Origin of the sequence: Sphingomonas insulae, from assembly GCF_010450875.1 — a bacterium.
Taxonomy (GTDB): Bacteria; Pseudomonadota; Alphaproteobacteria; order Sphingomonadales; family Sphingomonadaceae; genus Sphingomonas; species Sphingomonas insulae.
The window spans coordinates 287,199-344,869 of sequence record NZ_CP048422.1 but is presented as its reverse complement, the minus strand read 5'-3'; the positions used below and the strand labels follow the sequence as shown (position 1 = coordinate 344,869).

General features: G+C 65.2%; 41 protein-coding genes and 1 pseudogene (1 of these 42 only partly in view). 26 read left to right on the top strand and 16 right to left on the bottom strand.

What is annotated here, in order from left to right; translation table 11 throughout:
- Positions 1-109: 109 nt before the first annotated feature.
- The 12 genes from pcaF to GTH33_RS03095 all read left to right on the top strand — a co-directional run bounded on the left by pcaF (position 110) and on the right by GTH33_RS03095 (position 16,324).
- The gene (gene pcaF / locus GTH33_RS03150; RefSeq protein ID WP_163957057.1) at positions 110-1,315 is read left to right on the top strand and encodes a 3-oxoadipyl-CoA thiolase; all 1,206 of its coding nucleotides are present in this window, start codon (positions 110-112) and stop codon (positions 1,313-1,315) included.
- Between the two features lie 507 nt (positions 1,316-1,822).
- On the top strand, positions 1,823-2,998 hold the full coding sequence (locus tag GTH33_RS03145; RefSeq protein ID WP_243848543.1) for an SGNH/GDSL hydrolase family protein: 1,176 nt from the start codon (positions 1,823-1,825) through the stop codon (positions 2,996-2,998).
- Between the two features lie 544 nt (positions 2,999-3,542).
- Positions 3,543-4,562, top strand: coding sequence for a LacI family DNA-binding transcriptional regulator (locus tag GTH33_RS03140; RefSeq protein ID WP_163957056.1), 1,020 nt, complete (start codon positions 3,543-3,545; stop codon positions 4,560-4,562).
- A 170-nt stretch (positions 4,563-4,732) separates the two neighbouring features.
- The gene (locus GTH33_RS03135) at positions 4,733-7,216 is read left to right on the top strand and encodes a TonB-dependent siderophore receptor (RefSeq protein ID WP_163957055.1); all 2,484 of its coding nucleotides are present in this window, start codon (positions 4,733-4,735) and stop codon (positions 7,214-7,216) included.
- Positions 7,217-7,401: 185 nt separating this feature from the next.
- Positions 7,402-9,180 (top strand): alpha-amylase family glycosyl hydrolase, encoded by a 1,779-nt coding sequence (locus GTH33_RS03130; RefSeq protein ID WP_163957054.1) that lies wholly within the window; start codon positions 7,402-7,404, stop codon positions 9,178-9,180.
- Positions 9,177-10,487 carry an MFS transporter gene (locus tag GTH33_RS03125; RefSeq protein WP_163957053.1) on the top strand — a complete coding sequence of 437 codons (1,311 nt, stop codon included), beginning with the start codon at positions 9,177-9,179 and terminating at the stop codon, positions 10,485-10,487. The genes GTH33_RS03130 and GTH33_RS03125 overlap by 4 nt, the downstream gene beginning before the upstream one ends.
- Positions 10,484-11,398: an alpha/beta hydrolase gene (locus tag GTH33_RS03120; RefSeq protein ID WP_163957052.1), complete on the top strand. Its 915-nt coding sequence runs from the start codon at positions 10,484-10,486 to the stop codon at positions 11,396-11,398. Before GTH33_RS03125 ends, GTH33_RS03120 begins: the two co-directional genes overlap by 4 nt.
- A gap of 363 nt (positions 11,399-11,761) precedes the next feature.
- On the top strand, positions 11,762-12,319 hold the full coding sequence (locus tag GTH33_RS03115) for a TadE/TadG family type IV pilus assembly protein (protein WP_163957051.1): 558 nt from the start codon (positions 11,762-11,764) through the stop codon (positions 12,317-12,319).
- Positions 12,316-12,849 carry a TadE/TadG family type IV pilus assembly protein gene (locus tag GTH33_RS03110; RefSeq protein ID WP_163957050.1) on the top strand — a complete coding sequence of 178 codons (534 nt, stop codon included), beginning with the start codon at positions 12,316-12,318 and terminating at the stop codon, positions 12,847-12,849. The genes GTH33_RS03115 and GTH33_RS03110 overlap by 4 nt, the downstream gene beginning before the upstream one ends.
- Positions 12,850-12,931: 82 nt before the next feature.
- A complete protein-coding gene (locus GTH33_RS03105) occupies positions 12,932-14,278 on the top strand; it encodes a Tad domain-containing protein (protein WP_166753261.1) in 1,347 nt (448 codons plus the stop codon).
- 611 nt (positions 14,279-14,889) lie between these two features.
- Positions 14,890-15,090, top strand: a complete 201-nt coding sequence (locus tag GTH33_RS03100) for a hypothetical protein (RefSeq protein ID WP_163957048.1) — start codon at positions 14,890-14,892, stop codon at positions 15,088-15,090.
- A gap of 109 nt (positions 15,091-15,199) precedes the next feature.
- The gene (locus tag GTH33_RS03095) at positions 15,200-16,324 is read left to right on the top strand and encodes a glycoside hydrolase family 43 protein (protein WP_208404284.1); all 1,125 of its coding nucleotides are present in this window, start codon (positions 15,200-15,202) and stop codon (positions 16,322-16,324) included.
- A gap of 446 nt (positions 16,325-16,770) precedes the next feature.
- Here the strand turns inward: GTH33_RS03095 and GTH33_RS03090 are convergent, their stop codons facing one another.
- The 4 genes from GTH33_RS03090 to GTH33_RS03075 form a co-directional block, all read right to left on the bottom strand.
- Positions 16,771-17,526, bottom strand: coding sequence for a FadR/GntR family transcriptional regulator (locus tag GTH33_RS03090; protein ID WP_163957047.1), 756 nt, complete (start codon positions 17,524-17,526; stop codon positions 16,771-16,773).
- Positions 17,527-17,729: 203 nt separating this feature from the next.
- The gene (locus GTH33_RS03085) at positions 17,730-18,638 is read right to left on the bottom strand and encodes a Gfo/Idh/MocA family protein (protein WP_163959559.1); all 909 of its coding nucleotides are present in this window, start codon (positions 18,636-18,638) and stop codon (positions 17,730-17,732) included.
- 44 nt (positions 18,639-18,682) lie between these two features.
- Positions 18,683-19,684 carry an AraD1 family protein gene (gene araD1 / locus GTH33_RS03080; RefSeq protein WP_163957046.1) on the bottom strand — a complete coding sequence of 334 codons (1,002 nt, stop codon included), beginning with the start codon at positions 19,682-19,684 and terminating at the stop codon, positions 18,683-18,685.
- A 181-nt stretch (positions 19,685-19,865) separates the two neighbouring features.
- Positions 19,866-22,700, bottom strand: a complete 2,835-nt coding sequence (locus tag GTH33_RS03075) for a TonB-dependent receptor (protein ID WP_163957045.1) — start codon at positions 22,698-22,700, stop codon at positions 19,866-19,868.
- A 221-nt stretch (positions 22,701-22,921) separates the two neighbouring features.
- On the opposite strand from GTH33_RS03075, the gene GTH33_RS03070 reads away from it, so the two are divergent.
- The 11 genes and pseudogenes from GTH33_RS03070 (at position 22,922) to GTH33_RS03020 (ending at position 40,141) form a co-directional block, all read left to right on the top strand.
- Positions 22,922-23,848, top strand: a complete 927-nt coding sequence (locus GTH33_RS03070) for a ferritin-like domain-containing protein (protein ID WP_163957044.1) — start codon at positions 22,922-22,924, stop codon at positions 23,846-23,848.
- Between the two features lie 24 nt (positions 23,849-23,872).
- Positions 23,873-24,868: a ferritin-like domain-containing protein gene (locus tag GTH33_RS03065; protein WP_163957043.1), complete on the top strand. Its 996-nt coding sequence runs from the start codon at positions 23,873-23,875 to the stop codon at positions 24,866-24,868.
- Between the two features lie 142 nt (positions 24,869-25,010).
- The gene (locus tag GTH33_RS03060; protein ID WP_163957042.1) at positions 25,011-26,588 is read left to right on the top strand and encodes an alpha-N-arabinofuranosidase; all 1,578 of its coding nucleotides are present in this window, start codon (positions 25,011-25,013) and stop codon (positions 26,586-26,588) included.
- A 367-nt stretch (positions 26,589-26,955) separates the two neighbouring features.
- A pseudogene (locus GTH33_RS03055) lies at positions 26,956-27,989 on the top strand (glycoside hydrolase family 43 protein); the annotation flags it as partial.
- Positions 27,990-27,991: 2 nt separating this feature from the next.
- On the top strand, positions 27,992-30,025 hold the full coding sequence (locus GTH33_RS03050; RefSeq protein ID WP_208404288.1) for an MGH1-like glycoside hydrolase domain-containing protein: 2,034 nt from the start codon (positions 27,992-27,994) through the stop codon (positions 30,023-30,025).
- Positions 30,026-30,069: 44 nt separating this feature from the next.
- Positions 30,070-31,281, top strand: coding sequence for a cellulase family glycosylhydrolase (locus GTH33_RS03045; RefSeq protein ID WP_163957041.1), 1,212 nt, complete (start codon positions 30,070-30,072; stop codon positions 31,279-31,281).
- A 549-nt stretch (positions 31,282-31,830) separates the two neighbouring features.
- Positions 31,831-33,183 carry a glycoside hydrolase family 27 protein gene (locus GTH33_RS03040; protein ID WP_163957040.1) on the top strand — a complete coding sequence of 451 codons (1,353 nt, stop codon included), beginning with the start codon at positions 31,831-31,833 and terminating at the stop codon, positions 33,181-33,183.
- A 263-nt stretch (positions 33,184-33,446) separates the two neighbouring features.
- Positions 33,447-34,529, top strand: coding sequence for a hypothetical protein (locus GTH33_RS03035; RefSeq protein WP_163957039.1), 1,083 nt, complete (start codon positions 33,447-33,449; stop codon positions 34,527-34,529).
- A 349-nt stretch (positions 34,530-34,878) separates the two neighbouring features.
- Positions 34,879-36,044 (top strand): IS3 family transposase gene (locus GTH33_RS03030; protein WP_163957038.1). Its coding sequence is split into 2 segments (ribosomal slippage): positions 34,879-35,140 and positions 35,140-36,044, totalling 1,167 coding nucleotides; the frame shifts between segments, so codons are not numbered across the junction.
- A gap of 254 nt (positions 36,045-36,298) precedes the next feature.
- Positions 36,299-38,530, top strand: coding sequence for a TonB-dependent receptor (locus GTH33_RS03025; RefSeq protein WP_243848178.1), 2,232 nt, complete (start codon positions 36,299-36,301; stop codon positions 38,528-38,530).
- Between the two features lie 36 nt (positions 38,531-38,566).
- Entirely contained in the window at positions 38,567-40,141 is a 1,575-nt protein-coding gene (locus tag GTH33_RS03020) for an AMP-binding protein (protein WP_163957037.1), read from the top strand.
- Positions 40,142-40,225: 84 nt separating this feature from the next.
- On the opposite strand, the gene GTH33_RS03015 is transcribed toward GTH33_RS03020, so the two are convergent.
- Together GTH33_RS03015 and GTH33_RS03010 are read right to left on the bottom strand one after the other, a co-directional pair.
- The gene (locus GTH33_RS03015; protein ID WP_163957036.1) at positions 40,226-41,854 is read right to left on the bottom strand and encodes a carboxylesterase/lipase family protein; all 1,629 of its coding nucleotides are present in this window, start codon (positions 41,852-41,854) and stop codon (positions 40,226-40,228) included.
- On the bottom strand, positions 41,851-43,170 hold the full coding sequence (locus tag GTH33_RS03010) for a spinster family MFS transporter (protein ID WP_163957035.1): 1,320 nt from the start codon (positions 43,168-43,170) through the stop codon (positions 41,851-41,853). The genes GTH33_RS03015 and GTH33_RS03010 overlap by 4 nt, the downstream gene beginning before the upstream one ends.
- A gap of 144 nt (positions 43,171-43,314) precedes the next feature.
- On the opposite strand from GTH33_RS03010, the gene GTH33_RS03005 reads away from it, so the two are divergent.
- Positions 43,315-43,986 carry a TetR/AcrR family transcriptional regulator gene (locus tag GTH33_RS03005; protein ID WP_249054986.1) on the top strand — a complete coding sequence of 224 codons (672 nt, stop codon included), beginning with the start codon at positions 43,315-43,317 and terminating at the stop codon, positions 43,984-43,986.
- Between the two features lie 72 nt (positions 43,987-44,058).
- On the top strand, positions 44,059-44,934 hold the full coding sequence (locus GTH33_RS03000; RefSeq protein ID WP_212592676.1) for an SDR family NAD(P)-dependent oxidoreductase: 876 nt from the start codon (positions 44,059-44,061) through the stop codon (positions 44,932-44,934).
- 41 nt (positions 44,935-44,975) lie between these two features.
- On the opposite strand, the gene GTH33_RS02995 is transcribed toward GTH33_RS03000, so the two are convergent.
- Complete coding sequence (locus tag GTH33_RS02995) at positions 44,976-46,037, bottom strand: SDR family oxidoreductase (protein ID WP_163957034.1); 1,062 nt, start codon at positions 46,035-46,037, stop codon at positions 44,976-44,978.
- A gap of 93 nt (positions 46,038-46,130) precedes the next feature.
- On the opposite strand from GTH33_RS02995, the gene GTH33_RS02990 reads away from it, so the two are divergent.
- On the top strand, positions 46,131-46,511 hold the full coding sequence (locus tag GTH33_RS02990) for a winged helix-turn-helix transcriptional regulator (protein ID WP_163957033.1): 381 nt from the start codon (positions 46,131-46,133) through the stop codon (positions 46,509-46,511).
- Positions 46,512-46,524: 13 nt separating this feature from the next.
- Here the strand turns inward: GTH33_RS02990 and GTH33_RS02985 are convergent, their stop codons facing one another.
- The 9 genes from GTH33_RS02985 to GTH33_RS02945 all read right to left on the bottom strand — a co-directional run.
- The gene (locus tag GTH33_RS02985) at positions 46,525-48,927 is read right to left on the bottom strand and encodes a S9 family peptidase (RefSeq protein ID WP_243848177.1); all 2,403 of its coding nucleotides are present in this window, start codon (positions 48,925-48,927) and stop codon (positions 46,525-46,527) included.
- Between the two features lie 384 nt (positions 48,928-49,311).
- Positions 49,312-50,706, bottom strand: coding sequence for an efflux transporter outer membrane subunit (locus GTH33_RS02980; protein WP_163957031.1), 1,395 nt, complete (start codon positions 50,704-50,706; stop codon positions 49,312-49,314).
- Between the two features lie 11 nt (positions 50,707-50,717).
- On the bottom strand, positions 50,718-53,897 hold the full coding sequence (locus GTH33_RS02975; RefSeq protein ID WP_163957030.1) for an efflux RND transporter permease subunit: 3,180 nt from the start codon (positions 53,895-53,897) through the stop codon (positions 50,718-50,720).
- 142 nt (positions 53,898-54,039) lie between these two features.
- Positions 54,040-55,293 (bottom strand): efflux RND transporter periplasmic adaptor subunit, encoded by a 1,254-nt coding sequence (locus GTH33_RS02970; protein WP_163957029.1) that lies wholly within the window; start codon positions 55,291-55,293, stop codon positions 54,040-54,042.
- Positions 55,290-55,691 carry a hypothetical protein gene (locus GTH33_RS02965; RefSeq protein ID WP_163957028.1) on the bottom strand — a complete coding sequence of 134 codons (402 nt, stop codon included), beginning with the start codon at positions 55,689-55,691 and terminating at the stop codon, positions 55,290-55,292. The genes GTH33_RS02970 and GTH33_RS02965 overlap by 4 nt, the downstream gene beginning before the upstream one ends.
- Before the next feature lie 288 nt (positions 55,692-55,979).
- Positions 55,980-56,687: a helix-turn-helix transcriptional regulator gene (locus tag GTH33_RS02960; protein ID WP_163957027.1), complete on the bottom strand. Its 708-nt coding sequence runs from the start codon at positions 56,685-56,687 to the stop codon at positions 55,980-55,982.
- A gap of 9 nt (positions 56,688-56,696) precedes the next feature.
- Positions 56,697-57,296: a glutathione S-transferase family protein gene (locus GTH33_RS02955; RefSeq protein ID WP_208403916.1), complete on the bottom strand. Its 600-nt coding sequence runs from the start codon at positions 57,294-57,296 to the stop codon at positions 56,697-56,699.
- A gap of 134 nt (positions 57,297-57,430) precedes the next feature.
- Entirely contained in the window at positions 57,431-57,580 is a 150-nt protein-coding gene (locus GTH33_RS02950) for an entericidin A/B family lipoprotein (protein WP_163957026.1), read from the bottom strand.
- Positions 57,581-57,604: 24 nt separating this feature from the next.
- A protein-coding gene (locus tag GTH33_RS02945) for a hypothetical protein (protein ID WP_163957025.1) crosses the window boundary here: on the bottom strand, positions 57,605-57,671 show its 3' end. Its footprint extends 812 nt past the window's final position; 67 of the gene's 879 nt are visible here — the last part of the coding sequence; the start codon falls outside the window, past its right edge; its stop codon occupies positions 57,605-57,607.

Here is a 57,671-nt window from a genome sequence, read left to right as displayed (position 1 = left end):
CCACACGCGAAAAATAGCACCGTTCGGCCGGTGAACGGCAGCAGCGCCAGGTTGGCTCGCGAGCTCTTATGACCTTTGCGTGGCCCGAGACGGGAGAGACGAGACGATCATGACCGACGCCTTCATCTGCGACGCGGTGCGAACACCGATCGGTAAACTGAACGGGGCGCTGGCGACGGTGCGTGCGGACGATCTCGCCGCGATCCCGCTACGCGCGCTGCGCGATCGTAATCCCGGCGTCGACTGGGCTGCGATCGACGACGTGCTGATGGGATGCGCCAATCAGTCGGGCGAGGACAATCGCAACGTCGCGCGCATGGCGGTGCTGCTCGCCGGACTGCCCGAAACGGTGCCAGGCGTCACGCTGAACCGTCTGTGCGCCTCCGGCCTCAACGCCGTTGGCGGCGCGGCGCAGGCGATCCGCAGCGGCGATGCGGAATTGATGATTGCGGGCGGCGTGGAGAGCATGACGCGGGCGCCCTTCGTCATGGGAAAGGCGGGCGCGGCATTCGATCGCACGCAGAAGATCGAGGATACGACGCTCGGCTGGCGGTTCGTCAATCCGGCGATGCGGGCCGCTTATGGTGTGGACACGATGCCGGAGACGGCGGAGAACGTCGCATCGGACTGGCAGGTCACCCGCGAGGATCAGGACGCTTTCGCGCTGGCCAGCCAGCGCAAGGCCGCCGCCGCACAGCAGAACGGACGCTTCGCGCGTGAGATCGTCGAAGTGGCGGTGCCGCAACGCAAGGGCGATGCGCTCGTCTTCGCACGGGACGAGCATCCGCGCGCGACCACGATGGAGAAACTGGCTGCACTGCAGCCTGTCGTCCGGGCCGGCGGTACGGTGACCGCCGGCAACGCTTCGGGCTTGAACGACGGCGCGGCCGCGATGATCGTCGCAGGCGAACGTGCCGTCGTCGCCCACGGCCTGACGCCGCGTGCACGCATCGTCGCGATGGCGTCGACCGGCGTGGCACCCCGGGTCATGGGGATCGGACCGATCGAAGCGGCGCGCAAGGTGCTGCGGCTCGGCGGCATCGGCATCGATCGGCTCGACGTCATCGAACTGAACGAAGCGTTCGCCAGCCAAGCGATCGCGACACTGCGCGCTCTCGATATCGATCCGTTCACCGACGATCGCGTCAACCCGAATGGCGGCGCGATCGCGCTGGGCCATCCCCTCGGCATGTCGGGCGCGCGGATTGCGATGTCGGCGGTGGAGGAGCTTGGCCTGCGGAACGGCCGCTATGCGCTCGCCTTCATGTGCGTGGGCGTGGGGCAGGGCGCCGCACTGCTGCTGGAGCACGTCTGATCGGTCGTTCGAAACCCGGAAAATTGGCATGATCGTCAATCGCGGCGCGTCTTCCCCCTCGACGCCCGACCCCGGTATATTTGACCTTCACCACCCGCCGCGACGCACTGACCAATGCGGAGGAGCCGGGCCGGGTGGCCACCGGCCGGGTGACGTTCGTACCCGGCGCGCGGACGGCATGGCATACCTATCCGGCGCGGCAAATCCGCATCGTCACGGCGACGCGCGGCTGGGTCCGATCCGAGTGTCATGCAAGGGTCGACGTGACTGCCGGGGATCCAGTCCGGATCCCCGCGGACGAGCGACATTGGCACGGGGCGACCGACACCATGGTGACGACCCACATCGCCGTCACCGAATTCGTCAATGGCAGCGCCGCGACCTGGCTGGAGCACGTCAGCGACGCAGGCTATCTGTCGGCAGAAGGGGCAAAGGCGCCCGGTCACTCATTGGTACGAAGGAACGACGATGATGCCCCTTATGGCCCGCGCGGCGTATCTCATTGGAATGGCTGCTGCCCTGACGACGTCGCCAGCGGGGGCGACAGACAGGACGTGGGCAGGGGCCTGGGGCTATGCCGCCGCCGATCCCGCTGCGGATGCACGACCGCTGCCGCCGGGGACCTATCGCTATCGCGCCACCATCACGCAAAAGGGCGACGCGATCGCCCTGACGTTCAGCAATCCAGAGCCGGATAAGAGTATCGCCATCCAATCGGTACAGGTTGCCCTTGCCCGCCAGGGAACAGGCCTGGACTTCGAAGCGCGATTCGCGCGCCCGGTCTCGATTTCGGGGCTGGCCGGCGCGGTGCTGTTGCCGGGACGCTCGCTCCGGAGCGACGCGATCGACCTGCCGGTCGAGGTCGGCAGCGACGTCATCGTCGCGGTCACGTTTGCGACGCCGACCCGTCCCGCCAGAACCAATCTGGGCTGGCCGATGGATTTCTCGCCCGCGGGTGGCGAGCCGCAGCCCCTGCGGGCACGGCCTTATCTGACGCTGGTGACGGTCGCGCATCCACGGGCGAATTGCACGATCGTGGCGTTCGGCGATTCGATCACCGACGGCTATCTCTCCCGATCGACGACCGTTCGCGGCTGGCCCGGACGCTTGGCCGATCGCCTGTCGCGCCTTCCCGCCACCCGGCGTTGCGGGGTGGTGAACATGGGGATCAGCGGCAATCGCATACTCCGACCCGGTCGCGGTGCGGCAGCGCTCGATCGCTTTGCAAACGATGTGCTCGCCGTACCAGGGGTCACGCACGTCGTCGTCCTCGAAGGCATCAACGATATCGGCAACGGCGTGGGCAGCCGCAACGACGGCAAGCCTGCCAGTGAACAGGACGCGGTGACGGCCGGCGACGTCGTGGCCGGTTATCGGCAGATCGTCGCACGCGCGCATGCAAGCGGGATCACGGTCATCGGAGCGACGATGACGCCGGCGAAAAGCGCCGCATACATGTCGCCAGCCAAGGAGGCCGTGCGACTGGAGGTCAACCGGATGATCCGGTCCGGCACGGTGTTCGATGCCGTCGTCGACTTCGATGCCGCGGTTCGCGATCCCCAGCGTCCTGGCGAACTGCTGGCCCGTTTTGACCCCGGCGATCACCTTCACCCGAACGACGCCGGTCTGGCGGCAATGGGCGACGCCATCGACCTTCGGCTGTTTACCGGGGGCGCCCGCTGATGCCTGATCGGCGCTAGCCTAGGCGAAGACGCACGTTCGGCAGCGCCGCCATTGCGCAGTTATCGGCGCCGGGTCGCCACGGACAATCGCCGCGACCGGCGCGGAAACGGCCGCGAAGCCTTACGTCGCCACTTCGGCCGCCTTTGCGACGCAGGGGAGTGGTCATCAATATGGTACTGCTGCCTGCGCAGCCGGCACCATATCATGCGCCTGAAGAGATGGATTGTAAGTCTACCCTGCCTGGCGATCGTACCTGCCTGCGTTACGGGAAATCGCGAATGCTGCTGGGGTGAGGGGGGCGTCGACCGGCAGGACCGATCGCCTGACAGAGGCTGATAGTGTCGCAGTCGCGGCCGCCGTTTCTCCCATTGCGACCATACTCCCTCGTCCGAAACCGGCGATGCCGGTTTGCTCCGCCTGAAGCTGTAATCAAGGGGTAGCCGCAGCATCCCGGCGGCCGTTCTTTCCCACCTGGGGAGACGGCCGGTTCTCCATCGCTTGGCCGTTCGCCTTTACCTCGCTAATCTACCTTCGATGGACATCGATGACATCTGACCAGACTTCTTCACGCGCGCGCACGCTTTCGGACATCGCGAAATTGGCGGGTGTGCACCCAGGCACCGTATCGCGCGCGCTCGCCAACAGTCCGATGGTCAATCCCGAAACCCGCGCGCGGATTCAAACCCTCGCCAGCCAGCACGGTTTCCGCCCGAACCAGATGGCCAGCCGGCTGCGGACGCAGAAGACCAACGTCGTCGGCGTGGTGGTGCCGCTGGGGCACGAGAAGCGCCAGCATCTGTCCGACCCGTTCTTCATGACCATCATGGGGCATCTAGCCGATGCCCTGACCGAGGGCGGGTACGACATCATGCTGTCGCGCGTGATCCCCGATGCCGACGACTGGCTGGAGCGGATCGTCGATTCCGGCATGCTCGACGGCGTGCTGCTGATCGGGCAGTCGGATCAGTTCGATACGATCGAGCGCGTCGCCGCCCGCTATCGGCCCCTGGTGGTATGGGGCAGCAGGGTGGAGGGACAGCGGCATTGTTCGGTCGGGGTCGACAACCGACTGGGCGGTCGGTTGGCGGGTCGCCGCCTGATTGAGCGCGGTTGTCGGCAGATAGCGTTCTTTGGCGAGACCAAGACGCTGGAACTCGCCCACCGCTACGCCGGATTGCAGGATGCCTGCGCGGAGGCGGGGATCGCGCCGCCCGTATCCTGCGCGACGCACCTTGCGTCGGACGTGATGACGTCGGAGATCACGGCGCATCTCGACCGGCTATATGGCGCGATCGATGGCATTGCGGCAGCGTCGGACGTCATCGCGATGCGCATCGTCCGGGTCCTTGCCGATCGCGGCATCGCCGTTCCGCAGGGGATGCCGGTCGTGGGATTCGACGATCTGCCACTCGCCAACCATATCGTGCCGCGGCTCACGACGATCCGACAGGATGTCGCACTGGGCGCGTCCTTGATGATTCGGGCATTGTTCGAACGCATGCGGGGCGACGACACGGATTCGGTCGTGATGGCGCCGGAACTGATCGAGCGCGATTCCGCATAGGTCAGGCCGCTTCAGCCTGACCGCTGATTTCCAACGATAATCTACCCCGTCCCCCGCAATTCATCGGCCAACCAGCCATGCAAACGATTGTTGCAATCGTGTGCAATCGGTTGCATAGGGCTGGAATAACGAGGCCGCCGCGAATGGCAGGCCGATGCAGGAGGGGTTTCATGCGGAGCGCATCGTATCTGTTGGTCGGCGTCGGCCTGGCATCGCTGATGTCGATCGCGGCGCAGGCGCAGACCACAGCGCCGCAGGCAGATGCTGCCGCCGCCGCCGCCTCTGCGAGCGACGATCAGGGCGCCGACATCGTCGTCACCGGCACCGCGCGCCCCGAACGCCGCCTGACGACCAGCATCTCGATTAGTGCGCTGGACGCGACGCAGATCGCGCAGGCCGCGCCGCTGGGCAGTGCCGATCTCGTCCGCAACGTGCCCGGCCTCCGGTCGGAAGCCTCGGGTGGTGAGGGCAATGCCAACATCGCCGTACGCGGCCTGCCGGTCGCCAGCGGCGGCGCCAAGTTCGTCCAGTTCCAGGAAGACGGGCTGCCCGTCCTCGACTTCGGCGACATCGCCTTCGCCACGGCCGACGCGTTCGTGCGGCCCGACAACAATGTTCAGCGCGTCGAGGTCGTCCGCGGCGGTTCCGCCTCGACCTTCACCAGCAATGCGCCGGGCGCGATCATCAACTTCATCAGCAAGACCGGCAAGGTTGCCGGCGGCAACGTCGCGCTGACCAAGGGGCTGGATTTCGACCGTACCCGCATCGACGCGGATTACGGCGCGCCGATCGGAGAGGATTGGTCCTTCCACGTCGGTGGCTTCTACCGCATCGGGGACGGCGTGAAGAAGATCGGCTACAACGCCGAGAAGGGCGGCCAGATCAAGGCCAATATCACCCGCAACTTCGCCAACGGCTTCGTACGGCTGACCGGCAAGTTCCTCGACGACCGGGCGCCGGCCTATATCCCGGTGCCGATCCGTGTCGGTGGTACGAACAGCGATCCCAAATTCAGCGCATTGCCTAATTTCGATCCCAAGAACGACCCGCTGCAGTCGCCTTATTTCCGTTCCGACCTCGCGGTCGGCCTGAACGGCAAGCGCATTCGCACGGATGTCGCCGACGGGTATCGCACCAAGGTGCGCGGGATCGGCGGGGAGGCGTCGTTCGATCTCGGCGGCGGCTGGAACTTCGACGACAAATTCAATTACGCCAAGAATTCGGGTGGGTTCACCACGCCTTATGCCGCCAATGTCGCGACCGCCGCGTCGTTCGCGACGTCGATCGGCGGCGCCGGCGCAACCTTGCGCTATGCCAACGGCCCCAATGCCGGCCAGACGATCGCCAATCCCGGCGCACTGAATGGCAACGGACTGGCGACCAACGCTCTGTTGTTCAATGTGACATTGGACGATTTTACCAATGTCACCAACATCCTGACGCTGGGCCGCGACGTCGATGGCGGCAGCGCCGGATCGGGATCGGTGACGCTCGGCTATTTCAAATCCTACCAGTCGATCGAGATGGACTGGCATTGGAACAGCTATCTGCAGGAAGTGTCGGGCAACAAGCCGGCCCTGCTGGACGTCTACAATGCCGCCGGTCAGATCCAGACGCAGGGCGGCCTGATCGCCTATGGCGAGCCGGTGTTCGGCAATTGCTGCCAGCGCTATTACGACATGCAATATAAGATCGACGCGCCTTACCTTGCGGTGACGTGGAAGACCGGTCGACTGAACGTCGATGGCAGCGTGCGTTGGAACAGTTCGAAGGCGGACGGGCGCTATGCCACCAACAACGGTCTCACCGTGCTCGACGTCAACGGGGACGGTGTGATCCAGGTGCCGGAACGCACCGTACCGGTCGTAAGCCTCGCGAACGCCAAACCGGTGGACTACCGCAAGAACTACTTCACCTGGTCCATCGGAGCGAATTTCGAAATCAAGCCCGATCTGGCGTTGTTCGCCCGCGTCAGTCGCGGTGCGCGGTTCAATGCGGATCGCGTCCTGTTCGGCGGCGGTGTGCGCGACAATGGCAGCATCGCCGATGAAATTGCGGTCAACTTCGTCAACCAGCAGGAAGCAGGCGTGAAATTCCGGTCGGGTGGCGTCTTCGCCAACCTGACGGCCTTCCGCGCGACCACGGCGGAAGCGAACGAGATCATCATCCCGCAGCAGCGCCTCATCAACAACAAATACCGTTCCTACGGGCTAGAGCTGGAAGCCGGTGTCGATTACGACATCTTCCACCTGACCGGCGGCGCAACCTACACGCATGCACGGATCACGGAGAGCGAGGTGCAGCCTGCGCTCGAAGGCAATACGCCGTATCGTCAGGCCGACCTGATTTTCCAGGCGACGCCCTCGATCGTTCTCGATCGCGTTTCGGTGGGCGCGAACTTCATCGGTACGACCTCGTCCTACGCGTCGGACAACAACGGGCTGAAGATCCCGGGATATGTGCTGACCGGGGCGTTCGCCTCCTTCTCGGTCACCCCGGCGCTGCGTCTGTCGGTCAATGCGCAAAATCTTTTTAACGTGCTTGCGATCACCGAACTGGGGCTGGCGACCGACACGTTGCCGGCCAACGGTATCAATACCGCCCGTGCCTTCCCCGGCCGCAATATCAGTGCGACGATCGGCTTGAAGTTCTAGGACCGGATGCGGTGCAGGCGGCCCCGATCGGGCAAGCCACCGCACCTAATGGATCGGAAGGGGATTGCGATGCCTCGGCGCAACATCTTGGGCACGATCGGCATCGTTGCGACCGCTTTGGCCGTCAACCGGCAGGCGATCGGTGCAGCGTCACGCCACCGTCCTGCACCATATGTGTCGATCCGATGACGCAGCTGGAAGATCGCTTCGTCCGCCATGGCGCCACATTGCGCCGCCAGCTGGAACGGCTGTACGGCGCGACCCACGACGTGGCGATGCTGTGGACCCGTATCGAGGCGGCGGTGCGGGCTGGAGCATCGGCGCGACCGGCGGCGATGAAGATGCTGGACGATGCCCGCATTGCGGACCCCGACTGGTTCGTCGCGCCGGACATGATCGGTTATTCGACGTATGTCGATCGCTATGCAGCAACGGTCGCGGGCCTGACCGCGCGGGTCGATCACCTCGAATCGCTGGGCGTGCGCTACCTGCACCTGCTCGCTTTGCTGAAGGCGCGCACCGGCGATAGCGACGGCGGCTTTGCGGTCGCCGATTACCTCAGCATCGAACCGCCACTCGGCACGATGGCGGATGTCGAGAAGCTGGCCGACCGGTTGCGTGCCGGGCGGATCAGCCTGTGCGTGGATCTGGCGCTGAACCATACCGCGGACGACCATGCGTGGGCGCTCGCGGCAAAGGCCGGCGATCCCTTCTACCGCGATTTCTACATGGTGGTCGACGATGCCGAGGCGGCGGCGCGGGACGCGATGTTGCCACAGGTCTTCCCAACGACCGCGCCCGGTAACTTCACGCGGGTGCCGGAGATGGGCGGACAGGTATGGACCACCTTCTATCCATTCCAATGGGACCTCAACTGGGCGAACCCTGAGGTCATGCTGGCCATGATCGAGACGATGCTGCGTCTCGCCAATCATGGCTTCGAGGCGTTCCGGCTCGATTCCACCGCCTTCCTGTGGAAGCAGGCCGGCACCGATTGCCGCAACCTGCCGCAGGCGCATTACATCGTCCGCGCCTTGCGCGCCGCGCTCGACATCGCCGCACCGGCGACATTGCTGAAGGCGGAGGCGATCGTGCCGACAGCGTTCGTGCCGCCGTATTTCGGGGCGGACGAGGGGCAGGGTTTCGAACCCGAATGCCATCTGGTCTACAACAATTCGCTGATGGTCGCCGGTTGGGTCGCGCTGGCCGAACGATCCGCGGCGCTGCCGAAAGCGATCGTCGCGGCGAGTGGCGGGCTGCCGCTTGGGGCGAACTGGCTGACCTATGCGCGTTGCCACGATGACATCGGATGGGGCGCGGTGTTGAGCGATTTGCGCAATATCGATCCGGCGCCCGAAGGTCGGCTGGCCGCCGCCGCACGCTATCTCGAGGGGAAGGGCGATAGCTGGGCACGGGGCGAACCGTTCCAGTCGGACGGATCGACATTGCACGGCACCAACGGCATGCTCGCCTCGCTCGCGGGGTTGGAAGCGGCCGGCGACGATGCCGCGCGCGAGGCCGCGTTCCGGCGCATTGCGCTGATGAATGCGCTGGCCATCGCGGGCGGCGGAGTCGCAACCACCTACATGGGCGACGAGGCCGGGATGACGAACGACAATGCCTATCGCGCAGATCCGGCGCGGCGCCACGAAGGGCGTTGGCTGCATCGCCCGGCAATGGACTGGGCGGCACTCGGCAGTGCCGCGGCGAAGCGGATCGGTGGCGACCTGGCTCGGCTGCGCGGCGCCCGGATCGCCAGTGGCGGCGCGGGCGCGCCCATGCCGATGGCGACCGATGCGACGGCATTGCTGGCTATCGGTTGCGGCACCGACACGGTGTTCCTCAATTTCTCCGACGACCTCGTGGCGCTGCCGCTGTCGGGTGAGGATCGTCTGACCGGCGCACCGGCGACCGGGCTGCTTGACGGCTGGCAGGTGGCCTGGATCGCAGGAGTTCGAGCATGAAACCGCGTCTGTCGCTGGCCCGCATCGTCGAGATGAACCTCGGCTTCTTCGGGCTGCAGTTCTCGTTCGGATTGCAGCAGGCGAACATGGCGCCGATCTACGCCTATCTTGGCGCGGACGAGGCCTCGTTGCCGCTGCTCTGGCTGGCGGGACCGATGACGGGGCTGCTCGTCCAGCCTCTGATCGGCGCGCTATCGGACCGCACGACAAGCCGGCTCGGTCGGCGGACGCCTTACTTCCTGGTCGGTGCGATCCTGTGCAGCCTGTGCCTGTTCGCGATGCCGTACAGCCCTGTCCTGTGGGTGGCGGCAAGCCTGTTGTGGATCCTTGATGCCGCCAACAACGTGACGATGGAGCCGTATCGCGCCTATGTCGGCGACCGGCTGACGGAGGATCAGCGGCCGACCGGTTTCCTGACGCAATCCGCCTTCACCGGGCTGGCGCAGACCCTGTCCTATCTGGCGCCGTCGCTGTTGGTGTGGTGGGGCCTCGATAAGGATGCGGTGGACGCCAACGGTATCCCCGACATCACGCGCATCGCCTTCATCGTCGGTGCGATCCTGTCGCTGTCGACCATCCTCTGGTCGGTGTTGCGCGTGCCCGAACTGCCGCTGACGCCGGATGAGCGCGCGGCGATGCAGGCGGACAAGGTGACCCTCGGCGGTGCAGTCCGCGATGTCGTCACCGCCATTCGCGACATGCCGCCAGCGATGCGGCGGCTGGGCGTGGCCATGCTGTGCCAATGGTATGCGATGTTCGCCTATTGGCAGTTCATTGCCTTTGCCATCGCACGGTCGTTGCACGGTACCAGCGATGCGGGCAGTCAGGGTTTTCGCGATGCCGCGCTGACGGTCGGACAGATCGGCGCGTTCTACAACGCGATCGCCTTCGTCGCGGCGCTGGCAATGGTGCCGGTGACCCGCCGCCATGGTGCGCGGATCGTCCATGCGGTGTGCCTAGCCGTGTCCGGCGCCGCCATGCTGACGATCCCCTCGGTCGCCAGCGAACAATGGCTATACTTGCCGATGGTCGGCATCGGCCTCGGCTGGGCGAGCATGATGGGTAACCCTTATGTGATGCTCACGGATACCGTACCGCCGCCGCGTTTCGGCATCTATATGGGTATCTTCAACATGTTCATCGTCATTCCGATGATGATCGAAAGCGTGACCGTCCCGCTCTTCTACCATCCGCTGCTCGGCGGCGATGCACGTGGGATGCTGTATGTCGCGGGTGCGCTGATGATCGTCGGCGCGATCGCGACGATGCGCGTGGGGGCGAGGGCACGACGGAGTGTGACGGCATGATGCGACGGTCGATCCGCAGCGCGCTGGCGTTGGTATTTGCGCCGGTGACGCCGGCATCGGCACAGGATCCGGTGCGCGATGCCGCGTTCATCGAAACCGAGGTCGTCCGGCTATGGCCGGGGCGGGCGCCAGGCGCGACCGCCGATACGCCCGAACAGACGCCGACTATGACGATCTTCCGGCCGCAAAAGGGGCGAGCGAACGGTGCTGCGGTCGTCGTCGCGCCGGGCGGCGGTTATATCGAACTGGCCGGCAACATCGAGGGGCGGCAGGTGGCCGACTGGTTCGCCTCGCGCGGGGTGACGGCTTTCGTCCTGCGCTATCGTTATGGCCCGACGGCGCGCCTGCCGATCCCGTTGCTGGACGGCGCGAGGGCGATCCGGTCGGTCCGCGCCAACGCCAAGAGATACGGCATCGACCCCGCCCGCGTCGGCATGATCGGCTTTTCCGCCGGAGGTCATCTGAGCGCGATGACCGCCGCCGCCGCAGACCGCGGATATGCGACCGCGGCCGACTCCGTCGACCGGCAGAGCAGCCGCCCGGATTTCCTGGTGCTGGGCTATCCATGGCTCGAAGCGACGGTGGTCGATGCGCAGGGCCATTCCCCCTATTGCACCTTCGCCGGCAAGGCTTGCGATCCCAGGCAGTACGAACGCTTCGTGCCGACGAAGGCGGTGACGGCCGCGATGCCGCCGACGTTCATCTATCATACCAACAGCGACATCGTCGTGAGAGCGGATGGCATCCTCCGCTTCTACGACGCATTGCGGGCCAATGGCGTCGCCACCGAGCTTCACGTTTTCGCCAAAGGCGAACACGGCACGGGACTGGGCGGCTCCGATCCGGCGCTGGCGCGCTGGCCGGAACTGATGGAGCATTGGCTGCGCGCGATCGGTGTATTGGGTCGGTAACCGACACGCGTGCGGCCATGCCTGCGGGGACGGGATAGCGCCGTCCGCCAATGTCGAACCGAAAGGTCAGCAGCCTCGCTATTGCGGACCCGCAGACCCGATTCTTGGGGATACCGGTCGATCCGACTCGATGTGAAGCGCAGGCAGTCGGTGCCGCCCTGACCACCGTCGCCGTCAGCTGCTCGCCGCGGTGCCATAGCGGGCGGCCTGGACGAAGTTGGCATCGAACATCCCGACGGTTTCCGCGACGTCGCAGTGATACCGGTCAGTTCGGTTTCACGATGCGACCCATTGCTGTTCCATTTTGGACATTAACCTGCTCGCAATTGACGCATGTTAAAAGTCAAAATTGGAGTGAAACCGATGAGCACACTGCATCGCCTTGCCGCGGCCAAGCCGCCGACCGTCATCCGCAGACTCACGGCCAACAGCCGTGGTGCGGCGGTGCTCGAATTCGCCTTGGTGGCCATCCCGTTCTTCGCCGTGGTGTTCGCCGCGCTCGGGACGAGCCTCGCCTATTTCGCGCAGCAGGGACTTGAATCCGCGGCGGCGTCCGCCGGCCGTTCGCTGCTGGTCGGCGACACGCAGACCGCATCACCGAGCAAGGCGCAGTTCAAGACGAGCGTCTGCGCCAAGCTGCCAGGGTACATGCGGTGCCCGAACCTGCTGGTGTCGGTTGATCGCTCGGTCGATTTTGCCACCGTCGGCACTGCCAGCCCGACGATTACCTTCAATAGCGACGGTACGCCCGCCGACTCGATGCCGTACAATCTGGGCGCGCCAGGCGATATCGTCACGCTGCGGCTCTACTACGTCTGGCAGTTGCCGTCGGTGAATCTCGGCTACGACATCGGCAACCTGTCGAAGGGGCGGCGCCTGCTGATCGCCACATCCGTCGCCCAGACCGAGCAATATTCGTGACCCGGCTGTTCGCACGGTTGCGACGCGACCGCGCCGGGATTGCGCTGACCGAATTCGCTATTACCTTTCCGGTGCTGCTGCTGCTGTTCCTCGGCGGATATCAGGTGTCCGACGCGATCGCCTGCAAGCGCAAGGTCGGCCTGACCAACCGCACGATCGCCGACCTCGGCACCCGCCGTAAATCCGTTTCGGCCGCCGATGTCGATGCGATGCTGGCCGCCGCGACACAGGTCATGTCGCCGTATCGCGAAACGCGGGCGCGGATCCGGCTGACGGAGGTGCTGACCGATAGTACGGGCAAGACGACCGTCGTCTGGAGCCGCGGTCGCAACACCGTGGCCCGCACCGCCGGTAGTGTCGTGTCGCTGCCGACGCCGCTGCGCAGCAGCGGCAACTACCTGCTGCTGAGCGAGATCACCTATGGCTACGACCCCGGCGTCCGATTCGGTGTAATCGGTCCCCAGACCTTGAGCGACCTGTTGTTCATGAGTCCCCGCAACTCCGTTTCGGTGCCCTGCAATGGCTGCTGATCCCATCCGCATCCCACGTCTGCCCGCCGCGCCCCTGGTAGCGTCCATGGCCCGGTTGTGGCGAGAACGCCGTGCCAACGTCATGATGATCACCGCCTTTGCGTTGATTCCGCTCACCTTCGCCACCGGAATGGGCGTCGATTACAGTCAGGCGATGCGGTTGCAGACCAAGGTGGCAAGCGTCGCCGACGCCGCATCGCTCGCCGCAGTGACGCAGCCGATGATGCAGAAACCGATGCTGACCGCTTGCGACGCCGCGCGTCGCACGTTCATCGGTCAGGCGACGGGATTGTACGGACTGCATCTCGACCCGCTGGTCGCGTCGCAATTCACGATCACGATCACCGATACCTTCGCCAGCCTGCCGACGGTCACCGTGACCTGCCCGACCGTCGGTCTTACGCTGCTGGATGTCGGTGCGATCCCGCTGACCCGCGTGGTGAAGGTCGATTTCCGCGGTACGTCAGACAACAGCTTCGCACGCATCCTGGGCATGGCGACACTGCCGATCGCCGGCACCGCGACCGCCAAGACGGTGAAGGCGCCGTATATCGACATCCATCTCGCGCTCGACACATCGCAGTCGATGGGCCTCGCCGCCACCGATGCGGACGCGCTGAAGCTGTGGAACGCGACCAAGGCCAAGAATGGTCGCGGCTGTCAGTTCGGCTGTCATGCGCGCGATCCCAATGAGCTATATTCGATGGAAGAGATCGCGCGCATGCCCGACGTCAACGCCCGGTTGCGTGTCGACGTGCTGCGCGATGCCACCACCGACATGATCGACACGGCCGTCGCCAGCCAGGGCAGCAACAGCAACTATCAGTTCGCAGTATACCGAATCGGCAAGAATGCCGGTCGCTATGGGATTGGTGTCGATCGATACGTTCCGCTGACAGGCAATCTGGCGACGGTGCGCAGCACGGTGCAGTCGCTCGACCTTAGCGCCAACGATGGGTCGGTGGGTTTTGGGGATACCGACCTGCCGACCGCGACCAGCTTCGTCCTGCCTTTCATGAACGCGACCAGCGCCGGCGTGGACGACGGCACGACGCAGCCGCGCGCGCGCAAGTTCATCTTCATCGTCACCGATGGCGTCACCGATATCGAGGGGAATTGCACCTTCGGCCATTGCACCAAGGTCATGGATCCGGCCACCTGCGATGCCTATAAACAGAAGGGTATCACCGTGGGTGTCGTCTATACGACCTACATACCGACCAAGGCCGATCCGACCAGCATGTCCAGCACCGACCTGCGTGAGGAATACATCAAGCTGGTCCAGCCGATCGCAAGCGGCATCGCCCCCGCGCTTCAGCAATGCGCCTCTCCGGGCTGGTATTTCGAGGCTTCGGACGGACCGACGATCCACACTGCTATGCAAAAGCTGTTCGCCCAGGCTAGCAAGACCGCCGCCCTGATCCATTGACGACCCGCTGGCGCCCGAGCCTTTTTAGACGGCTGCGCGGGGGATGCGCGAGGGCGGGGCCCACACGGTCGTCGGCTCCTCTGTATTTGGTCAGCGGCTAACGCGCCATATGGGCCGGATCAACGCCATGGGCTCGCGTCCCGGTGAGTTCGCATGGGCGCGGAAATGACGCATTGCGGCTGCGCAGGCACCAGTGTGTCGTGCGGACACGTGCTGCAGGCGTTGCGCATCCCATCTCGGACTGGCGAAGGACTGCGTTCGAGCGTTTGTTTATCGCCTTCAGGTTGCCTATCCGGCACTTTCGCTGACGCTCGACCCATTGTTGGCCTCCTTTGAGGTCGAACGTCTGCTCTGACAAGTTCATCCAGACCTGCGCATCTCTGAGCGCGAACGCGACCTGTCCGTTCAGATGCCTCGGATTTCGTTCTCCCAACGTCACACCGGCGTGTGTCTAGGGCTAACGCAATCGCCTTCAATCCGTCCGGCCAACCGGACGAATGGCTAAAGCGCATAGCATATATCGCTTTATACTCCTACAAATTGACCGTGACGTTAAAGCCGCGTATGTCGTCGCCTTTAGGACGGGATCAATCAGGTGAGGAATCGCAGCCATGCCGGATAATCACGACACGATGCTGACCAATCCTCTGCTGTCGGTGATTCGAACGGTGCAAGATGCCATTGACGTTCTGGACGCCTCACCGGTCAAGGATGCGCAGCTCGCCGCTGTGTATTTGAGCCACGCGATCAATATCCTAGAGCAGGATCCGGCGCCTTGCATCGATGGCAGCACATCAAAATACATGTCGTGATATGTCAGATGAGCAAACGTTGCGGCGGGAAGTACCCATGATTGGCAGCTTCACACGTCATTTAGGGAGGGTGAATAGCGTAATGAGCACGTTTTGGCGTAGGGGAGCGTTGGCCATTGCCACTGTCGCAGGTATCTTGCTTGCGCCATCGGGATTCGCGTCCGCGCAGCAGGGCAAAGAACATCAACTGCAGATCGTTCCCGATCACAACTCTGCCGCCACGTCGGCAAAAACCTCACCGATTCCCGCTGAGCGCGAGCGATCCGCGTATCTGATGAGTTACTTCAAAGACGAAACACATTCCTTGTATTTTGCGGTGTCACGAGACGGATTTACGTTCACCGATGTCAATGGCGGCAAGCCCGTTCTGTCGGGTCGCGATATTGCCGAACAAAAGGGCATCCGCGACCCGCATATCACCCGTGGGCCCGATGGTGCCTTCTACATGGCGATGACCGATCTCCACATCTTCGGGCGCGAGGAGGGGCTGCGTACCACTGCATGGGAACGGCCCGAGGATCGCTATGGCTGGGGCAACAACCGCAATCTGATCCTGATGAAGAGCAGGGATATGGTGCATTGGACGTTGGCGCGCGTCGATGTGGGCAGGCTGTTCCCCTCGCTGGCGAACGCCGGCACGGCATGGGCCCCGGAAACGATCTACGATCCCGTTCGCCGGCAGATGATGGTGTATTTCAGCACACGGATCGGCAACGGACCGTTGTACATGGTTTCGTCCTACGCCGACCCCGCGTTCAAGACGCTGACCACCGAACCGGTTAAACTGCTGATCCATCCCGATTCCAAGGTCGGTACGATCGACGGTGACATCACCCGCGTGGGCAATCAGTATCGCATGTTCTACGTCGGACACGAAAACCCGGGTGGGATCTTCCAGGCGGTGTCGAAGACGATCGGCTCCGGCTATGTCTACACACCGCAGCGGGTCGCGCCCGAAACGCTGGCGCACGAGGCACCGAACCTGTGGCGGCGGCACGGCACGGACACCTATGTGCTGATGTATGACGTGTTCGGGGCCAAGCCGAACAACATGGGCTTCGCCGAAACGAAGGATTTCAAGACCTTCACCAGGATCGGGCATTTCAACGAGACTGGCTCCCCGATGAAGACCACCAATTTCACCTCACCCAAACACGGCTCGGTGATGCCCATCACGCCTGATGAGGCGACACGGCTTGAGTCGTATTTCGCTGGTGCATCGATCCCGCGATGAGCTATCGTCCGGCCTGAGGCGCGGGGGTTCTGCCCGATCACCGCGCCAGATTGCCACCGCTGGTCTGTACCGATCCAGACCAGCGTCGATGTGCCACCGGGAATGACAGTTAGTGCGTCAAGCATCCTGGTGGCGACCAAGCGTTGCCACTTGCATGGAGGAATTCACGATTTTGCGGACGGCTGGCAGTCCATCAGGGCCGTGCCTACGGGCTCAGCGAAATGCCCTGTTGTGGTGAAGCAATGCCCTTGCAGCGTATCATCACGCCTGTGGCGGTCGGCAAGGTCACTGCAATCGTAACGACGATGTTGAGCAACGTCAGACGGCGAGGGAGTTCCTAACGGTTTACGGTGTTGGCGCGTTCCTCGGGCTCATTGACGCTTCGTCAGGCGGTAAGAACAGTCCGCTGAAAGGTGTCTTGGTCCCTAGCCGTTTGAGCGTAATCGTTAAGCGGCCGAAAGTCCGAGGGTCAGGCGGGTATCGTCGAGAGCCAGGTCGACAAGCCTGCGCATGGCGTTCGATGCTTCGACGACCTGTGCGCCGACAATCGCATCGTACACTGCGACATGCTCGGGCATGGGATCGCGCGGTAGGGCTCGATCGCGTTGTTTCAGCTGGGTGGTCCATTCCACCGCGGCGGTGATTCCCGCGCTGAGAGTCACGAGGGCATCGTTGCGGGAGGCTGTAAGAATGGCGGCATGGAAATCTCGATCGGCCGTTCGTCCGGCTTCGGTCGACAAGGTGTGGCGGCGCATGCGCATCAAGGCATCTTTCAATACCTTGAGATCTGCTCGATCACGCCGTTCTGCCGCAAACGCCGCGGCGGCCGGTTCGATGACCGCACGCAGCTCGAACAGGCTGCGAAGCAGTTGCATATCGGGTGTGTTGGCGAAGGCCCAAGCAAGTACGTCAGGGTCGAGCATGTTCCAGCGAGAGCGCGGCAACACGCGCGTGCCCAATTTGGTTCGGCTTTCCACCAGCCCCTTGGCGATCAGGACCTGCACCGCCTCGCGATACGCACCGCGTGAAACGCCAAGCGTTTCCGCGAAGACCAGCTCGCCGGACAGAGTGTCACCAGGTTGATAGTCGCCGGCCAGGATCGATCGCCCGAGCGTATGGGCGATGGCGCCGCGCAACCGGCGACCGGAATTCAGCAATTTTTTTTCCTCGGATATGTCGGTCACGATGGCGGTGTTCGACATTATCGGTCGCTTACGCAAACCGAAATTGGACGATCGGCTTGCAAAGAGGCTCTTTCACAGGGGTAGATAGCTGATGACACGAAGCCGATTTAACCTGTTATAAGATCGCGCGTCGCCGCCGATATCCGTTATGGCTCTATACCGCTTGATGTGAACTCTGCTGACGGTTTTCTGATCCATCCTCATGCATGGCCTGAGCGGAGCTATGCGACGAACGGTTCGACGAATTTGGTGCGACCGCGCAGGAAAGTGTCGGTGACTAGTCGCAACGGGGTGATATCGACGTCCGACCGCCCCGCATTGATGATCTCCACAAAGCGGCGATAAAGGCCGGCATATTCGCCATGGAGGGCGTCGACCGGGGTCGGTTCGGTGCCGTCCGGCATTACCAGCCGGCCGCCGCCGTCGTGCAGCATCAGCGTGCCGGCATCGGTTTCCACGGCGATGTCCCAGCTTTGCGGCCCTTCCTGGCGGAAGTCGAGGTCGGCGGCGATCCGCAGGCCGTGGTCGTCACCGAACGTGATGCGCGCGGCGATCGGGGCGTCGCAGTTTTCCGGAAAGTCGAGTTCGGCGTCGGCGATGAAGAAGGGGCGGGGCAGGATGCGGGTGACGATGGACAAGGCGTTGATGCCGGGATCGAACACGCCGAAGCCGCCGGCCTGCAAAATCCAGGCCTGGCCCGGATGCCAGACGCGGATGTCCTCGCGCCAGGTGACCGTCACCGAACGGATGGCGGCATCGGCGAGGAAGGCGCGGGCGGGTTCGACGCCGGCGGCGTAGCGGGAATGCCAGCCGGCAAACAGGCTGATGCCGGCCGCCGCCGCTGCCCCCTGCAATTGCGCGACCTCCGCCAGCGTCGCGCCGGGCGGCTTTTCGAGGAAGACGTGCCAGCCTTGCGCGATCGCCTGCGCGGCGATGGCGCGGCGGACTTGCGGCGGGGTGCAGAGCGAGACCGCATCGATGGCGATCCCGCTGGCGATCAGGTCGGCGATGTCGCGGAAATGGGGGACGCCCGCGACACCCTTGCCCTCGCGGCTGACGGTGGCGGCAAGCTGGATGTCGGCATTGCCGGCGATGGCGGGAACGTGCTGGTCGTGGGCGATCTTGCCCATGCCGACGAGGGCCAGGCGCAGGGGGCCGGTTCGGTGCGGCTGGCTCACAGCGGCGCCACCGCGACCGGGGCTGCGGGGGCGATGGCAAGCGGGTTGCGCAACGGCAGCGTGAACGGCGCGGCCTCGATCGCGAACACATCGCCCGTCTGCGTCTGCACGGCATCGGCGCACGACAGGGTGGCGGTGCCGAAGAAGTGGACGTGGATATCGCCGGGACGGCGGAAGGCGGCGTATTTGAAGTGATGATGTTCGAGGTTGGCGAGGCTGTGCGACATGTTCGCCTCGCCGGTCAGGAACGGCTTTTCCCACAGGACCGCGCCATCGCGTTCGATCCGGCTGGTGCCCTGGATATCGGCGGGCGGTTCGCCGAGCAGCAGTTCCGCGCCCAGCGCCGCCTGGCGCAGCTTGGAATGCGCCAGCCACAGATAGTTGTGGCGTTCGGTGACATGGTCGCTGAATTCGTTGGCGAGCGCGATGCCGAGGCGGAAGGGGGTGCCGTCGTCGCCGATCAGGTAGATGCCGGCGAGTTCGGGTTCCTCGCCGCCGTCCTGTGCGAAGGCGGGCGAGGTCAGCGGCGCACCCGGCGCGACGAGCGACTGGCCATCGCCCTTGTAGAACCATTCGGGCTGCGCGCCGGCCTGTCCGGCGGCGGGGCGGCCGCCCTCCATCCCCTCGAGGAACAGGCGCATCGAATCGGTCTGCTGGCCGGAGGCGGCGGCCTTGTGCATCGCATCGCGACCCGCTGCGGAGCCGAGATGGGTGAGGCCGGTGCCCGCCAGCATCAGGCGGGCGCTGTCGGGATGGTCGATCGCGGGCAGCAGTTCGCCGGCGGCGAGCGCGGCGGCGAGGTCCACCGTCTCGTCGCCGCGGCGGGCGCGGGCGGCATCGAGCAGCGAGACACCGTCCGCGATGGCGGCCAGAGCGAGGTCGCGGGTGGAGGCGACGCCGGTGAGGACATGCGCGACCTCCTCGGCGAGGATCACGCGGCGCGTGCCGTCGGGCAGGCGCTGCTGGACGAGGCGGGCAGGAATGGCGGAACGGGTCATGCGAGGGCTTTCACTGCGGTGACGAAAACGCCGGCGTCGGCGGCCGGCGTATCGTTATGGTAGACGTTGGGCGGACGACGTATGAGTCCGCCCAACGGGGGGCATGGTCGGTAGCCCGGCGACGTTTGCCGACGAGGTCATGCAACCCTGAACGTTCAGGTGCCGCGCGCCATCGACGGGATCAGAACTTCACGCGGGCCGACAGGCTGAAGTTTCTCGAAAAATAGACGATGTCGCGGGGAAGAGCCTTGGTCCCCCAATAGGATTGTTCGCCGGCCCGCGTGATGTTTGCTGCTTCGAATGCGAGCGTCAGGTTCTTGTTGACGTCGTAGTTGATCGATGCATCGAGCCGTTCGACCGGGTCGATGAACTGGTTGTTATAAGGATTGAACGCATCTCGCGATGTTTCGCGCCGCGATCGCCAGTTATAGGCGACGCGGATATTGAGGCCATCGCGTTCGAAGAAGCCGATGACGTTGTAGACGTACTTCGACACGAAGAAATACGGTCCATAGGTCAGCGCATATTCACCGGTCGGGCTGAAACTCGGGGTACCGATGTTCGTGTCGTTATAGGTGAAGTTGGCGGATCCACCGAAGGACTTCAGGAAGCCCGGCAGGAAGGTGAAGAACGTCGTCGCCGACGCCTCGATCCCCTTGTGGCGTCCCTTGCCCGAGTTGACCGGCCTTTCGACGATTACCGGCACATTCAAGCCCGAAAAAATTTCCGGGGCTTGACGGCGAAAAATGAAACCATCGTGATACCATTGCCATGCAGAGAGGCTCATGGACCCCGTCTGGCCAAAATAATATTCGAGCGACAGATCATATTTGGTCAGCTTGATCGGCCCGAGATCGGCATTGCCCGCGACTGCAGTTGGGCGAACCGTATTCTGGGCTTCGAGTCTTATTCCGGGGTTGAGATCCAGCACATTCGGCCGTCCCACATCGTATGAATAGGACGCGCGGAGTTGCAGTTTCGAATCGAAATGTATGATAGCGTTGAGGCTTGGCAATACGTCGAGGTAATTGTTGCGCCCCGTGACCGGTGTGATAGTCGACACCGTTCCGGGCAATCCATTAACGAGACCGTTGCTTAACGTCTCCTGATTTGCACGCAAATTGGTTACCGTATTGACGATACGCGCCCCGACCGTTCCGTCGATCGGGAAGAGCAGCTTAATATTGTAGTGCGCCATGCCATAGAAGGCGTCGCTGCCGTCGCTGCCGGTGAACGTGTCCCGCGGATTGTAATCGGGGAAATAGGACTTGGCGAGCGACGACGAAATCGGCGCGGCGAGCGCCCGGAACGTGTTCCAGTTTCGGCGGACGGCGCCGCTGTCCGCTGAAAGCCAGTTGGCATTGCTGGACGTCACGGTTCCGCTGAATCCCTGCCCGACCGGCGACAGCGTGTAATCGGATAGCAAGGAGATGGGTATCTGCATGCCGCCCTGATCACGATACCCGTTCTTCCTGTCATAGCTGCGCGTCGCGTAGCGGAAGCCTACCTTCAGGTAATCGATCGTCGACGCGAAAGTGTTGAGCTTGAGGTCGAACTTTGCCTCCTTCTCCGCGCTCTTGGTATATTGCCTGCTCTGGTTGTATCCGTCGATGAACCGGTAATTGGCCGGATTCAGCAAGTCGACATTCTTGAAAGTCAGATTCTGGCCGCCGCGAGGGTCCTTGGTCGTGTTGAATTCGACATCGAAGCTCGGTTGTTGTGCAAACCGATAATATGCGAAGATATTATCAGAATCGTTGTCCGACTTGGCATAGTTCAACCAGCCGCCGAGTTCGAACCGCTCGCTGGCGTATTCGACCTGGAAACGACCACTGTAGTTGCTCGTCTCGTGCAGCCACGATTGTTTGCCGGGTCCGTATGGATCGACCGAGTCCGCTGACAGCGACGCGACCTGCCGGCCGTCGGCGCCGATCACGACGTTCGACAGGCGCGGCGGCGGGGCTGAGCTTTGCGTGAAGGTGATCGGGATGTTGAACTGATCGTCCAGCCAGCCCATTTTCTGGTTGCTGTAGCCGCCGTCCAGTGTGATCTTCCAGTGATCGTTGGGTCGCCACTGAATGGAACTGGAGAACGCCGCCCGCTTGACCCATCCGCGGCGATACGTGAACCCGACCTGGTCGGGGATAAAAATGTCGGACGGGGTCGTGCCCGGATCGATGATCTGGCGGTTGTCGCCGGGCCTCACCGGAAACCCGTTCCAGCGGATCGATTCGTTGTATTTGAGGTCGTTGTAGGTGCCGTTGACCGAGAAGCCGAGCTGACCGATCGGCGTGCTCGCGTTATACGCGATCAGCGCGCTGCCGTACGGATTCCACCGCTTGCTCTGATCGTTGTAATCGCCCTTGAGGTTCAACGTGTAGGTAGCGCCGCTCTTGAAATCGGTCGGGCGGCGAAGCGTCAGGTTGACCACGCCGGTCTGGCTGCCTTCGACCTGATCGGGCGTGCGGGTCTTGAACACCTCGATCGCGGCGACGAGGTCGGACGAGATGTCGTTGAGGTAGGTAGTACGGTCGCCCGCCGAGAACGTCGGCGATCCGTTGACCGTCGTCATCACGCCCTCGAGCCCGCGGATACGAATCGAGCCGCCCTCGCCGCGGCTGCGATCGAGCTGGATGCCGGGAACCCGGGCCAGCGCCTCGGGCACATTCTTATCCGGAAGCTTGCCGATATCCTGGGCAACGACGACGTCCACGATCTGCTGCGCGTTACGCTTCGCGTTGCGTGCGGTCTTCACGTTCTCGCGCAGACCGATCACGACAATATCACCTTCCAGACGCCCGCTCTCGCCACTGATGGCAGGACTGGCGGCCGTCGTGGCGCCGGTGTCCTGCGTGGTCTTGTCCGGTTTCGCGGTCTTGGCCGGCTTGGCGGTCTTGCCCTTGGTCGCCGTCGGCGCATCCTTCGTGGCGTCGACCTGCTGGGCGGCCGTCTCGGTCGGCAGCAGCGCGATGCAGGCGGCCCCCACATACAACCAGCGCGCTTTGGACAATGCCATCTATCCTCCCCCTCTTTCGTGAACCGCAATTTTTTTGTCGGCATCAGGTCGAATATAGACTTTCCTTTGCTCCTACAATTGGCTTTAAGGGGGTCAGGACGAATTTACCGGCACGGATTGCCGCTTTGCGATTGCCAGTGGTGGACCGGAGCGTCGTAATCGTCGGTTAAGTCGTCGTAAGAACGAATAAAATAACCATAACGAGGGGGTGGATAATGGAAGTGTCCGACAAAAATGGGTCCGGCAATGCGGGGCGGACCCGGCGTCAGCTGGCCGGTGTGGCGATTGGTGCATTGCTCGCTGGGGTGGCGAGTCGCGAGGCGCAGGCGCAGGTCGCCGCTACCGACACGGCGGCGCTGAACCTCGCACTGAACATGAGCTACCTGTGCGGTCAATATTATTGCTTCGCCATGTTCGGGCGTTCGCTGGGAACGGACGAGATCAACGGCTTTGGCTTCGGTGGCGCGCAGCCCGGCCGGACTACCGGTGGCGGGCAGGTCAACTGGGGTGATCGCACGGTCCAGTTGGCGATGGACGAGGTCGGGTTCGACACGTTTTCCAACATCAGGGGGCTGCGTAACATCTTGCGGGGAGACCTCGTCGCCCAGCCCGACCTCGACGTGTCCCCGGCGCCGTTCACTATCTTCATGCGCAACGCCGGCGCGATCGGCGCCGGCGACACATTCAATCCATATGCCTCGACCGACAATTTCCTGCTGGGTGCGCTGCTCATCAACGACGTGATGGTGACCATGTATCGCGGCATGATACCGACGGTGGTCAACCCGCTGGTGCTGGCCTCGATATCCGGCCTGTTGACGACCAAGGCCGCGCACGCCGCCGCCATCCGGCAGATGATCTATCGCCGGTCGCCCGCGAACCAAGCGCTGATCTTTCAGGCGGATCGCATATCGGACCAGCGCGACCGGCTCGACGGCGGCAGCGATCTGGATCAGGGATTGTCGCCCGAGGTCGTGGCCGGACAGGTCGTCACCAACATCACGGCCTGCGATGCGAACGGCGAGGCGTTTTCGCGAACGCCGCAGCAGGTTCTCAACATCGTATACGGGACGTCGTCGGCGGTATCCCGCGGCGGCTTCTTTCCGGCGGGCGTCGCCGGCAGCATCACGACTAGCGCCGCAAACTGAGCGCAGCGAAAAGGGGAGGGACCTATGGCCAACATTGATGACCGCGCGACCGACGTTCAACGTCGTCGCTTCCTGCATGTCTTCGGCGCGGCCGCCGGCGCCGTGGGCGGGCTGACGCTGCTGTCCGCCTGCGGCGGCGATGGCGACACGCCGACGACCGGTGCGACGCCGACGCCGACACCGACGCCTACATCGCCGCCGCCCACACCCGGGCCGACCTATACCGCCACCGACGCCGATCGGCTGAACTTCCTACTCCAGGTCAATTATCTGGTGGGCAACGTGCTGACGCGGGGCGTGCTGGGGCAGGCTCTGCCAGCGGCGATGACGGGGGGCGCCGGAACGGCAGGCGCCGTCTCGGGCGGCGCGCAGGTGTCCATCACCGATGCCTTCGATGCGGCCATGTTGCGTGAAATCACGTTCGACGTCCAAGCGCAGATCGTGCGGCTTCGTGCGATCCTGGGATCGGCGGCGACGGCGCAGCCGGCGACCACGATCGCGGGGGGAGCATCGGGGCCGTTCGCGGCGATCGCGACGGCGGAGATATTCGCGGCCGCCAACATTACCGATATATACGCATTGCCCGAATTCTTCCTGTCCGGCGTCCTAGCGCTCACCAGTCTGCGGTCGTCGGTCTTCAACGACGTGGTGCGACTGGTTTCCGATCAGACGACCAGGGGCGTCGTCGCCGGATTGTCCGCCGTCGCTTCACAGCATGACGCGACGATCAGGCAAATCCTGTGGTTCCGCGGGCGCGCCCAGAACGCCTTGTACGGGTTGCTGGATCGGTTGAGCGATGCGCGGGAGCGGTTCGACGGCAATCGGGACTTCGATCAGGGGGTCGGCTTTGCCGATGGCGTGAACTTCGCGGTCACCGACGGCGAGGCCGTTTCGTTGCGGCGCACGCCGGAGCAGGTGCTGAACGTGCTTTACGCCACTCAATCCGCGGTATCGTCCGGAGGGTTCTTCCCCGCCGGCATCAACGGACTGATCAGGTTCAGCGGCGCCAATACGCAATAAGCCGGGCCGTCGGCGATGATTGGATCGCCGCTGCGGTTCGACACGCGGGTCCGCGCATCGGGCACGCCGAAGGCGCACGATTTCGACACGACAATCACGCGACGACCATGTGGATCGTCGCCGCGACCGAGGGAATAAGGGAATGATCCGACACTGGAAGAGCGGTCTGGCCGCAATCCTGCTGGTAACGACGGCGGGCGCGTCGATCGCGCAACAGGCGCCGGACGCTGCCGGACGAACCGCCGTCACGGCGACGGTCGCCGTCCGGGCCGACACGCCCGGGCCGACGTACGACCGCCGCGTCTTTACGCAGTTCGCCGAGCATCTCGGCAATGGGGTCTATGGCGGCCTGTGGGTCGGCGACGACAAATCCATCCCGAATACGCGCGGGTTCCGCAACGATGTCGTCGGCGCGTTGAAAGGCCTGGGCGTTCCGGTCATCCGCTGGCCGGGCGGTTGCTTCGCCGACGAATATCACTGGCGTGAGGGGGTCGGGCCGCAGAGCAAGCGGCCGGTGAAGGTCAACACCAACTGGGGCGGCGTGACCGAACCCAACGCGGTCGGCACGCACGAATTCATGGACCTCGCCGAACAGATCGGCGCTGAGGCCTATATCTCGGGCAACGTCGGCAATGGCAGCCCGCAGGAAATGGCGGAATGGGTCGAATACATGACCGCGCCTGCAGGAACGCTGGCCGACGAGCGGGCCAAAAATGGGCACAAGGAACCCTGGAAGGTGCCGTATTTCGGCATCGGCAACGAGCTGTGGGGCTGCGGCGGCAGCATGCGGCCGGAATATGCGGCGGATGTGACGCGTCGCTACGCGACCTTCATCAAGGCGCCGGCAGGGACCCGCGTGATGCGGATCGCATCGGGCGCCAACGTCGACGATTATCGCTGGACCGACGTGATGACGCGTGAGGTCGGCCCCATGGTCGACGCGATGTCGCTGCATTATTACACGGTACCGGGCAGTTGGCCGCCGCGCGCGTCGCCGACCGATTTCGACGAGACCATGTGGGCGGAGACGCTCGCCGGCGCGCTGCGGATGGACGAGCTGGTCACGAAGCATTCGGCGGCGATGGACAAATACGATCCGCAGAAGCGCATCTGGCTGGCGGTCGACGAATGGGGCACGTGGTACGGGCAGGATCCGGGAACGCATCCGGGATTCCTGCGCCAACAAAACAGCCTGCGCGATGCACTCGTGGCGTCGCTGACGCTCGACGTGTTCGCCAAACATGCCGATCGGGTGAAGATGACCGCGATCGCGCAGATGGTGAACGTGTTGCAGGCGATGATCCTGACGGAGGGGCCGAAAATGGTCCTGACGCCGACCTACCACGTCTTCAAGATGTACAGGCCGTACATGGACGCGACGGTGCTGCCGGTCGAGATCAACACCCCCGATTTTACTAGGGGCAAGTGGACGCTGCCCGCGGTCAGCGCCAGCGCGGTGCGCGACAAGGCGGGCAAGGTGCACGTTGCCCTCACCAACGTCGATCCGAATCGCGCGATCACGGTGTCGATGAAGCTGACCGGCGTCACCGCCGCCGGCGTGTCGGGGCAGATCATCACCGCGCCGAAGATGACGGCGATCAACACCTTCGATGCGCCGAACACGGTGGTGCCGGCGGCGTTCTCCGGTGCGCGTGTATCGCGTGACACGTTGACGGTGACGCTGCCATCGAAGTCGGTGGTAATGCTCGACCTGCGCTGACCGGCGGGGCTGACGACGATGCCGTCGGTGAGCGGATGCATGGCGGCGGCGCCGACGGACATCCGGACACTGACGGCATGTGGCAATCGCATGCGTTCGAGCGACGCGCGGCAGGTCGAGTGTGCGGCGGCTTACAATCCTGTCCTGATCCCGCCAGAACAGGGCAGGGTTTCGATGTCGATGATCGGGAGAACGGCAAGCATGGACCGATCGGCGCGGCGCCGACCAATGGCCGCACCGCCGTTGGCACGCCGCCCAGATATCGGCGGCTTGGGATGCCTGTGAATGGAAGACCGCGTCGATCCGGCAAGATGCGCGATGGACCCGGTTTGCCGCCGGTACTGCAACGATACGTCCGGGAGAGATGATGACGTACGATCTGTCACGTCGCCTGTTTCTGGGTGCCGCCGGGATCGCCGCCGCGGCCCCGGCGCTGGCGGCCACCGCGCGCCGCGACCGGCACATCGTCAATCCGCTCGTGCGGCAACGGGCCGACGCGCAGGTGTTCCGTCATACCGACGGCTGGTATTACATAACGGCATCGGTCCCGGAATACGACCGGCTGGTGCTGCGTCGCTCACATACGATCGCGGGATTGGCGACGGCGGCGGAGAGGGTCCTGTGGCGGCATCAGGCGAGCGGGCCGATGTCCGGTTTTCTTTGGGCCCCCGAATTGCATCTGATCGACGGGCGCTGGATCATGTATTTCGCGGCGGGACCGAGCGGCGGCGGTGCGGACGTCTTCCATATCCGCACCTTTGCGCTGCGCTGCGACGGCGCGGACCCGATGACGGGGCATGGTCCGTGCTCGGTCAATTGCAGACGCCGTGGGATAGTTTCACGCTCGATTCGACCAGCTTCATTTACCGCGGCACCCGCTACCTCGCCTGGGCGCAGCACGAACCGGGAATCGATACGAATTCGAACATCTATCTCGCGCCGCTCGCCACGCCGCTGACGCTGGCGGCGAAGCCGACGCGGCTGACCGTGCCGACGCTGCCGTGGGAGGTGCGGGGCTATAAGGTCGCCGAGGCCCCGGCGCTGCTTGCGCGCAATGGCCGGCTGTTCCTGACCTATTCTGCCAGTGCTACCGACGCGCGCTACTGCCTTGGCATGCTGACCGCATCCTATCGGGCCGATATCATGGACCCGGCGGTGTGGCGCAAGTCACCGGCACCGGTGATGAAGACCTCTGCCGCGCATCGCATCTACGGTCCGGGACACAATAGCTTCACCGTCGACGAGCGGGGCCGGGACATGCTCGTCTTCCACGCGCGCGACTACGAGGCCATCACGGGCGATCCGCTGTTCGACCCGAACCGGCATACCCGCGTGCAACCGATCCGCTATCGCGCCGATGGCACGCCGCTGTTCGATCCGCCGGTCGCCAACGGACCGCTCGCATGAACCGATGGAAGCATGCGTCGCTGCTGGCGACGGCAGCGGCATCTCTTGCCGGAGCGGCCCCCGTTCCATCTGCGCCGCCGATGCTCGACAATCATCGCATCGCGGTGGAGCGGTTCGGTAACGATGCGCCATGGTACGAGAACCGCATACCGTTCTTCGAATCCGCCGATCCCCGCATCGACGCGGTCTATTACTATCGCTGGTCGCTGTTCCGCGCCCATCAACGCGATCTCGGCGAGCGCGGCTTCATATCCACCGAATTCCTGGACGACGTGTCGTGGCAGCTCGAACCCTGGGCTAGCCTCAACGACGCCACCGGCTTCCATATCGCCGAGGGGCGCTGGCTGCGCGACCGACGCTACGCCGACGATTACATCGCGCACATGTATGACGGCGGCAACGACCGCCACTTCACAGATTACATGGCCGACTCCGTTTGGGGCCGCTATCTCGTCGACGGCGACCGGCCCGGCGTGACCCGGCATCTGGCGGCGATGCGCCGCCTGTACGACCAGTGGGACGACCATTTCGATCGCGACAAGGGCTTGTATTGGGTCGAGCCGCTGGCCGACGCGACCGAATATACCATTTCCTCGATCGATGCGTCGGGCGGCCTGGATGGCTTCGGCGGCGGGCAGGCGTTCCGGCCCTCGATCAATGGATATATGTTCGCCAATGCGCGAGGGATCGCAAACATCGCGCGACTGGCCGGCGACGACGGCGTGGCGGAGACGTTCGACCGCCGGGCCGACACGCTGAAGACGACGTTCCAGCGCGACATGTGGAATCCGGCGCTGCGCCACTTCATCGATCGACACCAACGGACCACGCCCTACGTCACATATTGGCAGCCGATCCGGGGCCGCGAACTGGTCGGCTACGTCCCCTGGGCGTTTGACATGATCGATGATGATCCCAAGTATACGGCGGCCTGGTCGCATGTTCTGGCTCCGGACGAACTGGGTGGACCGGCGGGGATGCGCACGGTCGAGCCGAGCTACGAACATTACATGCGGCAATATCGCTACGAAGGCGCGCTCGCCGGCGGCCTGCGGGAATGCCAGTGGAACGGCCCGGTATGGCCATTCCAGACCACGCAGGTGCTGCTCGGCATGGCGAATGTGCTCGACCATTATCGTCAGAGCGTCGTGACGCGATCCGATTACATGCGGCTGCTGCGCCAATATACCCAGCTGCATTATCAGGGCAGCCTGCTCGATCTGGAAGAGGACTATTTTCCCGACACCGGCCGGCCGCTGGTCGGGCTGGCGCGCAGCCATCATTATTTCCACTCGGGCTATGTCGATCTGATCCTTGGCGGTCTGGTCGGCATCCGCCCGAGCGCCGACGATGCGCTGGAGGTCAATCCGCTGCTGCCGGCGACGGGCGACCCGCAGGCGCTGGGATGGTTCAGGGTGCAGGACGTGCCGTATCACGGCCATCGCGTTGCCGTGACATGGGATACGGACGGGCGGCATTACGGCCGCGGCGCGGGGCTGGCGATCGAGGTGGATGGCGAAGAAGTCGCCCGTCGCGCCACGCTGGGACGAATGCGCGTTCCCGTTACGCGCAGCGATACGCCGCCGATCGTGCGGCCGATCGATCGCTCGGTTCAGCTGGTGCGCGATCGGTTTCCCAAGGGCAGCGCATCGACCGGGACCAATCCCGAAAACCTGCATGATGCGATCGACGGGCGCGTCTGGTTCTTCCCCCAACTCGGCAACGGCTGGTCTTCCGACCCGACGCCGGCGCAGCAATGGTATGCGATCGATTTCGGCAAGCCCGTCGCGCTTGCGCGGGCCGAACTCGCCTTCTTCGCTGACGGCGGGCGCTTTGCAGCACCATCGGCCTATCGTATGCAGGCGTGGAACGGGCGCGACTGGTATGACCTGGCCGCCACCGCCGATGCGCCGATCGCCAATGGCATCACGCATGCCCGCTGGACGCCGGTGACGACCAGCCGGATCCGCATCCTGTTCGACCAGCGCGCCAACCGGGCGATGCGGCTGGTCGAGGCGAAGCTGTTTTGAGGATCGCCATGATGCACCGCCCCAGGCGATATCTATGGCTTTTCGTGCTCGCAGCCCTGTCGAGCGCCGGTTTCGCCAATTCCGCAGCGGCTGCGCAGCGGGTTGTGCCCGACTTCGCTGCTGTCCGTGGGGTCAATCACGGCCTCGCCGCCGACCTGACGACATTGGCGCGCGACCTTGGCTATGCAAAGCGGGTGAACCTCAACAGTACGCGAATTTGGCTGAGCCAGGCGGATTATGAGAAGCAGCCGGGTACTTACATCGCCCAATTGCGCGATTACGTGCGGACCTCGTATCGCCTGGGTTTCACGACGATGCCGATCCTGTTCAACGGCAACGGGCTGAACCCCGAAACGCTATCCAACGCCTTTGCGACGCGTGCGGATGCCTATGTCGCGGCGGTCATGGGCGCGCTGCAGGACGAGCCGGGCGTGCTGGCCTGGGACGTGATGAACGAGCCGTTCACCAACCCCTATCACGATGCCGCTTCGCCAACGGAGCGTGCCGCCCGGTCGGCTGAAATCACACGGTTCGTCCGGCATGCTCTTGCGCAGGCGCGTCGGGTCGCTCCGGATGCGATACTGACGGTCGGATATACCTTTCCGCAGCAGATGGAAGCGACCGCGGATATGGTCGATGTGCTGAGCTTCCACGACTATTCCGAAACGCGTGCAGGTATCGAGGGCGCCTATCGCGCCGCGGAAGCGATCGCGCGCCGGTCGGGCAAACCGCTGATGAATACCGAGACCGGCTGTATCGCGCGGGCCAATCCCTATGATGCCGCGATCGAGGCGGCGGCGGAGCATCGCACCGGCTTCTATCTCTTCAACCTGATTATTGCTGGCTATTGGCGGGGTATCCACGGTATCTTCTATCCCGACGGCACCGTGCGCGATCCGTCCACGGTATCCGCGCTGATGGGCTTTTATCGCCAGCGCGACATGGCGGGGATCGTCCGGCCGCAACCCGATCGGGAAGGTACCGGCGCGCGCGCCGTCGCAGCGATCGACGCCGCGCTGAAGGGGCAGGGCGACGCCTTCAATCACGTCGACGCCCCGACGGACGCACTGCTCGATGCCGCCGAGCGGGCGGCCAACCTGTTGGAGGCATCGGATATGGTGGCGATGGAGGTGCCGCCGACCGCGCGTATCCGGGCATGGCGCGCTACGCCGGCGGAACGCCGCGATCGCGACGCGATCCGCCGCTTCGCCTATGAAATGGGGATGGAGGTCAAGAGCCGGATGCTGCTGTACTGACGTTCGCTATTCGGACGGCGCTCGTCCTTCCGGCAGAGCTTTGTGGCGGACGAGGACTGCGTGGGAGAGCCATTATCCTCGTGGGTCTGGTCCGCACGGCGACAGTCGTGTCGTGCTCCGTCCGCAGCGTATGGTGCCAGACTATGCTGCGACGTGCCCCATCGTCAGGGAGGGATAGGAAAAGCGTCGGCCCCGCCAAGCCTCTTCTCGTGTCAAAAGCCAAAGCCGCACGGCCGAACGTGCGCAGGCTTTCTGCTCTGTTCGCTTGTGCGGCTGATGTAAGAGTAAATACCGCAGGTTAAGATGACTGGATTTTTTTGAATCCTGACGTCGGACTGACGATAAGCGTGAGAGCAATGACATAATTGCTGCCATTGTTGAGTCGTGAGGGCTTTGGCATAGTGTATCTCAGACTGTCAGGGATCGCCCATTGACGTCGCGTACATTTCATTTGTAGGACTAGATGATTGGCGTGAGGCTGCCCCGGTGGCGACCGACGACGACCGCGATCAAGCCGCACGGATAGAAGCGGCGCAGGAGAGTGAAAGTATGAGGATGCCGATCAGTCGTCGCAACATTTTAGGCTCCGGCATCGCCGGTGCGGCCGCATCGATACTGCCGACCACGATCGCGGCGCAAACGAGGTCGGCCAATATGCTCGCCCCGCGCCCGCCGATGGGCTGGAACAGCTGGAACAGCTTTGCGACCACCATTACCGAGGCAGAAGCGCGCGAAACTGCTGCGATCATGCGGGAAAAGCTGCTGCCGTTCGGCTACGACATTTTCACCGTCGATATCCAATGGTACGAACCCGAGGCGTCGAGCTACACCTACAACGCCGATCCGACGCCGGCGATGGACGGTTACGGGCGACTGATCCCGGCGCCCAATCGCTTTCCGTCGAGCCGCGACGGCAAGGGGTTCACGGCACTGGCTGCCGATGTCCATGCGATGGGCATGAAGTTCGGCATCCACCTGATGAGGGGCATTCCGCGGCTGGCCGTGAAGCGCAACCTCCCGGTTCTTGGCACTTCGTACCGCGCCGCCGATATCGCCGACACCAACAGCGTCTGCGGCTGGAATCCGGACATGTATGGCGTCGACATGCGCAAGCCGGGTGCGCAGGCCTATTACGACAGCGTGTTCAAGCTGTACGCCAGCTGGGGCGTCGATTTCGTCAAAATGGACGATATGAGCCGCCCCTATGACGCCCATGCGCCGGAAATCGAGGGCGCGCACAAGGCAATCGTCAGCACCGGCCGGCCGATGATGCTGAGTCTCTCGCCCGGCGAGACGCCGGTCATCCGCGGCGATCACGTGCGGCAATTCGCGCAGATGTGGCGCATCAGCGACGATTTCTGGGACGATTGGGGGGCGCTGGATGCGCAGTTCACCCGGCTGGAGAACTGGAACATGTGGCGTCGACCCGGCGCGTGGCCGGATGCGGACATGCTGCCGCTCGGACGGCTGGCGCTGGGCAAGCGCGACACGAAGTTCACGCCGGACGAACAGACGACGCTGATGACCTTGTGGTCGATCGCGCGATCGCCGCTTGTCATGGGCGGCGACCTGCGCCACCTCGACGCCAAGACGCTGGCGCTGCTGACCAACCGGGAGGTACTGGCGGTCAATCAAGCGAGCACCGACAACCGTCCGCATATCGTCGAAGACGGCGTGCGCATCTGGTCCGCCCGTCCCGAAGGCAGCCAGGACCGCTATCTTGCACTGTTCAATCCGACCGACCAGCCGAGGGAGGTCGGACTGCCGTTACGCGATCTGGGGCTGAGCGGGTCGGTGCAGATGCGCGACCTGTGGAGTGGCCAGTCGCTCGGCCGGGTGACCGGTAAGGTCGCACGGACCATCCCGCGCCACGGCGCCGGGCTTTATCGCCTGCAGGCGTGATCCGGTGTCTGGCGTCTCGAAGGCGCGCATCCGGTATTGTCGTAGCGGGGAGACCCCGCTGCCGCATCCGGATGCATCATTCGTTCAACAAAAACCGTGGCCCGAAACGATTAGGGCATGTCGACGGTGAAGAGATTTGCGGAACCGATGGCACACGATGCGTGACTGACGACAAGATACGACTGCGAGGGTGCGTCGGCGCAACTCCGGTCATTATGGGGAGCGGTAAGATGGTAAAGTTGCTATTACGGTCGACCGCGGCAGTGGCCTTGCTGGCGGTGCCGGCATTGGTGTCGGCAAAAACGGTCAAGGTGCGTGTCGATGCGAAGTCGGTACCGTGGAACGTTCGCGCGAATCCCACCATGCGCTTCGGGATAAATGACGGCCGCCCGCCGACGCTCGTGCTCGATCCTGCCATCAAGGTCGGAACCACGATCACGATCAGCGCCAAGGGATCGACGCTTTATGGGCCCGGCAGTCCGCTGAACGGACCAGATGGCGATCGCGACTGGTATCTGGACCGCGGTAACGTCGACTTCTTTCCGAGCCATTATATGAGAGGCTATAACGTTCCCATCTATCGGAGCCAGCTAGTCGGTGCATTTGTTTCCGCCGACGGCATCGTCGTCAGCAGCCCGTTTCCGATCGGACGCGAAGCCAAGGTTGTCGTGCCCGCCGGCGCCGCCGGCATCTCCCTTGGCCTCAACGACGAGGTATATGCCGATAATTCCGGCTCGCTGGACGTATCGATCCTGATCGCGGTCGGCACGGTCACGGTGGAGGAGGGCGAGGTTGCCCCCAATGACGCGGCTCAGCCAGCCGGACCGACCGCATCGGCTGCCCCGGCCACTCCGGCGGCTGAGGCGACGGTGCAGCGTGTCACCGTCACGCTCGATGCCGCGACCGCGCCATGGGACCCGGTGGCGAATGCCGGCATATTGCCGATTGGCGCGAAGGGCGCGAAGCCGACCGTGGTGGTGCCGATCGAGGTGCCTGCCGGCAAGGTTGTGATTGTCGCGGAGGGAACGACCGATATTCCTGGTGCAAGCGGCATCGGGGCGGGCGGCGATACCAAGAAAACGATCAACGACACGGTGACGGCCGACGGCCAACGCTACCCGAGCTTCTACGTACCGAAACTGCTCTATCCCGCTTATCGCCATGGGCTGGTCGTGGTGTTCGTCGACGCCAAGGGCGTGGCTGTCAGCCGTCCGTTCATGGTCGGCAAAGGCATTCGCCTGCCGATACCGGATAAAGCTGAAGGGTTGGCGCTCGGCTTTAACGACACCGACTTTACGGGCAACACGGGAACGTTGAAGGTGACCGTCGAACTGCCGCCGCAATGATCGTGCGCCTACCAGCCTGACGATGCCCCGGCCGAGGGGACGCGCCGATACGTCATGCAATAATAGCGCTCACCTGCGTTTTCTCGACCAGACAGGCAGGATGGTCTTGCGGCATCCTCGGATAGCGGGTGTGACATGCAGCGGTGCGCGATCCCGCATCGGTCGGTGTCGTGAACGATACCAGCCAGGTCATTCGGCTCGTCTGTCCGGCCGGTCGAGCACCGCGCCAAGCTGATAAGGCGACGTTTTTATCGGCAAGATTCAGGAAAGACAGCGGGACGTTGTGACGTGACCCCCGTTTCTTCATCCACCTGGACCTAGAGACCGGCCCCTCGAAGGGACGGACGGAATGAAGCGGAAGCAGTTTTCGGAAGAGCAGATCATCGGCATCCTGAAGGAGGCCGAGGCGGGTGCGGTGGTGACGGAACTGTGCCGCAAGCACGGCATGTCGAGCGCGACCTACTATGCATGGAAGGCGAAGTTCGGCGGCCTGGAGGTATCTGACGCGAAGCGTCTGAGGTCGCTTGAAGAGGAGAACGCGCGGCTCAAGCGGCTGCTTGCGGACACGATGCTGGACAACGCGGGGTTGAAAGACCTGCTGTCAAAAAAGTGGTGACGCCCGCCGCGAAGCGACAAGCGGTTGCGCATCTCCAGGCGACGTTGGGGATGAGCGAGCGGCGGGCGTGTGCTGTCGTCGGGGCGGACCGCACGAGCATGCGGTATCGCTCGTGCCGGGCAGATGATGGCGACCTTCGGTCGCGTCTGCGCGAGCTGGCGCAGCAGCGCCGACGGTTCGGCTATCGACGGCTGCACATCCTGCTGCGCCGGGACGGCATCACGATCAACCGCAAGAAGACCCAGCGGCTCTACCGTGAGGAAGGGCTGACGGTCAGGCGCCGGAAGGGACGAAGGCGCGCCGGTGGCGCGCGGGCACCTGCGCCGGTGCTGGCGCTCCCCAACCAGCGCTGGAGCCTGGACTTCGTGCACGACCAGCTCGTCACTGGCCGACGGTTCCGCGTGCTCAACATCGTCGACGACGTGACGCGCGAGTGCCTTCGGGCAGTGGTGGACACGTCGATTTCGGGCCGGCGGGTCGTGCGCGAGTTGACCGATCTGATCGCGGAACGTGGCAGGCCAAAGATGATCGTCAGCGACAACGGGACCGAACTGACGTCGAACGCGGTGCTTGCCTGGTCCAGCGACGCGGGCGTCGAGTGGCATTACATCGCGCCGGGCAAGCCGACGCAGAACGGGTTCGTCGAGAGCTTCAACGGTCGCATGCGCGACGAGCTGCTCAACGAGACGCTATTCTTCACGGTTCGCCAGGCCCGCTCGATCCTGGCGCGCTGGGTCGACGACTACAACACCGAGCGGCCGCACTCGTCGCTAGGCTACGCTACCCCGGCTGCGTTCGCTGCCGGGCTCGAACAGCAATGGGCGGGGTTAACCCCGCCCATTGCTTCAACTGCGCTCATGCGCAACAACACCGGTCGGTCTCTGGTCGCAGCTGGATGAAAGACTGGGGTCACGTCAGTTGGCGAATGCAACAGGCAGCGTCGCGTCCACCTGTATTTCCGACACGCGCAGACAGGGAGAAAACCGGACAAACAGGACGTGTTAGCGAACGCGCTTCGATGACAATGAGGATCACTCTAACGCGCCCAATAAAGCACGCTCACTAGATAGTGAATATATCTTGCATCCGTAATCGGATTGAGGCACCCAACAGCCAGTGGGCGCCGAAGAGCGCCGTCGTAGGTGGAGGGTGTATGCGGCTTCGTACGTACTGGCTCGGTGTGTCTGCAATGGCGTTGCTCTGGGCAGGTGATGCTACGGCGCAAGCGGTCGCCGCAGATCTCGGAGCATCGACCGAACAGGCGGAAAGCCCTGATCCTGCGCAAGGCGAAATCGTCGTTACCGCACGTCGCCGGAACGAAAATCTCCAGACCACGCCGCTGTCCGGTTCGGTGCTGTCGGGCACCGACCTTGCCAACAAGGGCGTCGCCAACGTCGATGCGCTGCAGTTCGCCTCGCCCAGCATCGTCGTCAACAACTTCGGGCAAGGCATCGACTTCAACGTTCGCGGCATCGGCAAGGGCGAACACAATACGCAGACGGCGACCGGGGTGATCACCTATCGCGACGGCGCGCCGACATTCCCGGGCTATTTCCAGCAAGAGCCGTATTACGACGTCGCCAACATCCAGGTGCTGCGCGGCCCGCAGGGTACGATCGTCGGCCAGAACGCGACCGGCGGTGCGGTGTTCGTCAACAGCAACGATCCGATCATCGGTGGCGGCTACCACGGCTACGTCAATGCGAACGTCGGCAATTATTCCGAAGCGGGCGCACAGGGCGCGCTCAACATCCCGGTCAGCGACACGCTCGCCGCGCGGTTCGCGGTGTTCGGTACGCGTCGCAACGGCTTCTACGACATCACCGGACCGGGCGGGACGAAATACACCGGCAACAACGGTGACGTGCGGCAACTGGCCGGGCGGTTCAGCCTGTTGTGGAAACCCACGACCCAGCTGTCGATCCTGTCGAAGACCGACGTCGATTATCTCGACATGGGTGCCTATCCGGCCAGCCCGTACACCAACCAGTTCCGCAACCTGCCGATCGGCAGCGCGACGCCGAACCCGAATTATCGCGACCTGTTCGATATCACGGCCAATTCCCCGCAGGAGGCGCGCGACAAATTCTATCGCAGCATCCTGCGGGTAAATTACGAGTTCGACGGCGGCCTGCAACTGCGGTCGGTCAGCGCCTATGCCAAGGGCAACACCAAATATCGTGCCGATCTGGACGGTACCGCAACGCGGAACAACACCTTCTTCGACAGCGTCGACGAACGGCAGATTTCACAGGAGCTTACACTAATCTCTCCCGATACGAAGCGCCTGACCTATCTGGTCGGAGTTTTCGGGCTGTGGAATAAATACGAATTCCTGCCGCCGTTCCAGTTCGTCACCGGCGTTCCGCTGGGTAACCGGCTGACCGAATATCGGTTGCAGGGGACCAACCCCAACCGATCACTCGCGGCGTTCGGACAAATCGGTTTCGTCATCACGCCGAAGCTGAAGCTGGAACTGGGTGGCCGCTATACCGCCAGCCGTAGCCGCAACGACATCGACGTGCTGCAATATGGCGTGCCGATCGTCGCGGAGCAGGAGACGAAGTCGGACGACTTTTCGTACAAGGCGTCGATCGGGTGGGAAGCGGGCCGCGATCACTATCTGTACGGTTTCGTCGCCACCGGCTTCAAGCCCGGCGGGCTGAACGTGCCGGTCGGCCTGGGCAATCCGGCCCCGTTCGGCGCCGAGCAGGTGACGTCGTACGAGGCCGGATGGAAGGCGAACTTCGCCGACCGCCGCATCCGCACGAGCGTCAGCGCCTTCTACAACGATTACGAGGATTTCCAGGTCACGATCGGCAACCCGACGATCCCCGTGTTCGGGTTACAGGTCAACGTGCCGGGCAAGACCAAGATCTATGGTTTCGAAGCGGAGGCCGACGTCAAGCTGGGCGCATTCACGTTCGATGTCGGGATGAACGTCCTGCATAGCGAACTCGGCCGCTTCTTTGCGACCGACCCGCGGATCCCGGCGGCGGTGCCGTGCAACATCAACACCGGACCGGCCAGCGCATCGTGCCGCAACCTGAAGGGGATGGAGCAGAGCTACGCGCCCAACTTCACCTTCAACGTCGGCGCGAGCTACGAGATCGCGCTGGGCGGTGGTGCGACGCTGACGCCGCGGGCGAATTACGGCCATATCGCGCCGCAATGGGCGACGTTGTTCGAAAATCCGGCGCTCGGCGATCGGCTGGAGGCGCGCAATATCGTCAATGCGCAGCTTGCCCTCAACAAGGGCTCGGTGACGGTCACGGCCTATGCGACCAACCTGACCGACCAGCATTACCCGGCGGCGCTCAACAGCGGCCTCTATTTCGCGGGTCCTCCGCAACAATATGGGCTGAAGGTGTTGAAGGCGTTTTGACGACCCATTCCTCCCGGCCGGATTGAAACGCGGATCATGCAAAGCTTCGGACTGACCGTAGACACGTTCCTGACCCATGCGGCCAAATGGTTCGGCGACCAGCAGGTCGTCTGGGCCGAGCAGGGTATCGCCGTCGCGCGCTTCGGCTATGCCGAACTGCGCGAGCGGGCGAACCGGCTGTCGGGCGCGCTGATCGCGCTTGGCATGGGGCAGGGGGATCGCGTCGGCACACTGGCGTGGAACAGCCGGCACCATCTCGAGGTCTATTACGGCGTGATGGGCGCGGGGTGTGTGTGCCATACGCTGAACCCCCGGCTGACCCCCATGCAACTGGCAGCGATGATCGGCGAGGCCGACGATCGTATCCTGGCGGTGGCGAGCGACCTGATGCCGTTGCTGCGCGAGGTGCTGCCGCTGTGTCCAGGAGTACGCCATGTGGTCGAACTCGACGGCTGCGACGACGTGGCGGCGGACGGTGCGATCGGGATCGAGGCGCTGCTTGCCGAGCGTGGCGCGGCGGTGCCGTGGGGCACGTTCCCGGAAGATGCGCCGGCCGGGCTCTGCTATACGTCCGGCACGACAGGCAAACCGAAGGGTGTACTCTATACCCACCGGTCCAACTATTTGCATACGCTGCGCGCGCTGCAGGCAGACGCGATCGCGATCACGGCGCGCGACACGCTGTTGCTGGCCGTGCCGATGTTCCATGCCAACGGCTGGGGCCTGCCATTCGCCGCGCCCGCGGCCGGAACCCGACTGGTCCTGCCCGGTCGTCACCTCGATGGTGCCAGCCTCGCCCGGCTGATCCGCGATGAAGGTGTGACCGTCGCGGTCGGCGTCCAGACGGTCTGGCTTGGCCTGATCGATCATCTCGATCGGACAGGGGAAGAGGTGCCGTCGCTGGAACGCGTCGTGATCGGCGGATCGAGCTGTCCCGATGCGTTGATCGAGCGATTGCAAAGCCGGCTCGGCGCGCGGGTCCAGACCAGTTGGGGCATGACCGAATTGTCGCCGGTCGGCACGATCGCTCCGGCCGGGGCGGAGCCCGGATCGTCGGGATCGGCCGGGCGTCCACCGATCGGCGTCGACCTGAAGCTGACCGATGCGGAGGGTCGTACCCTGCCCGAACAGCGGGAGACGCTGGGCCATCTGAAGGTAAAAGGGCCGAGCGTGCTCGACCGCTATTACGGCGCCGACGAGGATGCGCTGGACGACGAAGGCTATTTCGATACCGGCGACCTGGCGATGATCGATCCGGCAGGCAATCTGACGATCTGCGGCCGGGCGAAGGATCTCATCAAGTCTGGGGGCGAGTGGATCAATCCTGCCGAGATCGAGGCGATCGTCGGCGCGCATCCTTCGGTGCGGCACGTCGCGGTGATCGCGCGGTCCGATCCCAAATGGGGCGAGCGGCCGGTGCTGGTGATCGAGGGCGCTGACGGTGAGGCGGGATCGTTGCTGGCGCTGCTGCGCGGCAAGGTGGCGGACTGGTGGATACCCGATCGCGTCGCGACGATCGGCACGATGCCGCTCGCCTCGACGGGCAAGATCGACAAGCAGCGGCTCCGCGCGGATTATGAGCGGGGACTGATCGTCGCCGAGGGGGCGTAACGCGAACGCGCCATGCGACCGTCGGTGCGTGCGCTCAGGCCGAGGCCGCGCCTTTCCGCTGTCGCGAGAGGCGCGGCGTTCGGATCATTCGCAACCCGCGACCTTCGGCGGCAGCTTCGGCGCGGCAAGGCCGACGTTCCAGTTCCAGCCGATCGACCCGGTGGCGCGGCGGCGACACATCACGCTTTCGTTGAGCGCGAACATGCCGGGAAGGAGGTCGCGCCGCGCCTCCGGCATCGCACCGAAGCGCATATAGCCGCGCTGTCCGTCATAGGCGGGCCATGGTGCGGCGTTCTTCGCCACCGGCGTCCCGTCGCGAACGAAACTTGCCCAATAGTCCGTCATCGCATCGGAGAGGGCGCGTTCCCCGGCGGTCCCGGGCACCTTCGGCCAGCGCGGCGGGGTGCCGTCCAGCGTGCCGAACACGAACGGCAGTTCGCTGGCGTGAAAGGCGTGCAGATCGGCCTGGTCCATCGCCGGATAGCCGTGATCGAACATATAGAGGTAAGCCGGTTTGCCGAGCGCCGCCTGTTTGCGGACCAGCCGTTCCGCCGTCCAGCCGTAGAGGGCGTCACGCGTCGCCGCGAGAATGCTCTCCTTGTAGTCGGCCGCGGGGTAGAGGCGCAGGAAGGGATCGGCGAGATCAGCGTAGCGGTCGCGGATCGTCCTTTCGTACGCTGCCGCATCGGCCGGGGGTTTGGGCGCCAGCATCCGCAGAGATCGTATCTCGCCCTGGTTGAACCCGGCGAGTACCGGCACCGGTGCCTGTTTGCCCTGGTCGAACGCGTCGACCATCTGTTGCGGCAGCACGCTGCCGTCGACCACGCCGAATGGCGCGAAGCCGAGCTTTGCCGCGGTGTCGGTCAGAGCCTGTGCATCCATGCCACGCAGGCTCTGGAGATCCGGCAGCTGCAGGGCGCCGGTCAGCATTTGCCCGCCGCCCTCACCCGAGGGCATGCCGAACGCGGCCTTGCGCAGTTCCGGCATCGAGATCATGTATGCGCTTTCCGCAATCGTTTTCGAAAAGAGACCCCGGGCAGCCGGCGAGGTCATTAGGTACAGCGTGCTGAGGCCGCCCGCGCTTTCGCCGGCAATCGTGACGTTGCGCGGCGAGCCGCCGAAAGCCTTGATATTGTCGCGCACCCAGGTGAGGGCGGCGATCTGGTCGAGCAGGCCGTAATTGCCGGACACGTGCCGGTCAGATTCCCGGCTCAGCCAGGAATGCGCCAGCCAGCCGAGTACGCCGAGGCGATAGTTGATCGACACGACCACGATGCCCCGTTCGGCAAGCTTGCGACCGTCGTACATCGGTTCGCGGCTCGATCCGGTGACGAGGGCGCCGCCATGTATCCAGACCATCACCGGCGCGTTCTTGGCATTGGCCGGCGCCCAGACGTTGAGCGTCAGGCAATCCTCGCTGACGGGCATCGGCGCGCCGGAGTAGATCGACGCATTGGGCACCTGAGGCTGGACGCAGGCCGCGCCAAAGCTGGTGGCGGGGCGTTCGCCACGCCAATGCGGCATCGGCATAGGCGCCCGCCAGCGCAGGTTGCCGACCGGCGGGGTCGCATAGGGAATGCCCTTGAAGATGCGCAGGTCGCCCTCCGCAGTGCCGCGGACGGTGCCGGCCGGAGCCGTCACCACCGGCGCGGGATCGGCGGCCGACACGGGGGCGGCGCTGGCCAGCGCCATGGCGATCAACATGGCCTTCATCGAACGGTCTCCTGACGGTGCAGCGTTCGCGCCAGCCACAGAAACAGGCCGATCGCGAGCGCATAGAAGGGGGTGAGGGTGTAGAGCGACAGCTGCAGCGGATTGGTCGCGCCGTGTGCGGCGAAATGATCGCTGGCGGCGCCTACCCAGGTCGGGCCGAGGCCCAGCCCGATGAAATTCATCACCAGCAGCAGCAAGGCGCCGGCGAGCACGCGCTGGTTGGGCGCCGCCTCTTCCTGCACAAGGGTCACCGAGCAGGAGAGGTAGAAGTAATTGAAAAACATCACGACCGTCAGCAATGCAAGCGCCAGCGGCCATGACGGTGCCCAGACGAAGGCGAGATAGAATGGCATCGCGATCGCCAGAGACACCGCAGGCGCGATCGCGAACACGCGGCGCGATTCTTGCGAGAAGCGATCGATGATCCTCCCCGACGCGACCATGCCGCCGCCCATGCCGACGACGATCGCCAACGCATACCAGATCGCGATTGCCGGCAGGGTCATCCCCTTTTCGCGGATCAGGAACAGCACGGCGAAATTGCCGAGGCCATAGGTGACGAACTGCGTCGCGCCACTGCCGAATGCGGCAAGGGTCATGACGGGGTTGGCGAAGAAAATGCGCAACGTCGCCCAGAACGGCGCCTTGTCGTACGTCCCCGTCGAACCGGCCTCGACCGCGTCCGCGCCGCCGCGCGCCGGTTCGGGCACCACGAACGGCAGGGCGATCGCCGCGACGATGCCGACGATGCCGATCGCCACAAACGCGTCGCGCCAGTCGAACACGGATGCGATGGTCGCGCCTAATGCAATGCCGAGCGCTGCGCCGATCGGTGGACCCAGATTGTAGATGCCGAATGCAACGCCGCGACGACCCGGCGCGAATGTATCGGTAATCAATGCGTAGGACGGTGGCACGCCGCCTGCCTCGCCAAATCCCACGACCATTCGCGCGAGCACCAGCTGCGGATAGGTGCGCGCCATGCCGCAGGCGATCGTCGCGGCGCTCCAGATCGCACAGGCGAGCGTCAGCACGCCGACCCGGCTGGTACGGTCCGCCAGCCAGCTGACCGGAATGGCGATGAAGCAATAGAACATGGCGAAATACAGGCCGCCGATCAGGCCCAGCTGGCCATCGGTGATGTGCAGCGAATCCTGGATCGGCTTGGCGAGGATGCCGAGCAGCTGGCGGTCGAGGAAGTTCAGGACGTAGACGAAGGTCAGCATCGCCAGCACGATCCCGGGGCGGCGAACACGCCGTGCGGCATAGGCCTGGGTACGCAATTCGGGCGCCGCCACGCCGTTCAGGACCGTCATCAACCTCTCCCACTGTGTCGTGGTTTGTGAGAAGAGGATGAGCGAGTCGGTGGGACCTGTCAATGCACACTCACTTGCGCGTTAATATATAGATGTGGCCGGTTTGGCTTGACGCTGCATGCGGAAGGCCGGAGTGACGGGGGCGTGACGCAGACCCAGAAACCCGCCCGCCGTTCGCGCAAGGCCGACCAGCGGGCCGAGACGATGGAACAGATTTTCGACGCGGCCGAAGAGCTGTTCTCGAAACACGGGCTGCACGGCGTCACGCTGAAGGACGTGGCGAAGCAGGTCGGTGTCCACCACACGCTGCTCAATTACTATTTCACGGACAAGAAGGCGCTGTTCGACGCCGTGTTTTCGCGGCGTGCCGGGGTGACCAGCGAACGCCGGATGAAGGCGCTCGACGATTACGAGTCGGCGGTCGGCGACGCGCCGACCGTCGAGGGGGCGCTGCGCGCGTTCCTCGATACCGACCTCGATACCTATATCGAGGGGGGCGAGGGCTGGAAGAATTACGCCAAGCTCGGTGCCCAGGTGGCCAATACGCCAGAATGGGGCGCAGACCTGATGGACGAGCATTTCGATCCGGTCGTGCTGCGCCTGATCGCGCTGCTGAAGAAAGCGATGCCCGAATGTCCGGAGGATCGGATATTCTGGGGGTATCATTTCGTGACCGGCGCCCTGATGCTGACGCTGGCGCGGACCGGGCGGATCGACAAGCTGTCCGGCGGGCTGTGCCATTCCGACGACTTCGCGGCGGTGAAAGAGGTCATGGCGACCTTCATGGCGGCGGGCTTCCGCTCGATCTGTTCGTAGCGCGCCGGCGCATCGGCCGGTATTGCGCTCCGATTATCATTCGCTATCAAGAGAGCGAATGATAATCGGAGAGTGACTGTGGTGCTAGAGGGACGGACGGCGATCATCACCGGGGCGGGCGGCGGGCTGGGTCGCACGCATGCGCTCTATCTGGCCGGCAAGGGCGCAAGGGTGCTGGTAAACGATGTGTCGGCAGACGCCGCAGGGCGCGTCGCACGGGAGATCGTCGATCGTGGCGGCATGGCGAGCGTCTTTGCCGCGTCAGTAACCGACGAGGATGCCGTCGGGGAGATGGTGGCGGCGATCCTGCGCGACTGGGGACGGATCGATATCCTCATCAACAACGCCGGCATCCTGCGCGACAAGAGCTTCGCCAAGATGACGATCGCCGATTTCCGCAATGTGGTGGACGTCCATCTGATCGGCGCTGCGATCTGTACCAAGGCGGTATGGGAGCCGATGCGCGGTCAGGCGTATGGCAGGATCGTGATGACCACGTCGTCGTCCGGACTCTATGGCAATTTCGGCCAGGCCAATTACGGCGCGGCCAAGATGGCGCTGGTCGGATTGATGCAGACGCTGGGCATCGAGGGCGAGAAATACGGCATCCGCGTCAACTGCCTCGCCCCCACCGCAGCGACGCAGATGACGGAAGGGGTGCTCGACGAGGAGAGCCTGACCATGCTCGCGCCCGACCGCGTATCCCCGGCGCTGCTCAGGCTGGTCGCAGACGATGCGCCGACGCGCACGATCGTCTGCGCGGGCGCCGGCAACGTCGCGACGGCGAACGTCACGCTGACCACCGGACATTACATCGGTGTCGGGACCGATGCGGGCGAGCAGGTATCGGCACATTGGTCGCAGATCACCGATCGCGCCGGTGAAATCGTCCCCGCCTATGGCTTCGTCCAGGCCGAGCGCGAGGTGGCGGCGGCGCGCAAGGCATAAGCGCTGCTTCACAGACGGGGACGCGCTGAATCAGGCAGGCATCAGGGGATCAGCCGATCGGCCCGGAGCCGTTCGAAGAGCGTGAAGAACGCCAGATCGGTCGGCTGATAGTCGAGGAAGCCGAGCCGGCGGCTCTTGCCCATGTCGGTCACCACCTCGATCGGCCGTCCGAGATCGGCATCGGTGTGCCAGGGCGAGGCGAGGCGGGCGAGATCGGGCTCTGCCAGCCCGTGGCGCTGCGCGATCTGTCGCCACAGGTCGGCGTCTTCGGCCATCTGCCGTTCGAGCGGGCGCATCGTGCCATCGAACGGAGCCGCCTCGATGCCGAACCACGACGCTATGCGGCCCCACATCCATTGCCAGCGAAAGACGTCGCCGTTGACGACGTTGAACGCCTCGTCATGTGCCGCCCCGGTTTCGCTCGCCCATAGCAGGTGGCGAGCCAATTGCCCGGCGTCCGTCATGTCGGTGAGGCCCGACCATTGCATCGCGGATCCGGGGAAGGCGAAGGGCCGCCCGGTTTCGCGACACATTGTGGCATAGACGGCAAGGGTGGTGCCCATGTTCATCGCGTTGCCGACCGCGAGGCCGATCACCGTGTGCGGCCGGTGCACGCTCCAGGTGAAGCCGTCGCGCGCGGCGGCGGCGAACAGCTGATCCTCCTGCGCGTAATAGAAATTGTCGACATCGAGGCGCGGCTGGTCTTCGCGGAACGGCGTCTGGGGGAGGGTGCCTTTGCCATAGGCCTCGAACGGGCCGAGATAGTGTTTGAGGCCGGTGACCAGCGCGACGTGGCGCGGGCCAGTGGGCTTCGGCAGTCCGTCGAGCAGGTTGCGGACCATCATGCCGTTGACGCGGATGTTCTCCGCCTCGCTGTCCTGCCGCGCCCAGGTGGTGACGAACACCGCATCCGGGTTCACGCTGGCGAGCGCCGCCGCCGTCGCGGTCGCATCCTGAAGGTCGGCGGCGACCGGCAGCACGCCCGTCTGGCTGGTGGGCCGGCGCGCCAGCCCATGGACGGTCCAGCCCCGCTCGACCAGCAGCGCCGCCGTCGCGCTGCCGACGATGCCGCTCGCGCCCACTACCAATGCCGTCTTCGTCATGTCTTGCTCCTGATCTTTCGGCAGAGCTAGGCATCGCCGCCCGTCACTTCTAGACGGCACCGTTCACGCCCCCAGGCACCAAGAGGTAACCACATGCAACCCGGCACCCCGGACGAGGAATGGCGGGAGGATTGCGCGCCGAGACGCGTGCTGGAGCTGTTCGCGACCAAATGGACCAGCATGCTGCTGCACACGCTGCACGCCCGCCACGACAGCACCGCCCGGACGGGGGCGCTCCAGCGCAGCCTGCCCGGCATATCGAAGAAGATGCTGACCCAGACGCTGCGCGACATGGAGGCGAGCGGTTTGCTCACCCGCCATGTCCACAGCACCATCCCGCCGATGGTCGAATATCGGCTGACCGAACTCGGCCGGCGGTTCGTCGAGCCGGTCGAGCTGCTCTACGGCTGGGGCCGGGACAATGCCGATGCGCTGGACCGGTTGCTCCCGCGGCCCAGCGCGAGGCGGCGGTAGCGGGAGCGCACGGTCACTTCGCGGCGGGCGCCTTCGGCTTGACGTAGCGGTCGAGCCAATCGGTCATCTGCCAGAGCGTTTCCTCGGTTGATTCGAGCGCGCGGTAGCCGTGCGGCTCGTTGGGCAACACGACGTAGCGCACGGTGGCGCCATTGCCCTTCAACGCGGCGTACATGCGCTCGGACTGGATCGGGAAGGTACCGCTGTTGTCGTCCGCGCCGCCATGGATGAGCAGGATCGGCGCCTTGATCCGGTCGGCATAGGTGAAGGGGCTCATTTCGGTATAGGTCGGCGTCGCCTGCCAATAGGTGCGCTGTTCCGCCTGGAACCCGAACGGCGTCAGCGTCCGATTGTACGCGCCTGAACGGGCGATGCCGGCACGGAACAGGTCGGTATGGGCGAGCAGGTTGGCGGTCATAAACGCACCGTAGCTGTGGCCGCCGACCGCCATGCGGGTCCGGTCGCCCACGCCGAGCTTCACCACCGCATCGACGGCAGCGTGGGCATCTTGTTGGAGTTGCTTGATGTAGTTGTCGTTCGCCTCCGCGCCGCCTTCGCCGATGATCGGCATGGCCGGATTATCGAGGATCGCATAGCCCTGCGTCAGCAGGAACAGGTGGCTGATCCCGCGCGGACGGACGAAGCGGTTGCCCTGGTCGACGGTCTGGCCCGCGACCTTCGCATCGGTGAATTCCGCCGGATACGCCCAGAGCAGGGTCGGCAGCGGGCCGTCGCGCTTCGCATCGTAACCGGCGGGCGTGTAGAGCGAGGCGGACAGCGGCACGCCATCGGCACGGGTGTAGGTGATCGTGCGCTGGGTGACGCCGGCGAACACGGGCGCGGGATCGGCGAAGGCGGTCACGGGCTTCGCGCTGCCGCCCTTCACGCTGCGGATCACGTAATTGGGGGCAAGCTTCGCGCTTTCCCGGCGCGTCAGGATACGCTGCGCCTTGTCGTCCAGCATGGCGACGACCGTCTCGTAATAGGGCGCTTTGGCGGTCCACAACCGCGTCTGTTCGCCGCCCGCCAACGGCATCGTGGCGAGGAACGGGAACGCCCCCGCCTTGGTCGCGCCCTCGCCGGCGACGTAGACCGCGTCGTGAGCGGGCGTGAACCGCATCACCGGCTTGCCGGCGGCATTTCCGTCCAGCATCGGACGCCCGGGATCGCCATATTGATCCTGATAATTGCGGGTCAGCACCGTGCGGGCCTGACCGGGGCGCGACGGTGCGACGGCGAGGCGATGTTCCGTCCGGCTGCGCCATTCCCGGTCGACGACCAAAGCGAAGCCATCGTCGCCCCACATCGTCGTCGCATAGCGGGCGGGGGTCATCGCCAGTTCGACCGGCGCGGCGTCGAACGGTGCGGCCTGCATCATCACCTTGTCGTGGAAGGCGATCTTCGCACGCGGATTGCCGCCGTCCAGCGCCTCGGCCCAGACCAGCGTGGCGGGCGCGTCCGATCGCCACTGGGCCTCTCGCGGGCCCTTCACGGTGGCGTCGAAGTCGACCGGCAGGTCGTCGGCGAGAGGGCGATCGACCAGCGTCTTCACCGGCTGGCCATCGATCGTCGCCACTGCGATCTCGGTCGGGAAATAGCTGGCGGGCAGCAGGTACGAATACGGGCGCTTCAGCCGTTCGGTCAGCAGGTAACGTCCATCGGGCGAGACGCTGAAGCCGGCGATCAGCCCCGGTGCGCCGATCGCCCGGGCGGTGCCGGCCAGGTCGATCCGCATCAGCTGGCCGGTGAAATAATGATCGAACAGCGCCTCGTCATGCGTATCGCCGAGCAGATCCTCGTACGTGCGCGCAGCCGAAGTGCGGCCCGCACTTTCCTGCACCACCGGACCGGTCGGCGTGATGTCGGCCGTCGGCGCCGTGCCGCGGTTGGCCGGGACGGTATAGACGATCAAACCCTTGCTGTCCGGCATCCATTCGAACGGCGTGCCGAACGTACCGTTCAGCCCCCCGGCGATCTTCCGGGCGCTGCCGTCGCGCTCGGCGACCCACAGCGACAGGCCGGTCGGCTCCTGCGCATAGAAGGCGAGGCGGCTGCCGTCGGGTGCCCAATCGGGTGCGGCGAAGCGCAGGCCGGCAGGCAGCTGGACCGCGACCGTCTTGCCGGTCGCCACATCCTTGAAGCTCAGCGCATTCAGCCATTGCACCCGCACTTCCGCCTGGCCGTTGGTCGCGGGATCGATGCGATAGCCGGCCAGCCGCAGGATCGGCTTTGACAGATTGGCGATCGACGGCAGGTTCTCGCGCCCCAGAATGGCTAGCGTGCGGTGATCGGGGCTGACCGCGACACCGGGCGTCGGCGGCGTTTCCAGCGCCTTGGCAATGGCATCGGGCGCGCGATGATAGGCGGTGCCGGGCGTCTGCGCCGTGGCGGTGGTGGCGAGGAGGAGAGCGATCAAACAGGCACCGGCGCGCATTCATAACCCCTTGTATTAGTACGCCATCGGGTGTGGCATGGCCGCGCCACGCGCACCAGACCGGTTTTGCCACGACGGTGCTGCAAACCGTTCGGCGCGATCCCCACGCCTCCGCGAAAAGCGCGCGCCGCCCAGGCGTGACGGAAACAGACGGCCAAGCCGCAATCGACGCGCAATCCGGGAGCCGCCCGGGTCGATTCCGTGCTGCTTCCGGATCGAAGCACGGGAGCGAAGCAAAGCCGGCACCGTGCGACACGATCACGACGGGATGGGGGCATATGGTGAGCCGCATGGGCGTCCCGGAACGGGCATGGGCGCACCGGCCCGTGCCGGTCGCGCGCCCGATCCGTCGCAGGGCCCGGTTCGTCAGCTGGCCCAGCCGCCGCCCAGCGCGCGGAACAGATCGACTTGCGCGCTGGCGATCTGTGCGTCGGCCAGCGCCAGTGTCGCCTCCGTATCGGCCAGGGTACGTTCGGCATCGAGCGCGACGAGGCTGTCGATCTGGCCCTCGCGTTGCTGAGCGCGGGTGATCCGCGCGGCGGCGGCGGCCTGGTCGCGGGCCGATTGCAGTGCGGTGCGGCGCTGGAGCGCGTTGGCGTAGGCGGACAGGGCGGTTTCGCTCTCTTCCAGCGCCTGCAACACGGTGCCATCGAAGGTCGCGAGCGCGGCCTGCGTGTCCGCCTCCGCGCCGGCGATACGGGCGCGGGCCTTGGTCGGGTTGACGTTCCAGCTGATGAGCGGACCGAGCAGCCAGCGCAGCGGACCGCCGCCGAACAGGTCGCCGAGGCCGGTGCTGGTCTGGCCGATCGATCCGCCCAGGCTGATCCTCGGATAAAGGTCCGCGGTGGCGACGCCGATGCGTGCGGTGGCCGCCGCGAGCCGGCGTTCGGCGGCGCGCACGTCCGGACGGCGGGCGAGCAGCGCGGCCCCGTCGCCGATCGGGATCGGGCGATCCAGCCGCAGCGTCGTGGTGCGGGCCGCGGCGATAGCGGGCAATGCGGCAGGGGGGCGGCCGGTCAGCGTGGCGAGGCGAAACAACGCCGCCTGTCGCTGTGCGAGGATCGCCGGGATGTCGGCGCGGCGTTGATCGCGCAGCGCCGCGATGCGGGCGGTGTCGAGGCCGGTGGTCAGCCCGACTTTCGCGCGGTTCGCGGTGACGCCGAGCGACCGGTCGATCAACGCGACGATGCGTTCGGCCACCGCCAGCCGTTCGGCCGCCGAGGCGGCGTCGGCATAGGCACGGGCGGTTTCCGCGGCGATCGAGACGCGGACGGCGTCCAGGTCCGCCTGCGCGGCGCCGACGTCGCCGCGTGCCGCCTCGACATTGCGGCTGATCCGGCCGAACAGGTCGACCTCGTACGAGACGTTCAGGCCACCATCGATGCGCCAGCCTTCGCGGTCCACGCCGGGAACGGTCTGGATCGCGGCGACGCGGCCGTAATTGGCACTGGCACCGACGTTGCCCTGCGGTTGCCGGTCGCCGCGCACCTCGCGCAGCGACGCGCGGGCACGGGACAGCCGGGCAGCGGCGACCCGGACGTCGGTGTTTGCCGCCAGCGCATCGGCGACCAGTCCATCGAGGACCGGGTCCTTGTAGAGCTGCCACCAGCGCTGGCTTGCCGGTGCGGTGGGATCGACCGCCACGCTGGTCGACAGGAATGGGCCGGCGGCGGCCGACGGCGCTTGTGGAGCGACATAATCGGGTCCGGTGGCGCAGGCCGCCAGCGCAAGCGAGGAGATGGTGGCGAGGATGGCACGCATAGCGGGTTTCCTTATTCCGCCGGCAGCGCGTGGGGCGCTGCGGGGGCAGTCCGGCGACGGCGGGCGAGGCGATCACCCAGCGCGCGGCAGACGACGTAGAAGGTGGGCGTGAACAGCAGGCCGAAACCGGTGACGCCGATCATGCCGAAGAATACGGCGGTACCGAGCGCCTGCCGCAGTTCCGCGCCGGCGCCCTTGGCGATCAGCAGCGGCACCGCACCCAGGATGAACGCGAAGCTGGTCATCAGGATCGGCCGCAACCGGTCCTGCGCCGCGCGGACGGCGGCCTCGACCGGGGACAGGCCGTCCTGTTCCTCCGCCTGTTTGGCGAATTCGACCACCAGAATGGCGTTCTTCGCCGCGAGCGCGATCAGCACGACGAGGCCGATCTGGGTCAGCACGTTGTTGTCCATGCCCCTGAGGTTCACGCCGATCATCGCCGCGAGCAGGCACATCGGCACGATCAGGATGATCGACAGCGGCAGCACCAGGCTTTCATATTGTGCGGCGAGCACCAGGAAGACGAACACCACCGCCAGCGCGAAGACGATCGCGGCCGTGCTGCCCGCCGCCTTTTGCTGGAAGGCGATGCCGGTCCATTCGGTGCCGTAGCCGGCCGGCAGCGTCTCGGCCGCGACCTTTTCCATCGTCACCAGCGACCGACCGGAGGAATAGCCGGGCGCGGTGTCGCCATCGACCTCGACCGCGGGGAACAGGTTGTAGCGGGTGACGCGATATGGCCCGGTCTTGTCGCGGAACGTCGACACCGATCCGATCGGGACCATCGCGCCGCTGTTCGACCGCGTCTTGAGATTGGCGATGTCCGCCGTGGTCGCGCGGAACGGTGCGTCGGCCTGCGCGGTGACCCGATAGGTGCGCCCCAGCAGGTTGAAGTCGTTGACGAATGCCGATCCGAGATAGACCTGCAACGCTTCGAACACGCGTTCCGGCGGGACGCCGAGCATGTCGGCCTTGGCGCGGTCGATGTCGGCGAAGATGCGCGGCGTGGCGGAATCGAAGAAGGTGAAGACCTGTGCCAGCCCCTCGGTCTGGTTCGCCTTCGCGATCAGCTTGCCGGTTTCCTCGCCCAGTTTCTGGTAGCTGCCGCCGTTCTTGTCCTGCACGATCAGACGATAGCCGCCGGCCGAGCCGATCCCCTGGATGAGGGGCGGCGGGATGACGAGGATGCGGGCTTCGTCGATGTCGGCCGTCGCCTTGCGCGCCTCATCCATGATGCCGGCAAGGGTGACGCCCAATGCCTCGCGATCTTCGAAGGATTTGAGCGGGATGTAGGCCGCGGCGGCATTGGGGGCGAGCGTCTGCGACGGGCCGTCGAAGCCCGCCAGCATCACCGCTCCCTTCACCCCGGCGAGCGGAAGGATGCGCCTGGCGACCTTTTGTACCACCGCATCGGTGCGTTCCACCGACGCGCCCGACGGCAATTGGACGACGGTCAGGAAATATCCCTGATCCTGCGCCGGGATGAACCCCGACGGCGTCGCCCAGAACAGCGCCGCGGTGGCGGCGATCAGCCCGACATAGACGGTCATCATCCGCCGGGGACGCGCGACCAGCGCCGCCGTCAACGATGCATAGCGCATGCTCATCCGTTCGAAACCGCGGTTGAAGGCGTCGCCGGCCCGGCGGACGATGCGGGTCAGGCGATTGCCGTCGTGGGTATGGTCGTGGGCCTTCAGCAGCATCGCGGCGAGCGCGGGCGACAGGGTGAGCGACAGCAGCAGCGAGATGATCGTTGCGGTCGAGATCGTCACGGCGAACTGCTGGTAGAAGGCACCCGACAGGCCGGTGAGGAACAATGTCGGCACGAACACCGCGCACAGCACGAGCACGATCGCGACCAGCGCCCCCGACACTTCGTCCATCGAGGTGCGCGCCGCCTCCAGCGGAGACAGGCCGCGTTCCAGATTGCGCTCGACGTTCTCGACGACGACGATCGCGTCGTCGACCACGATGCCGATCGCCAGCACCAGCCCGAAGAGCGACAGGTTGTTGAGGCTGTAGCCCAGCGCCGCGAGCACCGCGAACGTACCGATCAGCGACACCGGGATCGCCACGATCGGGATGATCGCCGCACGCCATTTCTGCAGGAAGACGAGGATGACGAGGACGACGAGGATCATCGCCTCGACCAGGGTATGCTTCACCGCATCGATCGATTGCGCGATGAATTCGGTGGGGTTGTAGATCACCCGATATTCCAGCCCCTTGGGAAAGGACTTCGCCATCGTCCGCATCTCGGCGCTGACCGCCTCGGCGGCGGCGAGGGCGTTCGAGCCGGGTCGCTGGAACACCGCCGCGATGACGGTCGGTTCGCCCGAGAGGTAGGTGTTGGAGGCATAGTCCGCCGCACCCAGTTCGACGCGCGCGACGTCGGCGACGCGCACCTGCCGGCCATCGGCATCGGTGCGGATCACGACCTGGCCGAATTGCGCAGGGTCGACCAGCCGGCCCTGCGTCTCGACGTTGAGCTGGAAGGCGCTGCCGTTTGCATAGGGCGGCTGGCCGAGCGTGCCGGCGGCGACCTGCACGTTCTGCGCGCGCAGGGCCGACACGATGTCGCCGGCGGTCAGGTTCAGCGCGGCGGCGCGGCCGGGATCGATCCACACCCGCATCGCATAGTCGCGGGCGCCGAACAGCCGCACGTCGCCGACGCCCTCGATCCGGGCGAGCCGGTCGCGAACCTGCGTCAACGCATAGTTGCTGATGTAGCCACGATCGAGGCTGTGGTCGGGGGAGACGAGATTCACGACCATCAGGAAGTCGGGCGAGGTCTTGCGCGTGACCACGCCGAGGCGCTGCACCTCCTGCGGCAGGCGCGGTACGGCGACCGCGACCCGGTTCTGGACGAGCACCTGTGCGGCGTCGAGGTCGGTGCCGAGGCGGAAGGTGACGGTGATCGTCACCGTGCCGTCGCCGGTCGACTGGCTGCTCTGGTAGAGCATGTTGTCGACGCCGTTGATTTCCTGCTCGATCGGTGCGGCGACCGTCTCCGCGACGGTTTCGGCCGATGCGCCGGGATAGGTGGCGGTCACCGTCACCGTCGGTGGCACGATGTCCGGATATTGCGAGACCGGCAGGCCCCAATAGGCGATGGCGCCGACGATCGTGATGATGACCGCGATGACCGCGGCGAAGATCGGACGCGTGATGAAGAAGCGCGAAAAGCGCATGACAGGCTCCCCGAAAGAGGATGGAGTTCGACGGGCGTATCGGTCTCACCCCCACCCGTGCGGCGCTACGCGCCTTCCGTCCCCCGTCCGGTGGAGGGGGAAGGAGACGGCGTCGCCGGCGGCCGGTGGGGGTGAGTGGGCGTTATCGGGCGAAGGTCACTTCGCCTGCGAGCGGCGCGGCGCCGCCTTCGGGGTTTGCGGCGTTCGGGGCGGGCACGATGCGGCCGATTTTGGCGGTCACCTTCGCACCCGGCATCGCCATCTGCGTGCCGCTGATGACGACGCGGTCGCCCGGCGACAGACCGGCGCGGACGACGCGCAGGCCACCCAGCACCGGGCCGAGCTGCACCGGCTTGGCGGTGACCGACCCGTCGGCGGCGACGGTCAGCAGCGTCTTGCGTGCCTGGTCGGTCTGGACCGCGGCGTCGGGCACCAGCAGGGCCCGCGTCGTGCCGCCTCGACCGAGGCGCATGTTGCCGAACATGCCGGGTGTCAGGAACAGGCCGGGGTTGGCGAGCACCGCACGGCCGCGAATGGTGCCGGATTTGGGATCGAGGCCGTTGTCGGTGAAGTCCAGCCGGCCCTTCCAGCGGTAGTCGCCCTCGTCCTGCAACCTGACCTCGACCGGGGTCAGGCCGGCGCCGGATGCGGCGGCGCGTTTGGTCTTGAGGAACAAGGCCTCCGACCCGTCGAAGGTGAAATAGATCGGGTCGAGCGCGTTGATCGTGGTCAGCAGCGTGCCGTTGGCATCGTCGGCCGCCACCAGATTGCCGGCATCGATCCGCCGATCCGAAATACGCCCGCCGATCGGCGCACGGACCTGCGTGAATTCGACGTCCAGCGCGCGCGAGCGGACCCTGGCCTGCGCCGCCGCAAGCGCGGCGGTGGCAGCGCGCAGCCGGGCGTTCAGCTGGTCGACGTCGCTCTTCGACACGGCATCGTCGGCGATCAGACGGTTGGCACGATCGAGATCGGCGCGGGCGAGGGCGACGTCGCTCTGCGCACTGGCGAGACCGGCGCGCGCCTCGGCCAGCGACGCGGCGAAGGGGCGGGGATCGATGGTGAAGAGCAGCTGGCCCTTCTGCACGATCGCACCGTCGGTGAAATGGATCGCGGTGATCGCACCGGACACGCGCGGGCGCACCTCGACGCTGCGGCTGGGTTCGAAACGGCCGACGTAATCGTCCCATTCGTTCACCTCGCGCACCAGCGGTTGGGCGACGGTGACCGACGGCGGGGGCGGGGCGGCAGCGGCGGGCGCGTCATGATCGATCAGGCCATAGCCGAGACCGGCCGCCGCCAGCGGCACCAGCACCAGCGCAGCCCGGCGCCAGCGACGATCGCGCGGCGGAACCGGCGTGGTGATGGCGGTGTCGATGGGGGCATGCATGTTCATGCGCGCGCTCCGGCCCGGCGTGCCGCGGCATGCAGGCTGTCGATGACCAGTTCGTACTGGTCCTCGCTGAAACCGGCGGCGACGAAAGCGCGGATTTCCGTCGGTGCGACGGTATAGCCCTGGTGCCGGCCGAGCACGGCGATGCGGCGCAGCGCCTCCAGCCGTGGATCGGCGAGGGCGGAGCGGCGGCGATCGCCGAACAGCGCCCCCATCGCGATCGCCATGCGGCCGGGGGTCCGCAGCGAGGACAGCGGGTCCTTGGCGGCGAGGGCGACCACCGACCATTCCAGCGCGCTGAGCCGCGCGGTGGAGGCGGCGACCGGCACGGGATCCGCGACGGGCCGTGGCGCAGTGGCCGTCGTATCGGCGTCCCAGGTGGTGAAGGACATATAGGCCATGATGATCTCCCTTGATCATGTCGTGCGGACGTGGCGGGTCGTTGCCCGCGAACGCCTGGTCCGTGGCTGTTGGTCGATGATGGCGAACGACCATGATCGGCGCACGAGGGTGCGCGCCGTCGGATCGCTCCGGCTGGAGGACGGTGCGCCTTCGGTTACGCGAGGGCGACGCGGTGGGTTCGCATGGCTGCGCTACACTGGCGCCACGTTCTGTACTAGGCGGTATATAAACGCGGCCGATGGCACGTCAACCGCTTTCTGTACCGACAAGTACGTTTTGTTCGATGGTCACGATCCCGCCGATCCCGCACGCCGTCGATCCATCATCGCCAGCCAGCGGCGGCGAAGCGTCGCGCGGCGTTCCGGATAGCGTTCGTCGAGGAACTCCACCGTCCCGAGCCGATCGGTTCGGAACATGCGGAAATCGCCACGCATCTCGCACCAGGCGATCAGCATGCGGCAACGGTCCATATAGCCGACCAGGAATGGCCACACCGTCCGTTCGGTTTCGCGGCCGCTTTCGTCGGCGTAGCCGATATGCAGTTTGCGACCCTGCAGGCTCCATGCCCGCAGGCGGGCGACATCGATCCCGGCGTCCAGTCGTTCGGTCCATGCGGGCGGCGTGATGACGGCCGGATCGTCGATCGCGGCGCGCAGCTGTTCGGGGATCACCGCCGCGACCTTGGCAAGCACGTCGGCGGCGGCGCGGGCGAGGCCCTGGTCGGCGTGCACCAGCACCCATTGCGCGCCGAGCACGACCGCCTCCACCTCGTCGGAGGTCAGCATCAGCGGCGGCATGTCGAAGCCGCGTTCCAGGACATAGCCGATCCCCGCCTCGCCGCGGATCGGTACGCGTTGCGCCATCAGCGCCGCGATGTCGCGATAGACCGACCGCCGGCTCGTCTCCAACTCCGACGCGATCGCATCGGCGGTCAGCGGCGTTGCCGACCGGCGGAGCAGCTGGACGATTTCGAAAAGGCGATCGGCACGACGCATCCGCCTATCCTAAACGGCGGGTGGCGCGGCGTCGCGGGCCATCGCACGCGCAAAGGCGGGGCGATTCGCCAGCCGCGTCAGATACGCGGGGATCGCGCCATCGGCGGGCAGCAGATCGTGCGCCCAGCCCAGCGTTGCGCCGAGCATGACGTCGGCGGCACTGAAGCGTTCGCCGAGCAGATAGGGGCCGCGTGCCAGCGCATTGTCCAGCCGGTCCATGGCAGCGGTGAAGGCGGGCGACGGCGTGTCCCCGGCGGCGCGGCGCTGGAAGATCGCCGGGCCGAATTCCCCTTCGGTCCAGCTGAGCCACGTCAGATAGCCGCCGCGATCGGGATGGCCGATGGGTGGGGCGAGCGCCGCATCCCCGGACGCGGCGAGGTCGGCGAGATGCACGGCGATGGCGGCGCTTTCCGTCACCAGGGCATCGTCGTGGAGCAGGGCGGGCACCTTGCCGTCCGGATGCGGGTTGGCGGGATCGGGGCCATCGCCGGTACCGTCCATGTAGCGGATCGCGACGTATGACAGCGTATAGGGGATCGCCAATTCCTCGAGCAGCCAGATGATTCGCGTCGAGCGCGAACGGGGGGCGTGGAACAGCGTCAGCATCATGGCATCTCCCGCGGGCAAAATCGGCCGCAGGGATGGGTTAGCGCGGGGCTGTGGCCAGCGTGGTGGCAACAGCGTGATGGATCGGGTGGACGAGAGGAACGGGGAAGCGCGTCGGGCGCGCTTCCCCGTAACCGTCACTTCTTCTTGTTCTCGCCCGAGGCGTCCGACACCGCGGTGCCGGCCGACTTCAGGTCGCGCCCGGCACCGTTGACGGTGTGACAGGCGGATACGGTCAGGGCGAGCGTCGCCAGGGCGACGGTCAGCAGGGTCTTGCTCTTGGTCATGGTCTTCTCCTCAGGTGAAGGATGTTAGAGCCGACGGCGGGTCGCGGCGGTGGCACCGGCGCCGGCGGCGACGGCACCGACCAGCAACGCG

Excerpts from the sequence above, each read along its gene's own strand:
- pcaF (WP_163957057.1), top strand. The coding sequence starts at position 110 with ATGACCGACGCCTTCATCTGCGACGCGGTGCGAACACCGATCGGTAAA.
- GTH33_RS03145 (WP_243848543.1), top strand. The coding sequence starts at position 1,823 with ATGGCTGCTGCCCTGACGACGTCGCCAGCGGGGGCGACAGACAGGACG.
- GTH33_RS03140 (WP_163957056.1), top strand. The coding sequence starts at position 3,543 with ATGACATCTGACCAGACTTCTTCACGCGCGCGCACGCTTTCGGACATC.
- GTH33_RS03135 (WP_163957055.1), top strand. The coding sequence starts at position 4,733 with ATGCGGAGCGCATCGTATCTGTTGGTCGGCGTCGGCCTGGCATCGCTG.
- GTH33_RS03130 (WP_163957054.1), top strand. The coding sequence starts at position 7,402 with ATGACGCAGCTGGAAGATCGCTTCGTCCGCCATGGCGCCACATTGCGC.
- GTH33_RS03125 (WP_163957053.1), top strand. The coding sequence starts at position 9,177 with ATGAAACCGCGTCTGTCGCTGGCCCGCATCGTCGAGATGAACCTCGGC.
- GTH33_RS03120 (WP_163957052.1), top strand. The coding sequence starts at position 10,484 with ATGATGCGACGGTCGATCCGCAGCGCGCTGGCGTTGGTATTTGCGCCG.
- GTH33_RS03115 (WP_163957051.1), top strand. The coding sequence starts at position 11,762 with ATGAGCACACTGCATCGCCTTGCCGCGGCCAAGCCGCCGACCGTCATC.
- GTH33_RS03105 (WP_166753261.1), top strand. The coding sequence starts at position 12,932 with ATGATGATCACCGCCTTTGCGTTGATTCCGCTCACCTTCGCCACCGGA.
- GTH33_RS03100 (WP_163957048.1), top strand. The coding sequence starts at position 14,890 with ATGCCGGATAATCACGACACGATGCTGACCAATCCTCTGCTGTCGGTG.
- GTH33_RS03090 (WP_163957047.1), bottom strand. The coding sequence starts at position 17,526 with ATGTCGAACACCGCCATCGTGACCGACATATCCGAGGAAAAAAAATTG.
- GTH33_RS03085 (WP_163959559.1), bottom strand. The coding sequence starts at position 18,638 with ATGGGCAAGATCGCCCACGACCAGCACGTTCCCGCCATCGCCGGCAAT.
- araD1 (WP_163957046.1), bottom strand. The coding sequence starts at position 19,684 with ATGACCCGTTCCGCCATTCCTGCCCGCCTCGTCCAGCAGCGCCTGCCC.
- GTH33_RS03075 (WP_163957045.1), bottom strand. The coding sequence starts at position 22,700 with ATGGCATTGTCCAAAGCGCGCTGGTTGTATGTGGGGGCCGCCTGCATC.
- GTH33_RS03065 (WP_163957043.1), top strand. The coding sequence starts at position 23,873 with ATGGCCAACATTGATGACCGCGCGACCGACGTTCAACGTCGTCGCTTC.
- GTH33_RS03060 (WP_163957042.1), top strand. The coding sequence starts at position 25,011 with ATGATCCGACACTGGAAGAGCGGTCTGGCCGCAATCCTGCTGGTAACG.
- GTH33_RS03050 (WP_208404288.1), top strand. The coding sequence starts at position 27,992 with ATGAACCGATGGAAGCATGCGTCGCTGCTGGCGACGGCAGCGGCATCT.
- GTH33_RS03040 (WP_163957040.1), top strand. The coding sequence starts at position 31,831 with ATGAGGATGCCGATCAGTCGTCGCAACATTTTAGGCTCCGGCATCGCC.
- GTH33_RS03025 (WP_243848178.1), top strand. The coding sequence starts at position 36,299 with ATGCGGCTTCGTACGTACTGGCTCGGTGTGTCTGCAATGGCGTTGCTC.
- GTH33_RS03020 (WP_163957037.1), top strand. The coding sequence starts at position 38,567 with ATGCAAAGCTTCGGACTGACCGTAGACACGTTCCTGACCCATGCGGCC.
- GTH33_RS03015 (WP_163957036.1), bottom strand. The coding sequence starts at position 41,854 with ATGAAGGCCATGTTGATCGCCATGGCGCTGGCCAGCGCCGCCCCCGTG.
- GTH33_RS03010 (WP_163957035.1), bottom strand. The coding sequence starts at position 43,170 with ATGACGGTCCTGAACGGCGTGGCGGCGCCCGAATTGCGTACCCAGGCC.
- GTH33_RS02995 (WP_163957034.1), bottom strand. The coding sequence starts at position 46,037 with ATGACGAAGACGGCATTGGTAGTGGGCGCGAGCGGCATCGTCGGCAGC.
- GTH33_RS02990 (WP_163957033.1), top strand. The coding sequence starts at position 46,131 with ATGCAACCCGGCACCCCGGACGAGGAATGGCGGGAGGATTGCGCGCCG.
- GTH33_RS02980 (WP_163957031.1), bottom strand. The coding sequence starts at position 50,706 with ATGCGTGCCATCCTCGCCACCATCTCCTCGCTTGCGCTGGCGGCCTGC.
- GTH33_RS02975 (WP_163957030.1), bottom strand. The coding sequence starts at position 53,897 with ATGCGCTTTTCGCGCTTCTTCATCACGCGTCCGATCTTCGCCGCGGTC.
- GTH33_RS02970 (WP_163957029.1), bottom strand. The coding sequence starts at position 55,293 with ATGAACATGCATGCCCCCATCGACACCGCCATCACCACGCCGGTTCCG.
- GTH33_RS02965 (WP_163957028.1), bottom strand. The coding sequence starts at position 55,691 with ATGGCCTATATGTCCTTCACCACCTGGGACGCCGATACGACGGCCACT.
- GTH33_RS02960 (WP_163957027.1), bottom strand. The coding sequence starts at position 56,687 with ATGCGTCGTGCCGATCGCCTTTTCGAAATCGTCCAGCTGCTCCGCCGG.
- GTH33_RS02955 (WP_208403916.1), bottom strand. The coding sequence starts at position 57,296 with ATGATGCTGACGCTGTTCCACGCCCCCCGTTCGCGCTCGACGCGAATC.
- GTH33_RS02950 (WP_163957026.1), bottom strand. The coding sequence starts at position 57,580 with ATGACCAAGAGCAAGACCCTGCTGACCGTCGCCCTGGCGACGCTCGCC.